Source organism: Mycolicibacterium flavescens, assembly GCF_001722335.1.
Classification (GTDB): domain Bacteria; phylum Actinomycetota; class Actinomycetes; order Mycobacteriales; family Mycobacteriaceae; genus Mycobacterium; species Mycobacterium flavescens.
The window spans coordinates 57,672-114,340 of the sequence record NZ_MIHA01000004.1; the positions used below are offsets into that span (position 1 = coordinate 57,672).

At 66.4% G+C, this 56,669-nt stretch carries 53 protein-coding genes, 1 tRNA gene, 1 other RNA gene and 2 pseudogenes (2 of these 57 cut by a window edge); 28 read left to right on the forward strand and 29 right to left on the reverse strand.

Features of this window, described 5'->3' with window-relative positions; genetic code table 11:
- A protein-coding gene (gene panB, locus BHQ18_RS06525; RefSeq protein ID WP_069412789.1) for a 3-methyl-2-oxobutanoate hydroxymethyltransferase crosses the window boundary here: on the forward strand, positions 1–250 show its 3' portion. Its footprint begins 584 nt before the window's first position; the window shows 250 of its 834 coding nt (coding positions 585–834); its start codon lies beyond the left edge, outside the window; the stop codon is at positions 248–250.
- Here panB and BHQ18_RS06530 read toward each other — a convergent pair.
- Positions 247–1,026, reverse strand: coding sequence for an enoyl-CoA hydratase/isomerase family protein (locus tag BHQ18_RS06530; protein WP_069412790.1), 780 nt, complete (start codon positions 1,024–1,026; stop codon positions 247–249). The genes panB and BHQ18_RS06530 overlap by 4 nt on opposite strands.
- Positions 1,027–1,091: 65 nt before the next feature.
- On the opposite strand from BHQ18_RS06530, the gene BHQ18_RS06535 reads away from it, so the two are divergent.
- Positions 1,092–2,567, forward strand: coding sequence for a CYTH and CHAD domain-containing protein (locus BHQ18_RS06535; RefSeq protein WP_069412791.1), 1,476 nt, complete (start codon positions 1,092–1,094; stop codon positions 2,565–2,567).
- Positions 2,568–2,572: 5 nt separating this feature from the next.
- On the opposite strand, the gene rnpB is transcribed toward BHQ18_RS06535, so the two are convergent.
- An RNA gene (rnpB, locus tag BHQ18_RS06540) (RNase P RNA component class A) lies at positions 2,573–2,992 on the reverse strand.
- Positions 2,993–3,051: 59 nt separating this feature from the next.
- Between rnpB and BHQ18_RS06545 the strand changes: the two genes are divergently transcribed.
- Positions 3,052–3,501, forward strand: coding sequence for a helix-turn-helix domain-containing protein (locus BHQ18_RS06545; RefSeq protein ID WP_069412792.1), 450 nt, complete (start codon positions 3,052–3,054; stop codon positions 3,499–3,501).
- 16 nt (positions 3,502–3,517) lie between these two features.
- On the forward strand, positions 3,518–3,958 hold the full coding sequence (locus BHQ18_RS06550) for a VOC family protein (RefSeq protein WP_069412793.1): 441 nt from the start codon (positions 3,518–3,520) through the stop codon (positions 3,956–3,958).
- Here BHQ18_RS06550 and BHQ18_RS06555 read toward each other — a convergent pair.
- Positions 3,955–5,511: an HNH endonuclease signature motif containing protein gene (locus BHQ18_RS06555; RefSeq protein ID WP_069412794.1), complete on the reverse strand. Its 1,557-nt coding sequence runs from the start codon at positions 5,509–5,511 to the stop codon at positions 3,955–3,957. The two genes, BHQ18_RS06550 and BHQ18_RS06555, sit on opposite strands and share 4 nt — an antisense overlap.
- A gap of 137 nt (positions 5,512–5,648) precedes the next feature.
- Between BHQ18_RS06555 and BHQ18_RS06560 the strand changes: the two genes are divergently transcribed.
- Positions 5,649–6,344 (forward strand): 2OG-Fe(II) oxygenase, encoded by a 696-nt coding sequence (locus tag BHQ18_RS06560; protein ID WP_069412795.1) that lies wholly within the window; start codon positions 5,649–5,651, stop codon positions 6,342–6,344.
- A 1-nt stretch (position 6,345) separates the two neighbouring features.
- Here BHQ18_RS06560 and BHQ18_RS06565 read toward each other — a convergent pair whose 3' ends face one another.
- Both BHQ18_RS06565 and BHQ18_RS06570 read right to left on the reverse strand, forming a co-directional pair.
- Complete coding sequence (locus BHQ18_RS06565) at positions 6,346–6,969, reverse strand: class I SAM-dependent methyltransferase (protein ID WP_069412796.1); 624 nt, start codon at positions 6,967–6,969, stop codon at positions 6,346–6,348.
- Position 6,970: 1 nt separating this feature from the next.
- A complete protein-coding gene (locus BHQ18_RS06570; protein WP_069412797.1) occupies positions 6,971–7,909 on the reverse strand; it encodes an NAD(P)/FAD-dependent oxidoreductase in 939 nt (312 codons plus the stop codon).
- A gap of 46 nt (positions 7,910–7,955) precedes the next feature.
- Here BHQ18_RS06570 and BHQ18_RS06575 point away from each other — a divergent pair, with 46 nt between their 5' ends.
- Positions 7,956–8,528, forward strand: coding sequence for a type II toxin-antitoxin system RelB family anti-toxin (locus BHQ18_RS06575; protein ID WP_069412798.1), 573 nt, complete (start codon positions 7,956–7,958; stop codon positions 8,526–8,528).
- Here BHQ18_RS06575 and BHQ18_RS06580 read toward each other — a convergent pair.
- From BHQ18_RS06580 to cobC, 4 genes are read right to left on the reverse strand one after another with little or no spacing between them, the layout of a single operon-like run.
- Positions 8,525–9,604: a bifunctional RNase H/acid phosphatase gene (locus tag BHQ18_RS06580; RefSeq protein ID WP_069412799.1), complete on the reverse strand. Its 1,080-nt coding sequence runs from the start codon at positions 9,602–9,604 to the stop codon at positions 8,525–8,527. The genes BHQ18_RS06575 and BHQ18_RS06580 overlap by 4 nt on opposite strands.
- Positions 9,601–10,338, reverse strand: coding sequence for a zinc ribbon domain-containing protein (locus BHQ18_RS06585; protein ID WP_069412800.1), 738 nt, complete (start codon positions 10,336–10,338; stop codon positions 9,601–9,603). The genes BHQ18_RS06580 and BHQ18_RS06585 overlap by 4 nt, the downstream gene beginning before the upstream one ends.
- Position 10,339: 1 nt before the next feature.
- Positions 10,340–11,458, reverse strand: coding sequence for a Nif3-like dinuclear metal center hexameric protein (locus tag BHQ18_RS06590; protein WP_069412801.1), 1,119 nt, complete (start codon positions 11,456–11,458; stop codon positions 10,340–10,342).
- Positions 11,455–12,477 (reverse strand): Rv2231c family histidinol phosphate aminotransferase CobC, encoded by a 1,023-nt coding sequence (gene cobC / locus BHQ18_RS06595; protein WP_069412802.1) that lies wholly within the window; start codon positions 12,475–12,477, stop codon positions 11,455–11,457. The genes BHQ18_RS06590 and cobC overlap by 4 nt, the downstream gene beginning before the upstream one ends.
- A 47-nt stretch (positions 12,478–12,524) precedes the next feature.
- Here cobC and BHQ18_RS06600 point away from each other — a divergent pair, with 47 nt between their 5' ends.
- The 3 genes from BHQ18_RS06600 to BHQ18_RS06610 are packed head-to-tail and all read left to right on the forward strand — an operon-like array spanning position 12,525 to position 14,528.
- On the forward strand, positions 12,525–13,214 hold the full coding sequence (locus BHQ18_RS06600) for an HAD-IA family hydrolase (protein WP_069412803.1): 690 nt from the start codon (positions 12,525–12,527) through the stop codon (positions 13,212–13,214).
- Complete coding sequence (locus tag BHQ18_RS06605; RefSeq protein WP_069412804.1) at positions 13,207–13,701, forward strand: low molecular weight protein-tyrosine-phosphatase; 495 nt, start codon at positions 13,207–13,209, stop codon at positions 13,699–13,701. Before BHQ18_RS06600 ends, BHQ18_RS06605 begins: the two co-directional genes overlap by 8 nt.
- Positions 13,701–14,528, forward strand: a complete 828-nt coding sequence (locus BHQ18_RS06610) for an SURF1 family cytochrome oxidase biogenesis protein (protein WP_069412805.1) — start codon at positions 13,701–13,703, stop codon at positions 14,526–14,528. Before BHQ18_RS06605 ends, BHQ18_RS06610 begins: the two co-directional genes overlap by 1 nt.
- Here BHQ18_RS06610 and BHQ18_RS06615 read toward each other — a convergent pair.
- Positions 14,482–15,444, reverse strand: a complete 963-nt coding sequence (locus BHQ18_RS06615) for a cobalamin biosynthesis protein (RefSeq protein WP_069412806.1) — start codon at positions 15,442–15,444, stop codon at positions 14,482–14,484. The genes BHQ18_RS06610 and BHQ18_RS06615 overlap by 47 nt on opposite strands.
- Positions 15,445–15,480: 36 nt before the next feature.
- On the opposite strand from BHQ18_RS06615, the gene BHQ18_RS06620 reads away from it, so the two are divergent.
- A complete protein-coding gene (locus BHQ18_RS06620; protein WP_069412807.1) occupies positions 15,481–16,308 on the forward strand; it encodes an oxygenase MpaB family protein in 828 nt (275 codons plus the stop codon).
- Positions 16,309–16,350: 42 nt separating this feature from the next.
- On the opposite strand, the gene BHQ18_RS06625 is transcribed toward BHQ18_RS06620, so the two are convergent.
- Entirely contained in the window at positions 16,351–18,051 is a 1,701-nt protein-coding gene (locus tag BHQ18_RS06625; protein WP_234794096.1) for a cellulase family glycosylhydrolase, read from the reverse strand.
- A 478-nt stretch (positions 18,052–18,529) separates the two neighbouring features.
- Here BHQ18_RS06625 and BHQ18_RS06630 point away from each other — a divergent pair, with 478 nt between their 5' ends.
- From BHQ18_RS06630 to BHQ18_RS29835, 4 genes and pseudogenes are all read left to right on the forward strand, one after another.
- Positions 18,530–18,925, forward strand: a complete 396-nt coding sequence (locus BHQ18_RS06630; RefSeq protein WP_069412808.1) for a VOC family protein — start codon at positions 18,530–18,532, stop codon at positions 18,923–18,925.
- A gap of 629 nt (positions 18,926–19,554) precedes the next feature.
- A pseudogene (locus tag BHQ18_RS30895) lies at positions 19,555–19,638 on the forward strand (DUF2510 domain-containing protein); the annotation flags it as partial.
- A 15-nt stretch (positions 19,639–19,653) separates the two neighbouring features.
- Positions 19,654–21,414, forward strand: a complete 1,761-nt coding sequence (locus BHQ18_RS28990; RefSeq protein ID WP_165614539.1) for a 3'-5' exonuclease — start codon at positions 19,654–19,656, stop codon at positions 21,412–21,414.
- Complete coding sequence (locus BHQ18_RS29835; RefSeq protein WP_131815654.1) at positions 21,411–21,962, forward strand: hypothetical protein; 552 nt, start codon at positions 21,411–21,413, stop codon at positions 21,960–21,962. Before BHQ18_RS28990 ends, BHQ18_RS29835 begins: the two co-directional genes overlap by 4 nt.
- Positions 21,963–22,397: 435 nt before the next feature.
- Here the strand turns inward: BHQ18_RS29835 and BHQ18_RS06650 are convergent, their stop codons facing one another.
- Positions 22,398–22,616, reverse strand: a complete 219-nt coding sequence (locus tag BHQ18_RS06650; RefSeq protein ID WP_069412812.1) for a hypothetical protein — start codon at positions 22,614–22,616, stop codon at positions 22,398–22,400.
- A 192-nt stretch (positions 22,617–22,808) separates the two neighbouring features.
- On the opposite strand from BHQ18_RS06650, the gene BHQ18_RS06655 reads away from it, so the two are divergent.
- The 3 genes from BHQ18_RS06655 (at position 22,809) to BHQ18_RS06665 (ending at position 27,408) form a co-directional block, all read left to right on the forward strand.
- Positions 22,809–23,771 carry an AAA family ATPase gene (locus BHQ18_RS06655; RefSeq protein WP_069412813.1) on the forward strand — a complete coding sequence of 321 codons (963 nt, stop codon included), beginning with the start codon at positions 22,809–22,811 and terminating at the stop codon, positions 23,769–23,771.
- 119 nt (positions 23,772–23,890) lie between these two features.
- A complete protein-coding gene (locus tag BHQ18_RS06660; RefSeq protein WP_234794097.1) occupies positions 23,891–26,344 on the forward strand; it encodes a S8 family peptidase in 2,454 nt (817 codons plus the stop codon).
- 200 nt (positions 26,345–26,544) lie between these two features.
- Positions 26,545–27,408 (forward strand): hypothetical protein, encoded by an 864-nt coding sequence (locus tag BHQ18_RS06665; RefSeq protein ID WP_069412815.1) that lies wholly within the window; start codon positions 26,545–26,547, stop codon positions 27,406–27,408.
- Between the two features lie 128 nt (positions 27,409–27,536).
- On the opposite strand, the gene BHQ18_RS06670 is transcribed toward BHQ18_RS06665, so the two are convergent.
- Entirely contained in the window at positions 27,537–29,507 is a 1,971-nt protein-coding gene (locus BHQ18_RS06670; protein ID WP_234794098.1) for a heavy metal translocating P-type ATPase, read from the reverse strand.
- Between BHQ18_RS06670 and BHQ18_RS30445 the strand changes: the two genes are divergently transcribed.
- Positions 29,508–29,684, forward strand: coding sequence for a hypothetical protein (locus tag BHQ18_RS30445; protein WP_234794099.1), 177 nt, complete (start codon positions 29,508–29,510; stop codon positions 29,682–29,684).
- A 72-nt stretch (positions 29,685–29,756) separates the two neighbouring features.
- Here BHQ18_RS30445 and BHQ18_RS06675 read toward each other — a convergent pair whose 3' ends face one another.
- The 5 genes from BHQ18_RS06675 to BHQ18_RS06695 form a co-directional block, all read right to left on the reverse strand.
- Entirely contained in the window at positions 29,757–30,086 is a 330-nt protein-coding gene (locus BHQ18_RS06675) for a metal-sensitive transcriptional regulator (protein WP_069412817.1), read from the reverse strand.
- 76 nt (positions 30,087–30,162) lie between these two features.
- Positions 30,163–30,438: a YHS domain-containing protein gene (locus BHQ18_RS06680; RefSeq protein WP_069412818.1), complete on the reverse strand. Its 276-nt coding sequence runs from the start codon at positions 30,436–30,438 to the stop codon at positions 30,163–30,165.
- 18 nt (positions 30,439–30,456) lie between these two features.
- Positions 30,457–32,724 carry a heavy metal translocating P-type ATPase gene (locus tag BHQ18_RS06685; RefSeq protein ID WP_069412819.1) on the reverse strand — a complete coding sequence of 756 codons (2,268 nt, stop codon included), beginning with the start codon at positions 32,722–32,724 and terminating at the stop codon, positions 30,457–30,459.
- A 39-nt stretch (positions 32,725–32,763) separates the two neighbouring features.
- The gene (locus BHQ18_RS06690) at positions 32,764–33,735 is read right to left on the reverse strand and encodes a DUF8832 domain-containing protein (protein ID WP_069412820.1); all 972 of its coding nucleotides are present in this window, start codon (positions 33,733–33,735) and stop codon (positions 32,764–32,766) included.
- Positions 33,732–33,944 carry a heavy-metal-associated domain-containing protein gene (locus BHQ18_RS06695; protein ID WP_069412821.1) on the reverse strand — a complete coding sequence of 71 codons (213 nt, stop codon included), beginning with the start codon at positions 33,942–33,944 and terminating at the stop codon, positions 33,732–33,734. The genes BHQ18_RS06690 and BHQ18_RS06695 overlap by 4 nt, the downstream gene beginning before the upstream one ends.
- A 113-nt stretch (positions 33,945–34,057) precedes the next feature.
- Here BHQ18_RS06695 and BHQ18_RS06700 point away from each other — a divergent pair, with 113 nt between their 5' ends.
- The 5 genes and pseudogenes from BHQ18_RS06700 to ripB all read left to right on the forward strand — a co-directional run bounded on the left by BHQ18_RS06700 (position 34,058) and on the right by ripB (position 39,970).
- A complete protein-coding gene (locus BHQ18_RS06700) occupies positions 34,058–34,915 on the forward strand; it encodes an alpha/beta fold hydrolase (RefSeq protein ID WP_069412822.1) in 858 nt (285 codons plus the stop codon).
- Positions 34,916–35,315: 400 nt separating this feature from the next.
- On the forward strand, positions 35,316–36,092 hold the full coding sequence (locus BHQ18_RS06705; RefSeq protein ID WP_069412823.1) for a helix-turn-helix domain-containing protein: 777 nt from the start codon (positions 35,316–35,318) through the stop codon (positions 36,090–36,092).
- A 47-nt stretch (positions 36,093–36,139) separates the two neighbouring features.
- Positions 36,140–37,136: pseudogene (locus tag BHQ18_RS06710) on the forward strand (sterol desaturase family protein).
- A 325-nt stretch (positions 37,137–37,461) separates the two neighbouring features.
- The gene (locus BHQ18_RS06715) at positions 37,462–38,685 is read left to right on the forward strand and encodes a L,D-transpeptidase (protein ID WP_069412824.1); all 1,224 of its coding nucleotides are present in this window, start codon (positions 37,462–37,464) and stop codon (positions 38,683–38,685) included.
- Positions 38,686–39,199: 514 nt separating this feature from the next.
- Complete coding sequence (gene ripB / locus BHQ18_RS06720; protein ID WP_069412825.1) at positions 39,200–39,970, forward strand: NlpC/P60 family peptidoglycan endopeptidase RipB; 771 nt, start codon at positions 39,200–39,202, stop codon at positions 39,968–39,970.
- A gap of 32 nt (positions 39,971–40,002) precedes the next feature.
- Here the strand turns inward: ripB and BHQ18_RS06725 are convergent, their stop codons facing one another.
- The 6 genes from BHQ18_RS06725 to BHQ18_RS06750 form a co-directional block, all read right to left on the reverse strand.
- Positions 40,003–40,701 (reverse strand): winged helix-turn-helix transcriptional regulator, encoded by a 699-nt coding sequence (locus tag BHQ18_RS06725; RefSeq protein ID WP_234794100.1) that lies wholly within the window; start codon positions 40,699–40,701, stop codon positions 40,003–40,005.
- Between the two features lie 187 nt (positions 40,702–40,888).
- The gene (locus BHQ18_RS06730; RefSeq protein ID WP_069413024.1) at positions 40,889–42,151 is read right to left on the reverse strand and encodes an MDR family MFS transporter; all 1,263 of its coding nucleotides are present in this window, start codon (positions 42,149–42,151) and stop codon (positions 40,889–40,891) included.
- The gene (locus BHQ18_RS06735) at positions 42,151–43,263 is read right to left on the reverse strand and encodes a PLP-dependent cysteine synthase family protein (protein WP_069412827.1); all 1,113 of its coding nucleotides are present in this window, start codon (positions 43,261–43,263) and stop codon (positions 42,151–42,153) included. The genes BHQ18_RS06730 and BHQ18_RS06735 overlap by 1 nt, the downstream gene beginning before the upstream one ends.
- A 103-nt stretch (positions 43,264–43,366) precedes the next feature.
- Entirely contained in the window at positions 43,367–43,777 is a 411-nt protein-coding gene (lpqS, locus tag BHQ18_RS06740; protein WP_069412828.1) for a putative copper homeostasis (lipo)protein LpqS, read from the reverse strand.
- Positions 43,778–44,154: 377 nt separating this feature from the next.
- A complete protein-coding gene (locus BHQ18_RS06745) occupies positions 44,155–45,075 on the reverse strand; it encodes a M56 family metallopeptidase (protein ID WP_069412829.1) in 921 nt (306 codons plus the stop codon).
- Positions 45,072–45,437, reverse strand: coding sequence for a BlaI/MecI/CopY family transcriptional regulator (locus tag BHQ18_RS06750; RefSeq protein ID WP_069412830.1), 366 nt, complete (start codon positions 45,435–45,437; stop codon positions 45,072–45,074). Before BHQ18_RS06750 ends, BHQ18_RS06745 begins: the two co-directional genes overlap by 4 nt.
- A gap of 373 nt (positions 45,438–45,810) precedes the next feature.
- Between BHQ18_RS06750 and ripA the strand changes: the two genes are divergently transcribed.
- From ripA to BHQ18_RS06765, 3 genes are all read left to right on the forward strand, one after another.
- Positions 45,811–47,220, forward strand: a complete 1,410-nt coding sequence (gene ripA / locus BHQ18_RS06755; protein WP_069412831.1) for an NlpC/P60 family peptidoglycan endopeptidase RipA — start codon at positions 45,811–45,813, stop codon at positions 47,218–47,220.
- A 369-nt stretch (positions 47,221–47,589) separates the two neighbouring features.
- On the forward strand, positions 47,590–48,345 hold the full coding sequence (locus tag BHQ18_RS06760) for a response regulator (protein ID WP_069412832.1): 756 nt from the start codon (positions 47,590–47,592) through the stop codon (positions 48,343–48,345).
- A complete protein-coding gene (locus tag BHQ18_RS06765) occupies positions 48,342–49,526 on the forward strand; it encodes a HAMP domain-containing sensor histidine kinase (protein WP_069412833.1) in 1,185 nt (394 codons plus the stop codon). The genes BHQ18_RS06760 and BHQ18_RS06765 overlap by 4 nt, the downstream gene beginning before the upstream one ends.
- A 21-nt stretch (positions 49,527–49,547) precedes the next feature.
- On the opposite strand, the gene BHQ18_RS06770 is transcribed toward BHQ18_RS06765, so the two are convergent.
- The 5 genes from BHQ18_RS06770 to BHQ18_RS06790 form a co-directional block, all read right to left on the reverse strand.
- On the reverse strand, positions 49,548–50,234 hold the full coding sequence (locus BHQ18_RS06770) for a DUF305 domain-containing protein (RefSeq protein ID WP_069413025.1): 687 nt from the start codon (positions 50,232–50,234) through the stop codon (positions 49,548–49,550).
- A 319-nt stretch (positions 50,235–50,553) separates the two neighbouring features.
- Positions 50,554–50,625, reverse strand: a tRNA-Val gene (locus BHQ18_RS06775).
- 45 nt (positions 50,626–50,670) lie between these two features.
- On the reverse strand, positions 50,671–51,135 hold the full coding sequence (locus tag BHQ18_RS06780; RefSeq protein WP_069412834.1) for a peroxiredoxin: 465 nt from the start codon (positions 51,133–51,135) through the stop codon (positions 50,671–50,673).
- 31 nt (positions 51,136–51,166) lie between these two features.
- A complete protein-coding gene (locus tag BHQ18_RS06785; RefSeq protein WP_069412835.1) occupies positions 51,167–51,592 on the reverse strand; it encodes a DUF3052 domain-containing protein in 426 nt (141 codons plus the stop codon).
- A gap of 105 nt (positions 51,593–51,697) precedes the next feature.
- Positions 51,698–52,273 (reverse strand): Rv2240c family protein, encoded by a 576-nt coding sequence (locus tag BHQ18_RS06790; protein WP_372516636.1) that lies wholly within the window; start codon positions 52,271–52,273, stop codon positions 51,698–51,700.
- Positions 52,274–52,449: 176 nt separating this feature from the next.
- On the opposite strand from BHQ18_RS06790, the gene aceE reads away from it, so the two are divergent.
- Together aceE and BHQ18_RS06800 are read left to right on the forward strand one after the other, a co-directional pair.
- Positions 52,450–55,239, forward strand: a complete 2,790-nt coding sequence (aceE, locus tag BHQ18_RS06795; protein ID WP_069412836.1) for a pyruvate dehydrogenase (acetyl-transferring), homodimeric type — start codon at positions 52,450–52,452, stop codon at positions 55,237–55,239.
- Positions 55,240–55,426: 187 nt separating this feature from the next.
- Positions 55,427–56,669, forward strand: the 5' portion of a protein-coding gene (locus BHQ18_RS06800) for a PucR family transcriptional regulator (RefSeq protein WP_069412837.1). The gene runs 35 nt beyond the window's last position; the window shows 1,243 of its 1,278 coding nt (coding positions 1–1,243); its start codon is at positions 55,427–55,429; its stop codon lies beyond the right edge, outside the window.

Consider the following 56,669-nt stretch of genomic DNA (forward strand, 5'->3'; position numbering starts at 1 on the left):
GATGGTGCCTGCCGAGCTGGCCACCCAGATCACCGGCAAGCTGACCATCCCGACCGTCGGCATCGGCGCGGGCCCCAACTGTGACGCGCAGGTTCTGGTGTGGCAGGACATGGCGGGCATGACCAGCGGCAAGACCGCGAAGTTCGTGAAGCGGTTCGGCGATGTGGGTGTCGAATTGCGCCGTGCGGCAGAGCAATACGCCGACGAGGTCGCCAGCGGGGTGTTCCCCGCCGACGAGCACTCGTTCTAGGCGAACTCGGCTTTCCGCTTCGCCAGGAACGCGTCGACGCCTTCGCGGCCGTCGGCCGAGTTCGCGCGCTCGGCGATCAGCCGGCCCTCGAGTTCCATCTGTTCCTCGAGCCCGTTCTTGAACGTCGCGAGCATCAACGCCTTGACGCCGCCGTTGGATCCGGCTGCGGTGGCGGCGATCTGGCCGGCGAGCTTGTCGGTGCGCGCGGCGAGGTCCGCGTCGGGCACCACCTCGGTGACCAGCCCCCACTGCGACGCCGCCTGCGCCGACAGGCTGCGGTTGGTGAGCATGAGTTCCTTGGTCCTGGTGATGCCGATCAGCCGGGGCAGGTAGTAGGACGCGCTGCCGTCGGGGCTCAGCCCGACCCGGGTGTAGGCCATCGTGAACGAGGCGGACTCGGCGGCCAGCACCAGGTCGCCGGTCACCGCGATCGAGAAGCCCGCGCCGGCGGCGGTGCCGTTGACGGCGGTGATCAGCACGGCGTTCATCCGGGCGAAGCTGGAGATGGCACGGTGCAGATCGTCGGCGACGCCCTTGACGTGGGCGCCGCGGTCGGGGGCGGCGGCGAAGTCCTTCAAATCGCCGCCCGCGCAGAAGAACCGGCCGGTCCCGGTGAGTACCACGACTTTGGTGGCGGCGGTGTCGCAGCGCCTGGCGGCGTCGGCCAGTTCCCGAGTCATGGTGCCGTTCATGCCGTTTGCGGCGTCCGGGCGGTTCAATGCGATGCGGGTGATGGCGCCGGACTGTTCGAAGGTCAACGTTTCGTAATCGGTCACAGGTGGACCTTAGCCTCGCAGCAACCGCCGGTGTTCACGCGCATGTGGCAGGCTGGATTCTCACCATGGGCAAATCAGCGGACAAGGCATCCCGGCATCTGGAGGTCGAGCGCAAGTTCGATGTCGTCGAGTCGAGCGTGGCGCCGTCGTTCGACGGGCTCTCAGCGGTCGGCCGGGTGGAACGCTCACCGTCGTACCTGCTGGAAGCGGTGTATTTCGACACCCCCGGCCACGACCTGGCCGCGCGGCGCATCACGTTGCGTCGCCGCACGGGTGGGCCCGACGCCGGCTGGCATCTGAAGCTGCCCGCCGGGCCCGATGCCCGCACCGAGGTCAGGGAACCGCTCGGCGACGACGACGGAGGGGTGCCCGACGGTCTGCGCGATGTGGTGCTGGCGATCGTGCGCAACCGACCGCTCTCGCCCGTCGCGCGGATCATCACGCAGCGCACGGTCGAGATGCTCTACGGGCCCGACGGCGCGCCGCTGGCCGAGTTCTGCGATGACGAGGTGAGCGCGGAGGCGCTTCCGGACGGCGAGGAGCAGACCTGGCGGGAGTGGGAGCTCGAACTGGTCGGCGGCGACGACCGGGACCTGCTGGACCGGTTGTCGAACCGGTTGCTCGACGCGGGCGCCGAACCGGCGGCCAGCGGGTCGAAGTTGGCCAGGGTGTTGTCGACGGCGGAGGGCGCGCCGGCCGCGGAGCCGAAAGGCCCGATGCACCGGGCGGTGGCCGACCTGATCGGCGAGCTGATCGAGTGGGACCGGGCGGTGCGGGCCGACGTCTACGACTCGGTGCACCAGATGCGGGTGACCACCCGCAAGATCCGCAGCCTGCTGCAGTCGTCGCGCGAGGCGTTCGGGATCTCCGACGACGCGTGGGTTCTCGACGAGTTGCGGCAGTTGGCGTCGATCCTCGGGGTGGCGCGGGACGCCGAGGTGCTGGCCGAACGGTATCAGGAGGCGCTCGACGGGCTACCGGCGGAACTGGTGCGCGGGCCGATCCGGCAGCGGCTGGTCGAGGGGGCGCAGCGGCGGTATGACGCGGGGTTGCGACGGTCGCTGGTCGCGATGCGCTCGGAGCGGTACTTCCGGCTGTTGGACGCGCTGGAGGGGCTGGTCGCGGCCGAACCCGGGCAGCAGCCCGAGCACGTCACGGCGACGATCGACTCGGCGTACAAACGGGTCCGCAAGGCGGCCAAAGCCGCCGCCAAGTCCGGTGCCGACGACGACAAGGACGAGGCGCTGCACCGGATTCGCAAGGGCGCCAAGCGACTTCGCTATACCGCCGCCGCGACCGGTGACGACAAGATTTCGGATCGGGCGAAGAGCATCCAGTCGATGCTGGGCGATCACCAGGACAGCGTGGTCAGCCGCACGCATCTGAGCCAGCAGGCCGAGGCCGCGCACGCCGCCCGCGAGGACACGTTCACCTACGGTGTGCTGTACCGCATCGAGGATGAGCTGGCCGACCAGGCGCGCGACGGGCTCGACAGGGCGCTCAAGAAGCTGGACAAGGCGGTCCGCAAGAAGAAGCGGTGAGAGGGCGGATGAGTTGGCCTGTAAGCCGGATTCTGTTCCGCAGCGCCGCGGTTGACCACGGCGCCGCGGCGGCGACCATCCATCTGGACACACCGTCGCCGGGTGCCTCGAGCGGCCTACCCGCAGGCTCGGGCGAGCAACCCTCGGACGCCTGCGCGACCGCAACCAGGTTGCGGCCTTCTTGGCCTTGCTTCGGGTGGGGTTTGCCTAGCCACTCCGGTCACCCGGAATGCTGGTGCGCTCTTACCGCACCGTTTCACCCTTACCTCCCCGGCGCCCGAAGACACCGAGGTGGCGGTCTGCTTTCTGTGGCACTTTCCCGCGAGTCACCTCGGATTGCCGTTAGCAATCACCCTGCTCTGTGAAGTCCGGACTTTCCTCGAGAACCAGGTGACCCTGATTCCCGCGGCCGCCCAGCCAACTCATCCGCGGATCCACGGTACTGCCTGGTGACACAGTTTCGCGAGTTCGCCATACTGCGTTCATGGCGCAGGTGCCTCCGGCCCGTTACCTGCTGCGGGCCAAAGACATGGTCGACGCGCGGTATGCGGAGGCGCTGACCGTCGACGATCTGGCGGCCGCGGCGGGGCTGTCGCGGGCGCACTTCTCGCGGATGTTCACCAAGACGTTCGGGGAGTCGCCGCGGGCGTACCTGCAGACGCGGCGGCTGGAACGGGCCGCGGCGCTGCTGCGCTACACCGACCGCTCGGTGGCCGACATCTGCGTGATGGTGGGCCTGCAGAGCGTGGGGTCGTTCACCAGTAGCTTCGCGCGGGTCTACGGGTTGCCGCCTGCGGCGTACCGGGCCAGCCGGCCGGCCGCGGCGCTGAGCGCGCCGATCCCCAGCTGCATCCTCAAGCGCGACACCCGGCCGCGCGCCGACAGCCGTGTAGTGAAGACAGCACACGGGGAGAAGACGGGCCGGGCGGGCTGACCGTAGCGTCGCTGACATGATCAAGATTGCAAGCGCCCACCTGTGGGTGCACGACCAGGAAGCCGCGCTGAAGTTCTGGACCGAGAAGGTCGGTATGGAAGTGCGGCAGGATGTTTCGCTACCCGACGTCGACGGGATCTTCCGCTGGCTCACCGTCGGCCCACCCGGCCAGGACGACGTGTCGATCGTGCTGATGGCCGTGCCCGGCGAACCGGTGATGGACGAGCCGACCCGCCGGCAGGTGCTGGACCTGACCGCCAAAGGTTTCGCCGGCACGATCTTCCTGACCACCGAGAACTGCCAGGCGTCGTACGAGGAGATCAAGTCGCGCGGTGTGGAGTTCACCGAGGAGCCACACGAAATGCCGTACGGCATCGACTGCGGGTTCCGCGACCCTTCGGGCAACAGCGTCCGCCTCACGCAACTGGCGGATCTGTCGACGCTGACCGGCCCTTAGAAGGGCGGGGGTCTATCGCGTTCGGCGACTCGGGCGGCATTGACCGGAGCGTTACGCGCGCGTTCCTCCTCGATCGCCGCGGCCCGGTCCTGAGCGCGAGTCCGCTTGCGGCGGGGCATCCTCAGCCCGCGCGCCTGGGCGCCGTTCGGCACCCGGGCAGCCTGCCGCACGATCGCAGGGTCCACCGGCGCGGTGGGCCGGCACAGCGCCGGGAACAGAAGTTCGGCACCCGGACAGGTGGTCACGGTCTGCCCCGTCGGGGAGATCCAGTCCACCCGCCCGTCCGGGTGCTGAACATCCCGCCACCCCCAGAACGTCTTGAGCAAATGACACTGTCGGCAAAGGCATTTCAGATTCGACGCCTGCGTGGGACCCACCGGGTAGGCGATCGTGTGGTCGATGTCGCAGCGATCGGCGGGCACGTCGCAGCCCGGGAACCGACACGTCAAATCGCGGCACCGGACGAACCACGCCAACGCCGCCGAGGGCCGGTATCGCGGTTCGGGCGGCGCCCCGCCGGGATGCCGCAGGTACTCGATCTTCGCGGTGCCGGCCAGTTTCGCGGCCAGCAGCGGCGCGGGCAGCATCCCGCCACCCAGCAGATAGGCCGGATCGGTGTCGGCCGGTGCCGACGGCATGTCCTCAGGCCTCGGCGACAACGCCTCCCGCACCGTCATGCGCAGCAGTTCCTCGCGTGACGGTCCCGGCGGATCCTCGCCGTCGAGGTCGACGTCGGTGTCGTCGGAGAGTGATTCCTCACGAGCCACGACATGGATCACCGTCGAGCTGACCGTCAGTTCCGCGGCCGCGCAATCCTCGCGCCCGCACGTGCACGCGAGCCGATCCGCACCTTGACCGATGGCGCCCATCGCGTCCGCGCGCCGCTGTTCCATGGTGCGCGGGTCGTCGTCGCACACCGCGGCGCACATCGCGTCCAGTCGTCTGTCGAACGCCTCGGCGTCGGTGGCCATCAGCAACGCCTCGACATAGGCCATGCCCGACCCGTCGTCGCAGATGTGGACGTCAACATGGCGCCCGCGTGTCTTCATCTGGGTGCGCCGCACCGCGAACGGGTCATAGCGATCCACCCAGAAGTCGATCTCCTTCTCGATCTTCTCAACCGACAAGCTCGTCCACTGCTCCACCCGGGCGGCGATCTCGGCATCGACCTTGGCCTTCGCCTCGTGATCGCGAATCAACCGGGTCCGCGACTCGATCGCCTGGGCCATCCGGTACGAGATGGCCCCCGCGGCGAACACCTCCGCCACCCGCGGCAACCGTTTCCGCAACCCCCAAGCGGTCAGCAGCTGATGGGATGCCACACCGCGCGAGACACCCTGGGCTGCGGCGATCTCAGCGACTGCCGCGGCCCAATTGTCGGCTGACCAGTTCTCCCGCTCAGCCGAGCCGTCGGCGGATACGTGACGCGCGAGGACGTCGGCGGAGGCCGCGAGCCGGCGCGCGCAGGCGGCGTTCTCCACCCGCGCCCACGCGTCCACCGCGCCGACAGCGTCCCGGCTGCCGACCGCTCGCGCCACCAATTTCTCGAACATGCTTTCGACGCTAGCCGCGTCCAGCGTCGTGAGCCACCCTCGGCCGCGCAACTGTGGATGAATTTCAACTTGGGGATAACTTCATCCAAATGTCGGCCGGGATCTCACAATGCGGCCGTGCCGACCGTCTACCGGGTATGCGCACCGACACCGCCGACTGGCCCGCGATCACACACGAGCTCGACGAGTACGGCGGCGCTCTGCTCCCCCGCCTGCTCACCGACGACGAGACAGCCGCGATCCGCGACCTCTACCCCGTCGACGACCTGTTCCGCGCGACCGTCGACATGGCCCGCCACCGCTTCGGTCGAGGCGAGTACCGCTACTTCGCCGAGCCCTACCCCGAACCGGTCGAGGCGCTCCGCCAGGCGCTCTATCCACGCCTGTTACCGATAGCCAGAGACTGGTGGCGAAAGCTCGGCCGGCCGACCCCCTGGCCGGACACCCTCGACGAGTGGCTGGATCGGTGTCACGCCGCCGGTCAGACGAAGTCGACGGCGCTGCTGCTCAAGTACGGCCCCGGCGACTGGAACGCCCTGCACCGAGACCTCTACGGCGATCTGGTTTTTCCACTGCAGGTCGTCGTCAACCTGATGGAACCGGGCGTCGACCACACCGGCGGCGAGTTCCTGCTCCTCGAGCAGCGGCCACGCGCCCAATCCCGCGGCACCGCAACGCTCCTGCCGCGCGGGCACGGCTACGTGTTCACCACCCGCGAGCGCCCGGTAACCGCGATCCGCGGGTGGTCGGCCGCACCCGTGCGCCACGGCGTCTCGGTGGTGCGGTCGGGCCAGCGTTACACGCTCGGGCTCATCTTCCACGATGCAGCATGAACTACCGCCGCCGCAGGATGATCACGTTGTCGAACCAGGTGAACGGTTTGCCCTCGGGTGTGGTGACCTCCCGCTCGACGGAGCGGATCTCGGCCGTCTCCCACAGTTCCGCAGGGAGATTCAGCGCGGCGACGATGTCCTGCGGCGCGTCGAACGTGTTGTGGTGGTCCAGTTCGGCGTGCCAGGGCGGCGGCCCGCTGTGGTTGACGATCAACAGCATCCCGCCCGGCCGCACGGCCCGCGCTGCCGCGGCGAAGATCGGCATCCGGTCCAGCGGAAACGTCGAGTGCAGGAAATGTGCTGACACCAGGTCGAATTCGCCCTCGGGGAATCCGGTCGACAGGTCCTGCTGCTGAAACGAGATCCGGTCGGCCACACCTCGTGCCGCCGCCTCGTCAGCTGCGCGGCGCAAGGCCGTTTCGGCGATGTCGACGGCCACGACCTGCCATCCCTGCTCGGCGAGCCACACCGCATCACCGCCCTCACCGCACCCCAGATCGAGTGCCCTGCCGGGTGTCAACGTCGTCGCGATCTCCGACAACCGGACGTTGACCCGACCGCTCCAGATCCGGTCACGGGCGCTGTAGTGCTCTTCCCAATGTTGTTTGGCGTCAGGCGTTGACATGCTAGTTCCCTTCGTGAATGAGTGGATGATCCTCGGTGAGCAGGCTCTGCATCACCGCGGCAGCGGCGCCCGAACCGGCCGCGACGGCCGCAGCGACCTGCGGCATCATCGCGCTGAGATCACCGGCCGCGAAGACGCCCGGCACGTTGGTCTGATACATCGCGTCGACGGTGACCGGGTCCTGCGCCACCGGGGTCGGATCGCCTGCGGCGACGCCGAGCCGGGAAGCCAGAGGTGATCGCTGGTGCAACGTGGTGGCCACCAGCAGACCTGTGCGCGGCAACCGGCTTCCGTCGTCGAAGACCACCGCCTCCAGCCGTCCGCCGTCGCCAGCCAACTCCCGCACCACCTTCGGTTCGATCCCCACCCCCGCGGCCGCCAACCGCCCAAGCTGAGCATCGTCGAAATCGTCTGCGCCACAGGTCAGGACGATGACGTCGTCGCTCCAGCACCGCAGCAGCAGCGCCATGTGCACCGCGCGCTCACCATCGGCCAGCACACCCAGGGGTTGGTCGCGGACCTCCCACCCGTGGCAGAACGGGCAGTGGAACACCGACCCGCCCCACAACTCGGCCAGACCGGGTAGCTCGGGCGGCCGGTACTCCATGCCGGTGGCGAGCAGGACCCGGCGCGTCCGCTCGGTCGTGCCGTCGGCCAGGCGCACCGTGAAACCGGTTGCCTCACCGGTACCGTCGACGACCTCACCGGTGCGCACCTCGACGCTCGGGTACGCGGCCAGTTCCTCGCGGCCCATCGCGTAGAGCTCAGACGGCGGACGGCCGTCGTGCCCGAGCAGGCCGCCGATTCCGTGGGCGGCCAAGTTGCTCTGCGCACCGGAGTCCACCAGCAGCACCCGACGCCGCGCCCGGCCCAACACCAGCGCCGCACTCAATCCCGCCGCGCCACCACCGACAACGACGCAATCCCATTCGAAGTTCATGCCACCACATTGCAACCGTGCCGCAGAAATGCCAAGCTTTCTTGCCATGGAGGCAAAACCGGAGGACAGCGTCGACGCCCGGGTGCGGCGCAGGCTGCGTGAACTGCGCATGCAGCGCGGGTTTACCCTCGAGGAGGTCGCCGGACGCTCCAACATCGACGTGTCCACACTGTCGCGGCTGGAATCGGGTAAGCGCCGTCTGGCCCTCGATCACCTGCCGCGGCTGGCGGCCGCGCTGTCGGTCAGCACCGACGAACTGCTGCGCACCCCGGAAGCCGAGGACCCGCGCGTCCGCGCCGGCTCGCACACCCACCACAACATCACGTACTGGCCGCTGACACGTCAGCCCGCCGGCGGTCTGCAGGCGTTCAAGATCCGGATCAGCGCGCGCCGACGGACTCCGCCCGACGAGCTACCGGTGCACGAGGGCCAGGACTGGATGTACGTGCTGTCGGGTCAGTTGCGGCTGATCCTCGGCGAGCGCGACTTCGTCGTCAAACCCGGTGAAGCCGTGGAGTTCTCAACGTGGACACCGCACTGGTTCGGCGTAGTCGACGGACCGGTCGAGGCCATCACGATCTTCGGGCCGCACGGTGAGCGGCTCCACCTGCACGACTAATCCAGATACGCCGTCTGATTGACCAGCCGCACCGACGCGGCGCCGTCGGGGTAGAACTCGGCGATCGACAGCGACGCCAGATCCAGATGCAGTCGGTACAAAATGTTGGAGCCACCGTCGAGCGCCACCCGCAGCAGCGATTTGATCGGCGTCACGTGCGAGACCACCAGCACGGTTTCGCCGGCGTGCTCGGCGATGATCCGCGCCCGCGCCCGGTTCACCCGGACGGCGGCCGCGTCGAAGCTCTCCCCCTGCGGCGGCGCCAGGCTGGTGTCGCGAAGCCACCGGCGGTGCAGGTCCGGATCCCGTTGCGCGGCTTCGGCGAACGTCAAACCCTCCCACGCCCCGAAATCCGTCTCGATCAGGTCGTCGTCGACGGTCACGTCGAGGCCGAGCACCTTGGCTGCCGCCGCCGCGGTGTCGTAGGCGCGTTGCAGCGGTGAGGTGATGACCGCCGCGACACCGCCCTTGCGGCCCAGATAGGCCGCCGCCGCCTCGGCCTGGCGCCGACCGAGGTCGGTCAGCGCGGGGTTGCCGCGGCCCGAATAACGCCGCTCCACCGACAGTTCCGTCTGCCCGTGACGCAGCAGCAGGAAGCGCGTCGGTTCGCCGCGGGCGCCGGTCCAGGCCACCGGGTTCGACGCCGGCTGCGCTGGTTGTTGCGCCGGCATCTCGGCCGCAGCGTCCATCGCCTCGTTGGCCAACCGGTCGGCGTGACTGTTCTGCGCCCGCGGGATCCACGTGTAGGTGACGCGATCGAAGCGTCCCGCGATCCCGGTGGCTTCCCGGTGCAGGACGGCGATCTCCGGGTGCTTGACCTTCCAACGCCCGGACATCTGCTCGACGACGAGCTTGGAGTCCATCCGGACGTCGACCTCGTCGGCGCCGATGTCGGCCGCCTCGGTCAAACCCGCGATCAGACCGCGGTATTCGGCGACGTTGTTGGTGGCGCGACCGATCGCCTCCTTGCTTTCGGCCAGTACCGTCGCGTGATCACCCGACCACACCACCGAGCCGTAGCCGGCCGGTCCGGGATTGCCGCGCGATCCGCCGTCGGCCTCGACGATCACCTTCACGCGCCGGTCCCCTTGACGCGCAACAGGATCGCCCCGCACTCGGGGCAGCGCAGGACCTCGTCGTCGGCGGCGGCCGAGATCCGCGCCAGCTCACCCTTGTCGATCTCGAGCCGGCACGCCCCGCAGCGGCGGCCCTGCAGCGCTCCGGCACCGGCACCACCGCGGGCCCGCTGCCGCTCATACATCGCCACCAGTTCGGCATCGAGGGCCGCGACGAGCTCGTCGCGCCGCGACAGACCCTGGTGCCGCTGCTGTTCGAGACCGGTGCGCGCCTCGTCGCGCGCGGTCTGCGCAGCGGCGAGTTCGCCTTCCAGTTCGTCGATCTTGGCCAGCGCCTGCTCCTGGTCGCGCTGCAGCTCCTCGCGGCGCTCCATCACCTCCAGCTGGGAGTCCTCCAGCGAGGACTGGCGGCGCTCCAGCGTCTGCAGTTCGTGCTGCAGTTCGGTGAGCTGTTTGGCGTCGACGGTGCCGCCCGCCATCAGCTTGCGGTCGCGGTCCTCGCGCTGCCGCACCCCGTCGATCTCGGTTTCGAACTTCGCGATCTGTGCATCGAGATCCTCGATCGCGATCTGCAGGGCGGCCAGGCCGTCGTTGGCCTCACGGTGGCGGGCCTGCACCTCCTCGAGACGCTGCTGCTCGGCCAGGTTCTTGCCGCGATGCTCGATCCGGCCCAGCTCAGCGTCGAGCTCCGCCAGTTCCAGCAACGACTTCTGTTGCCCTACATCGGCTTTCATATCAATCCTCAACGTTCCACGGGTCGGTGCGCACCGCCGACACCTGTACGGGAAGCGCGTCACCGAAGTGGCCGCGCAGCAGGGCGGCAGCCTGATGACACCAGGGGTACTCGCTGGCCCAGTGCGCCACGTCGACCAGGGCGACCCCCGAGGCCCGCCGGTGCTCGTCGGCGGGATGGTGGCGCAGATCCGAGGTCACATACGCGTCGACGCCGACGCGCGCGACCCGGCCGAGCAGCGAATCACCCGCTCCCCCGCACACCGCGACCCGCGACACCGTCGCACCCGGGTCACCGGCTGCGCGCACCCCCCACGAGGTCTCGGGCAGCGCCGCGCGGACACGGGAGACGAACGCCGACAACGGTTCCGGCTCGGCCAGCGTGCCGATGCGGCCCAGGCCGACGTCGCCGGGGATCGGCGCCAACGCGAAGATGTCGAACGCCGGTTCCTCGTACGGGTGTGCGCCGCGCAGCGCGGTGAGCACCCGCGCGCGCAGTCCCGCGGGCGCGATCATCTCCACCCGGTCCTCGGGCACCCGTTCGATCGCGCCGACGCTGCCGATGGCCGGCGAGGCACCCTCGTGCGGAAGGAACTGGCCGGTTCCGGTCGTTGACCAACTGCAGTGCGAGTAGTCCCCGATGTGGCCCGCGCCCGCGGCGAACATGGCGTTGCGTACCGCGTCGGCGTTGGCGGCGGGCACGAATACGACCCACTTGTCGAGGTCCCGCCCTCCGCCCACGGGTTCGAGCACGTCCTCGACCGTCAATCCGAGCGCTTCGGCGAGCGCGTCGGAGACGCCGGGTGCGGCCGAGTCGGCGTTGGTGTGCGCGGTGAACAGCGCGCGGTTCGTGCGGATCAGGCCGTGGATCAGGGCGCCCTTGGCGGTGCTGGCGGCGACGGTGTCGACGCCGCGCAACAGCAGCGGGTGGTGGGCCAGCAGCAGCCCGCGCTCGGGCACCTCGGCGGCCACCGCGGGGGTGGCGTCGACCGCGACCGTGACCGACTCGACCGTCTCGTCGGGGTCGCCGCACACCAGTCCGACCGAATCCCAGCCTTGCGCCAGCTCGGGCGGGTACGCCGCCTCCAGCACGTCGATGACGTCGGCCAGCCGCGCGCTCATCGCAGCGCCTCGGCGACGGCGTCGACCAGCACCGGCCATTCCGGGCGCACCGCGGCCCGCAGGAACTGGCCGTCGAGTCCGACGAACGTGTCACAGCGTCGCACGGCAATCCCCCTGTCTTCCAGTCGTTTCCGCGTCAGCTCGGCATCCGGGACGCAGAACAGCACGAACGGCGCCGAACCCTCGACGACCTGGACGCCGATGCTAGTCAACCCGGCCACCATCGCGGAGCGGTCCTCGAGCACCGCGCGCGCGGACCGGTCGGCGGCGGCCACCGCATCGGGGTGGCTGCACGCGCTGATCGCCTCGAGTTGCAGCGTGCCGAGGGGCCAGTGGGGGCGGCGCGCGGTCAACCGGTCGAGCACGTCGGGAGCTCCCAGCGCGTAGCCGACCCGCAGACCCGCCAGCGCCCAGGTCTTGGTGAGGCTGCGCAGCACCAGGACGTCGGGCAGCGGGTCGGCGGCCAGCGAGCCGGCCTCGCCGGGGATGGCGTCGGCGAACGCCTCGTCGACCACCACGATGCGGCCCGGCCGCCGCAGCGCCAGCACCTGCTCGCGGGTGTGCAGCACACCCGTCGGGTTGGTCGGGTTGCCGACGACGACGAGGTCCGCCTCGGCCGGCACCGCGTCGGCGGCCAGCGTGTACGGCGGGTCGAGCACCACATGGTCGAACGGCACCCCGGCCGCCGCGAGCACCGCCTCGGGCTCGGTGAACGACGGCGCGATCAGCGCGGCCCGGCGCGGTCGCAGGTCGGGCAGCAGCGCGAACCCCTCGGCGCCCCCGGCCAGCAGCGCGACCTCGTCGATCTCGCGGTGATGGCGGGCGGCCACGGCGGTGCAAGCGCGCAGTTCGTCGTCGCGGCTCGGGTAGCGCGCGAGGTCGCCCAACCGGCCCGCGAGGCGCTCTACCAGCCAGGACGGCGGTGCTGCGCCGCGGACGTTGACGGCGAAATCCAGCATCCCCGGGGCCACGGCCTGGTCGCCGTGGTACCGCGCTGCCGCACGTAGAGGACTCGCCACATCACGACCCTAGTGCGCCGCGCCGGCGGGTTCTGAGATCGGGGACAATGGGGGTCGTGACCGACACGCTGGACCCGACCACGACCGCAACCCGCCCGCAGCTGGTGATCTTCGACCTCGACGGCACCCTGACCGATTCCGCGCAGGGCATCGTCGCCAGCTTCCGGCACGCGCTCGGGTCGGTCGGCGCGGACGTCCCGGACGGGGACCTGGCCACCATGATCATCGGCCCGCCCATGCACCACACGCTGGGCAACCTCGGGCTCGGCGAGCGCACCGACGCGGCGATCGCCGCGTACCGGGAGGACTACCGCAGCCGCGGCTGGGCGATGAACCGGGTGTTCGACGGGATCCCGGCGCTGCTGGACGACCTGCGCGCGGCCGGTGTGCGAATGGCGGTGGCCACCTCCAAGGCGGAGCCGACCGCGCAGCGGATCCTCGAGCATTTCGGCCTGCACGACTGCTTCGAGGTGATCGCCGGCGCCAGCGTCGACGGTTCCCGCGCGGCGAAGGTCGACGTGGTCGCGCACGCGTTGGCGCAGATTGACGACATGCCGGAGCGGGTGGTGATGGTCGGCGACCGCTCGCACGACGTCGAGGGCGCCGCCGCCCACGGCATCGACACCGTGGTGGTCGGATGGGGTTACGGACGCACGGATTTCGAAGGCCCCGACGCCGCACAGCCGGCCGCCCACGTCGCGACGGTCACGGAGTTGCGTGAGGTGTTGGGTGTCTGAACTGCTGCACGTGACGTTCGTGTGCTCGGGCAACATCTGCCGCTCGCCGATGGCCGAGAAGATGTTCGCCCATCAGATCAGCGAGCGCGGCCTCGGCCACGCGGTGCGGGTGAGCAGCGCGGGCACCGGCGGCTGGCACGCCGGTGAGCCGGCCGACCGGCGGGCCACCCACGTGCTGCGCGAGCACGGTTACCCGACCGCGCACCGCGCCGCCCAGGTCGACGACGACCATCTGGCGGCCGACCTGGTGATCGCGCTGGGCCGCAACCACGTTCGGATGCTCAAGGATCTCGGGGTGCCCGACGGTCGCCTGCGGATGTTGCGGTCGTTCGACCCGCGCTCGGGTGCGCACGCCCTGGACGTGGAGGACCCGTACTACGGCGATCACGCCGACTTCGAAGACGTGTTCACGGTGATCGAGTCGTCGCTGCCGGGCCTGCACGCCTGGGTCGACGAGCAACTCGCCGCGAGGGGAATCGCGAGCTGATGCGTCGCTTCGCCTTCCTGTTCCGACCGTCGTGGTTGGCGCTTTTCGTGGTGGTGATCGCGTTCGCCTATCTGTGCTTCACCGTGCTGGCGCCGTGGCAGCTGGGCAAGAACAGCAAGACCTCCCGGGAGAACGCGCAGATCTCGCGTTCCCTGTCCGCCGATCCGGTGCCAGTCACATCGGTTCTGCCCGAACAGGATTCGGCCGCCCCCGAGGAGCAGTGGCACCGGGTGACCGCGACCGGCCGCTACCTGCCCGACGCGCAGGTGCTGGCACGTCTGCGCACGGTCGAGGGTGAGCCGGCCTTCGAAGTGCTGGTGCCGTTCGCCGTCGACGACGGACCGACCGTGCTGGTCGACCGTGGATATGTCCGGCCCGTCCAGGGCTCCGGGGTGCCCGAGATCGCGCCGGCGCCCGACGGCACGGTCACCATCGAGGCCCGGCTGCGCGACTCCGAGTTGCGGGCGCTGGGCCGGGAGCCGTTCGAGGCCGACGGCGCACAGCAGGTCTATTCGATCAACACCGAGCAGATCGCGGCGCTCACCGGCGTTCCGCTCACGGGGTCCTACCTGCAGCTGACCGAGGACCAGCCCGGCGGGCTCGGCGTGATCCCGCTTCCACACCTCGATGCCGGGCCGTTCCTGTCCTACGGCATCCAGTGGATCGCGTTCGGCATCATCGCCCCGATCGGGCTGGGCTACTTCGCGTTCGCCGAACTGCGTCAGCGCCGACGGGAGAAGGCCGCCCAGGAGGCGGTCGAGGCCGCCCCCGACGTGCCGCTCACCACCGAGCAGAAGCTCGCCGACCGCTACGGGCGGCGACGCTGAACACGACAGCGGCGACCTGTACCGCACGCGACAACCGCACCGCCCGACGGAGATCGGCGACCTGCGGTGGCGGACCGTCGCCGAGCGCGGGCCGGACCTCGAGCTGATGGGCGTACTGGGTGGGCCCACCCAGCCGCACGCCGAGCGCACCGGCGAACGCGGCCTCCGCGACACCGGCGTTGGGGCTGGGATGACGGCCGGCATCACGGCGCCACGCGCGTAGCACGGCCGGCGCGGACCCACCGACCAGCGGCGCGCAGACCGCCACCAGCAGCCCGGTCAGCCGGGCCGCCAGGTAGTTGGCCAGATCATCGAAACGCGCTGCCGCCCAGCCGAAAAGCCGATACCGCGGCGATTTGTGGCCGATCATCGCGTCAAGCGTGTTGGCGCCGCGGTAGAGCAGGACCGCGGGCGTGCCGCCGAGTGCCGCCCACAGCAGGGGCGCGACCGCCGCGTCGGAGGTGTTCTCGGCGATCGATTCCAGAGCGGCGCGGGTGAGGCCGTGTTCGTCGAGCACGGCCGGGTCGCGGCCGCACAGCGACGGCAGCAGCTGTCGCGCAGCATCGATGTCGCCACAGTCGAGGTGCTGCGCCATCTGCGCACCGGTGCGCGCCAACGACGTCCCGCCGAGCGCGACGAACACCGCCGCCGCCGTGGTCAGCGCCGCGGGAACGGCGCCCGCGCGTGCGGCGGCCCGGTCAGCCGTCACGCCGAGCGCGGTCAACGCGCCGAGCAGCGCGCCGACATGTACGACGCCGGCGCTGCGGGTGTCGGCGTAGGTTCGATGCTCCAAAGCCGCTGCCGCGCTACCGAACAACGCCACCGGGTGTCCGCGGCGCGGATCGCCGAACAGCAGGTCGGCCGCGTAACCGGCGGCGATCCCGACCGCGCGGGCACGGGCGAGGGACGCGGGCATCCCGCGAGCGTCTCACAACGTGATCTACTGGTCGACATGAGGTTCGGGCCACCGCGCCGCGCCACGCGCGTCGTCGATCTGATCAATCCCGCCGCGGCGCTGCTGCCCGCGGCGAACGTGATCATGCAACTGGCGTCGCCGGGCGTCGGATACGGCGTGCTGGAAAGCCCCGTCGACAGCGGCAACGTCTACAAGCATCCGTTCAAACGGGCCCGGACCACCGGCACGTATCTTGCGGTTGCGACCATGGGCACCGACAGCGACCGCAAGCTGATCCGCGACGAGGTGGACCGGGTGCACGCGCTGGTCCGCTCGACCGCGTCGAGTCCGGTGTCGTACACGGCGTTTGACCCCAAGCTGCAGCTCTGGGTGGCTGCCTGCCTGTACCGCTACTACACCGATCAGCACGAGTTCCTGTACGGCCCGCTCGACGACGAGGCCGCCGACGCGGTCTATCAGGACGCCCGCAAGCTCGGCACCACACTGCAGGTCCGCGCCGAGATGTGGCCGCCGGACCGGGTGGCGTTCGACGAATACTGGAAACGCTCGCTCGACGAGCTGCGCATCGACGAGCCGGTGCGTGAGCATCTGCACGGTGTCGCGTCGATGGCTTTCCTGCCGGCACCGCTGCGGCTGCTGGCGGGGCGGTTCAACCTGTTCGCGACGACCGGTTTCCTGCCGCAGGAGTTCCGCGAGCACATGAAACTGAACTGGACCGGCGCGCAACAGCGACGCTTCGAGATGCTGCTGACCGCCCTGCGGATCGCCGACCGCGTGATTCCGCGGGAGGCCTGGCTGTTCGGATACCGCCTCTACCTGTGGGATATGCGGGCCCGCAAACGCCTCGGCAGGCGGATCGTGTGATCCGCCTGCCGTGACGTTGTTCAGTTGTCTGACGACGGCGGGCTAGGCCGCAGCGTCCGAGGAGTCGCTGCCCGAATCGCTGTCGCTGGAATCGCTGTCGCTGGAATCGCTGTCACTCGAACCGGTGTCGGTGTCGCTCGAACTCGTGCTCCCGGTGGTCGAGCTGGTGCTTCCGGTGGTCGAGCTGGTGCTGCCGGTGGTCGAGCTCGTGGTCGAACCCGTGGCGGTGTCGGCGTCATCCGTCGCGTCGGTGGTGTCGGTCGCGTCGGCATCCTCAGCCTCGGTCACCTCGACCTCGGTGGTCTCGGCGTCGGTGGTGTCGATCGACGTCGGCGTCACCGCAGACCGCCCCACCGGAGCCGTCTCGACGTCGACATCCGTTGCCTCCGTGACTTCCTCAGTCACCTCGTCGGTGACCGGGGCTGTTTCGACGGTCTCGGTGGCCTCGACGGTTTCGGTGGTCTCGGCCTCGGTGGTCTGGATGGCCTCGGTCACCGCCTCGAGCGCCTCGGCCGTCGTCGGCGTGAGCGCCTCCGTCTCGGTCGACGCCAGCGTCGTCGTCAATGCGCTCTGCGGCACCTCGGTGGCCTCCATCGACGCCAGCGCCAACGGCTCACCGGTCGCCGCCTCGAGTTCGTCGGCGAAGGCGGTCAGCGTCACCGCGTCCGGCACGGTCTGCGGATAACGTTCCGTCCACTCCCGAATCACGTACGCGGCGGGCTTCCAGGAGAAGTCGTCGCGCAGCACACCCAGGGTGTCGTCGACGACCGTGCTGTCGGTGTCGCGGTCACGCGTCGTGTAGATGAAAGACGGCCCGGTGTAGTCGAACTCGCTCCACGTGTTCAGGTAGTCCTGAATGAACGCGGCCTGCGTGGCTTCGTCGACGACCGAGGTGGGCTCGCCGTACTCGCTGGTCCAGATCAGCTTGTCACCGTCACCGTTGGCGGTCATCAGCTCGTGCATGGTCTCGAGTTGCGTGATCGGCGCCGCCGCACCGTACGGTCGCCCCTGCGAGAACGGCAGCGTGTATTGATACGGATGAAGCGACAGCGCGTCGAAGTAACCCGCGGCCCCACTCTCGTACATGCCTTCGACGAAGGTGATCGGGTTGTACGCCAGACCAGCGACGTCGGTAACCGAACCGACGACGCCGCCGACGACGGTCGCCTCCGGATCGGCGGCCTTGATCGCCGGATACGCCGCCTGCAGCAGTTCGGTGTAGGCCGCGGGATCCGGCGCGGGTGCCCAGTAGAAGTAGGCGTTCGGCTCGTTCCACACCTCGTAGGCCGAGACCTTTCCGGCGTAGCGCTCGGCGGCCAGCGAGACGAACTCCGTGTACTGCTCGTTGTCGGCCGGCGGGCTGACCACCGGCGGCAGGCCGGGCTCGGTAGCCCAAGCGGGCGTCGAGTTCAGCACGCCGAGGATGCCCATCCCGCGGCTGTCGGCGGCCTCGACGAGGTAGTCGACGGTGTCCCAGTAGTAGAAGTCGTCTGCGAGTTCCACACCGGCCCACGGGATCAGGATGCGGACGTTGTTGACGCCCATCGCCTGCATCTCGTCGAGCGTGCGTTCAACCTCGGCCGGCGTCATGCCGTAGAGGTCGGAGTCCGCGAAACCGACCGTGGTGTTCGACGTGTTGATCGCCGCGGTGTTGACGAACGGCAGCGTCACCACGTTCTTCGACGGCGACTCGGAGAAGATGGTTCCCGCCCCTGCCGCTACCACCGCAGACGCGGTGACCACTAAGCCGATCTTGAAAACGGGCCGCCTCGAGCGCCGGCCACCTTTTTGCTGCATCAGTATCCCCATTCCGTGATTCACCCTTACCGGCCCCCGCGCCGGCCTCATCGATACAGATCGATTCATTCCCGGAAATTGCGGGCTCTAACCCGTTTCGTCACAGATTGCCCGACTTCTACCAGTCTTTTTAGCGATCTTGGTCAGCCGAGAATGGTATTTTCAGTCCCGAAGATGCAAATTTAGTAAATGTCGATGGTCGTTACTTGTACCAACTACATAGGTGGGCTTAGGTGGTGAATTTCGTTAGCCGGATAACAGGGCGCGCCAAGAATACGCCGTAAAGCAAAGCTCCCGTCGAGTTAGCTCGGCTAACGCACGACGGCAGCTAAGCCGGATGCGGTTGCGGGAATTTGTGGCCGTTATCACCCCGCGGCGCCGGGCAGCGCGGATGATCGAGACCACCATCGAGTGAGGAGCCGGCATGCCCTTCCCTGCGCTCAATCATGTGGCTCTGACGGTGAGGGACCTGTCGGTCAGTGCGCCGTGGTACCGGGCGTTGATCGACGCCGACCCCGTCCTCGACGAACACACCGAAACCGGGTTCCGGCATGTGGTCTGGCAGTTCGACAACGGCACGCTGTTCGGGATCCACGAGCACACTCGACCGATGACCGACGATCGGTTCACCGAATTCCGTTCGGGCCTCGACCACGTCGGCTTCGGATGCGCCGACCGTGCCGAACTCGAGCAGTGGCGCAGCCGCCTCGATGCGCTTGGTATCGAGCACGGCGCCATCGTTGACGCGCACTACGGCTCGGGGCTCAGCTTTCGCGATCCTGACGGAATCGCGCTGGAGCTTTTCGCCCCGTCGGGATGAGTGGGCGCGGACGGTATCGAACCGCCGACCGCTGGTGTGTAAATCTCGCCGCACTGCGTCTCTGCACTTCAACGTCGTCGCATAGGTACACATACGTCCAGCTCAGCCGTCTCATCCGTGGCCAAACCTCCATGGCTTCAGCCACTGTAGCTGCACGTCTTGGCACACTCTCGGCACAGCGGGGCGGGTTTTCCGCTCGCCTAAAGGAGCCCTCGGGCGACGATCGACGTTCGACGGCGCCCCCGCGCTGAAGCCGGCAAGTCGGCCTGGCGCCCGACTGCCCTAACCCCTGAGTAAGTGATTCCTGTCTTAAGCATCCTGTTACAGCAATCGTGCAATCGCAGGCAGGCCTACTGCCGGATCTGAGGAGACTTGCGCCTAAGCTGAAGGTGCTACCTGAATACGGGCTGGACCGGACGTCGGATGCACTTCGTATCGGATCAGTTGGTCGACAACTTTGTTGCATCGTTCGGTATTTGCCGTCTAACGGCCAACCTTAGGTGGCACCGCGTCTCGCACGTTTCGCGGAGTTACGTTCACAAATCCGGTCATATCGCTCGGACTGTCGATACTTGGCCGCCGTTTTCAGTAACCTCCCCTGCGTTCGACCAAACTCGTCGGAGGGGAATATGACGATCGCTGCTGGGTGGTACCCAGACCCATGGAACGGGGGACAGCTTCGATGGTGGGATGGCGCCCAATGGACGGGTTGGACACATAGCCAACCGTTGCCGCTTCTAGAAGTCGCTAACACAGAGTTTCAATTCGCAGTACAGCCAGACCGGCACAGCGCGGGCCGGATTGCGTCGCTGCTGGGTGAGGCCGACCGGATTGCCGTCATAGACGTCGAGACCACAGGCCTGTTCAGCGCTGACCGAGTCGTCGAGGTTGCCGTCGTCACGCTGGATCGCAACGGCGTCATCGTCGACGAGTTCGAGTGCCTGACAAACCCGTTGCGTGACCCCGGCCCGACGTGGTTGCACGGACTAACACCGACGTCTCTACGGGATGCACCGCTATTTGAGGACATCGCACCGCACCTCGCAGCACTACTCGACGGCGCGGTCGTTGCCGCTCACAACCTTCGCTTCGACCGCCGGTTGTTGACTTACGAGTTCGGCCGCGTCGGCATAGACATTGACTGGGGTGACGGCCTAGATACGTTGCGTGCGGTCGGCGGCTGCAAGCTTGGCGCCGCATGCGCTGACTATGGAATCGGTCTGAACGGCGCACACTGCGCCATACACGACGCACGCGCCACAGCCCACCTATTGGTTAGGGTCGCTGACGCCTTCGATAGCTGCCGACCTGCGCTCGCCCGCCCCGCCTCGCGCGACATCCCGCGAGTGCTGACCCGGGGCGGTTTCACAGCGGTGGAAATCGAACGTCCATATGTCCTCCAGTTGGCCAAGAACCTGCATAGTCCAGCCGACGTTGCGCCCTACGTCACGCTGCTGGACTTCGCAGTGGCGGACCTCAAGTTTGATGTCGACGAGCGCCGCGAGTTGGCAATGCTCGCAGACGATCTCGGACTCAGCACGCATGACCGCGTACGAGCCCATAAGGAATTTCTCGCCGGTCTAATAGACGCGGCGCTCGATGACGGGGTCGTCACCGATGGCGAGTTCGAACAGCTCTGCCGGACGGCAGCTCTGCTCGAAGTAGACGACGCCGTGGTTTGCGCACGCACGAACCCATACCGCGTAAGAACTGAAGCACTCGAACTTCGCGACGGGATGCGGATCTGCTTCACGGGGGCCGCGCAGTGGCCGGATGGTGAACCTATGGAGCGCGATGAAATTGAAGCCCTCGCCCGCCAACACCAACACGAACCGGTGACGACAGTCACGAAGTCGAACTGTCAGCTGCTAGTTGCGGCCGATACGGCGTCGATGTCTGGAAAAGCTAAGAGCGCGCAGAAATTTGGGATCCCTGTCGCATCGGTATCGGACTACCTGTCGGCGATAAGTACCGGATCACCGATTGCGGTCAATCGCCTCCCTGCCAAGGGCATTGCCCTCGTGTGCTCAATGTGTGGCTACTCATGGATAGTGGCCCGGCGCAGAAGCACCCCTGTGTGTGACGGGTGCCGAGAACAGGCAAAGCCGCCGGCCGGGCCCGGTGACGGCCGAAACGTCGCCAACACTGCGGTGCGCGCGGAGCGCCTCGCACGCTGCCGTCAAGCGGTCGACCTCCAGCTGAGTGGAGCTAGCCGTAAACAGATTGGCGAGCAACTTGGCCTGAGTGAAGAGGCAGTAAAGGCGCTACTTCGCGACGGGAAATTTTACGCAGCACCGGAGGCTGATCCAGACCGACTTCAATTAGCGAAACGCGCCGCGGCAGCAAGGGCTGATGGCCTGACCCGAGGAGCATTCAGCGACCAGGCCGGGTTATCGAAAGGCAAGGCGGACGAGTGCTGGAAGGATGCCGATGTGCTTTATAGCGAGTCGGATGTAACGCGTAGAACCGGTTTAGGGTTGAATAGATGAGTTTGGACGACACAAGTGCCATCGCCGTTGTTCATAGCGGCTCCGATGCAGTAGCGATCTGGCACGTCGCCGTAGAGCCGGTCGTTCAGACCGCACGTCTTTGCGGTGCATGGGTCACCCGCGATGCCGATGTCCAGCAGAGAGTAATTCGCGCCCGGAAGGTCGTGCTCGTCAATGAGGTAATGAGCGACCGCCTTGAGTCACTATTAACCCACTCCGATGGCGCTTTCGATGTCGAAGCGACATTGACAGCAATTAGGCAACACATCGATAGACTGGACGAAATTCATCGAACGAGCTTCACGCCGAAAGGCAGCCCGCGTGCGCCAATCTCGTGGCCGTCGCTACCCCCGTCAGGTACGCCACTATCTGTTCCCGTGGGCGTCGTCCAGACTCCACTGATCCGCTCAACAATCGCGATGGCTCGCTGGCTCGCGGATCTTGCCAACGTTTGGTCAGCCGTCGAGAGCATCCGGGTTTCGAAGGCACACCTGAAAGTCGACAGTCCTTCGCCGCAACCTCTTCCTTTCCAGCCGGCGGACACCTAAGTGCGACAGCGCAATAGGTTGCGGGCCAGCACCTATCCTGCATTCGAGATTATCCCGTACGGCGTCGGCTGATCGGTAACCACTTGTCCCGTACGGTAAGCACCTGGACGCACCCTGAACCCCACGCTGTCAGGACCAGGCAAGCACCATTCGACTGAATCTATAGCTCATTGTCGGCGCAAAGACTGGGCAATGGCGAGTGATTGTGTCCAGTAAAAATTCGACCTCGGCTGGTACAGCAGGATCCGTAAGGTCTCCGCGTCGTCCCAGGACATGGAATTTCGCGGCCCACATACGACTCAGCTAGGGTCGCCGTCCTGTGTACGAGGCGATTCCGCGCGTCAAGCCGAAGCCGGGAGCTTCTCGATGGCAGGTATCGGCAAAACCGCCGAAGTGTTGCACTTCAGGAAACGATACGACTGTCTTATCTCCCCATCATTGCGATACCAAACCATTGGTCGGCCCTAGACGCTCGCGCAATGCGTACACCACGGCGGCGACGCCCGCGCTGCCCCCGACGACGCCGGTGATCAGGCCGCCAATTGCGATCAGAGTGTTTCCGTCCACGACCGTGAGCTTATGGATCGGCGCCGACGGATGAGAGCCCCGTCGCCACATCATCGCGGCCTCCAGGACTACCTGCTGGTAACTCACCTCACCAGCCGCCAACCGCAGCCCGGCGCCATTGAGCAGGCTAGGGACACTACGTCCGAACTCGGCAAATACCTGACGGCTGTATCGCCATAGGGATGCCGCTGCCAGCGGACACGACACTGGGCCACGCTGAACCGTCGGCGGGAAGCCTGTCTGCAATGATCGTACGAACAGATCGTGCAAGGAGGGGGCATGGCGAGATCTGACCTGGTAATCGATCTAGTCGAGGCCCAACAACGTGGCGACGTCGCTCGCTTCCGCATGCTGGTGGAAGCGATCATCGCCGAGGAGCGCAACAACCAGCACCACCTTGTCGCTGATCGACTCTCTGAATTGATCACCACTGCCGGCGCTCGCAGCCTGCTCGCCCGCGATGACACCGCCCGCCAGGTCGCCGATCTCGTCACCGAAATCGTGCCTAAACGGAGACTGTCAGAGGTGCAGATGGCTCCGGCCGTCACAGCGGCGGTCACCGAGATCATCGAGGAGCATCACCGTAGCGAACTCCTACGTAGCCACGGCCTAGAGCCCCGCAACCGCATCCTCCTGGAAGGGCCGCCCGGTAACGGCAAAACCTCGCTCGCCGAAGCCATGGCCGCGGAGCTCATGGTGCCCTTTTACGCAGTGCGCTACGAAGGGGTGGTCTCCAGCTTCCTCGGGGAAACGACAAGTCGAATCGATCATGTGTTCGAGTTCGCCCGGACGCGGCGTTGTGTGCTTTTCTTCGACGAGTTCGACACCATCGCCAAAGAGCGCGCCGATGCGCACGAAACCGGCGAGATCAAACGCGTCGTTTCAACGCTGCTTCTACAGATCGACCGATTGCCCTCGCATGTCGTCGCCGTATGCGCGACCAACCACGGCGAACTGCTCGACCGCGCGGCATGGCGCCGATTCCAGGTCCGATTAATCCTGTCGCCGCCGTCTCGGGCGCAAGCCACAGTTTTCCTGGAACAGCTGCGCGTGCGACTCGGCGGAAACCTCGGTATGGCGCCGCGCACTCTCGCCGACAAGCTTGCCGGCTCAAGCTACGCCGACATCGAAGAATTCGCACTCGACGTCATGCGCCGCTATGTCCTGTCGCTGCCCGACGGCCGTGTCGAAGACGTTGTGAAGGAACGGCTTAAGCAGCGCACCGCCACGAGGGAGACGTGACCGCTCCACGCCAACCGCTGTCTTTCGGAGCCCCTCTAGCGGGGCCCATCCCCACCGGCGCGCCTCGCTTCCCTGGGACTCGGATCGCCGGACCGGGACCCGGCCGACAACAGCAGCGCTTGGAACCGCAATTTGCCGCCCTGCAGGAAGCTTTGCAGGCCGGCCGTGTCGACGTGGACGGGAACACCACCGAAGCCGACCCCGAACTGGTAGTTGTCTTCGACCTCGCCGCGCCGGTAGCCGAGTTCGCCCGTGCCGCCGCCCGCGTACCAGGTCTCGAATTCCTCCTCGAAGTTGACGGGGAGGAGTTCGCCGCCGACGACGACTTCCACCCCGTACGCGATGGCGAACCGACCGACGATGCCGTGACCGACAGCCTCTATGTCGTGATGTCCAACAACCAAGCCGTCGTCGACCTCCTCGCCCTCTTCGCGCAGTGGCAGGAAAACCGCCAAGCAGCAATGCCTTTCGGGTTAGCACCGCTGCGTGACGTCTTTGAACTGTTACGAGAAGTTAGGCGCTGGGGACCCCAAGATCGTGTCCGCGAGACTGGTCTGCTGGAGCGTTGGCGGGAAGACGTCGCCGTTGTGGGTCAGTCAACCACCATGGCCCGCGTCGAGATCGAACTCTGGTTTCGCCGCGATGCCGCACGTCGGGCGGTCGCCGAGACGGCGGTGCGAACACTCATCAACGACGCTGGCGGCCAAGTCATCACCCAAGCGGCCATCACCGGTATCGGCTACCACGCGATTCTCGCCGACCTCCCCTACAGCCAGGTAGAGGCAGTACTCGATCGCGGGCCCGACGCGATCGCTTTGCTGACCACCGACACGATCATGTACGTTTCTCCGGCACGACCGATGACCATCCCGGCGGTGGCGGCGTCCGATGAACCCCTTGACTCCGCAGCGCTGTCGGCGAAACCCACCGATCAGCGTCCACGGATTGCCCTGCTCGAAGGACTGCCAATGGCCGGCCACATCGCCCTTGCCGAACGACTGGTCATTGACGATCCCGATGAAATCGCTGCGTCGTACACGGCGTCACAAATGCAACACGGTACCGCCATGGCATCGCTGATCTGTCATGGCGACCTGAATGCCCCCGGCGAATCGACACCACGCCGGTTGTACGTGCGACCGATCATGCAGCCACACCCGTTCAATGGCCAAGAGGAAACGGTCCTGCGAGATCGCCTACTGGTCGACCTTATCCACGAAGCGTTTCGCCGCATATTCGAACGACACGGGCAGCACGATCCCGTGGCGCCCAGCGTGAGGATTATCAACTTATCCATCGGCGACCCCATCCAAATGTTCGTCCGACGCATCAGCCCGCTGGCCAAACTGCTGGACTGGCTTGCCCACACCTACAACGTTCTCATCCTGGTCAGCGCAGGCAACCATGCCATCGACGCCGGCATCCCCGCAGCAGCCCTCCTCGACGCAGACGAACTACGACGCGCGGTCGGCACCGCCATGTACGAGCAGGCGCGCCGACGGAGGCTCCTCTCCCCCGCCGAAGCGGTGAACGCGATCTCTGTCGGAGCTCTTCACATCGATGCCGCAAGCACCCCGACCAGCGACACAGTGCTAGACACGACCGACATGGGGATGCCCGCGCTCTACAGTCCCGTGGGTTTCGGTCATCGCAATTCGGTCAAGCCCGAGATACTGCTGCCCGGCGGCCGCAGTCTGCACCAGCGTCCGCCCGTTGCCGAAGGAACGACAACCCTGTATCCGGCAGAGACGACGATCACCGGTCCCGGGATGCGCGTCGCCGCGCCCGGACGCGGTGGCGCACTCAACGGGACCACGTACCTGCACGGGACAAGCAACGCCACCGCCATGGCGACGCGCACCGCCGACCACATCTTCGACGTCCTCGAAGCCCTCCAGGCCGTCGATGGCGAACCGCCCTTCGCATCCGCCGAATACCACCCAGTCCTCACCAAGGCGCTACTTGTACACGCCGCGACGTGGGGGCCAATGCGCGACGGGCTGACCCGCGCGATCGTCGGCGGCGAGGATCTGACCCGCCGTGACATCTCCCAGCTCCTCGGCTACGGCGCCGTTGACCTCGAACGGGTCATCTCGGCCACGACCACCAGAGTTCTTCTCCTGGGCGCCGGCTCGATAACAGCCGACCAGCGCCACACGTTCGAACTGCCCCTACCGGGCAGCCTGGCCGCCACGACCGACTGGCGACGGCTGACGGTAACCTTGGCGTGGCTCTCCCCGGTGAACACTGCGACGCGCCGGCATCGCATGGCGCGCTTGTCGTTTGAACCTCCGCGCCAGCCACTGGGGGTCGATCGCCTCGAAGCTGAGGCACGTGTGTCCCGTAACGGCACGGTGCAACACGAGATCCTCGAAGGACGACGGGCCGTCGCGTTCGCAGTGGGCGATGCGCTTGAGATCAACGTTGACTGTCGCGTCGACGTGGGGCGCTTGGCGGCACCTGTCCGCTACGGGCTGGCGGCGACGCTTGAGGTTTCCCCGACCATCAGAGTCGACATCCACCAAGAAGTACGACAGCAGTTGCAGACCCGGCTGCGCACCAGGACCCGCTGACACGCGTATCGCGTACGAAAGTTTGCGGCAGCTTCCCGGACATCAGCAACAGTGAGCGTTTCGCCGCTGTCACGGCTCAGTGCGAGCGGGCGTTGTCGCACACAGGCAAGCGGCGTTGGTCGAGGTCCTAGGGTGGCGGCGACGCCATCTACGTAGAAGGACAGTAGTTGATGACGAATGGATCTCGGTCGGGTTGAGATGTGGTGTCTGGCAGCCGCTGTCGAGGATGGCGCTGCCATCCTGGTTCCGTGGCCCCTAGGACAGCGAGGAAAACAGACAGCCGGTTGGCGGCCCGGCTTGCCGCGCTGGCCTCGCTGGGCGCTTCTGTTATCCACTTCGCCGTCGTACCCACCCACTGGCAGGAGTGGATGCCGGCAGGGTTATTCTTCGCGTCGGTCGCGCTCTTCCAATTGATTTGGGCGCGGGCTGTGCTGGTACGAACGACGACCCTTGTGCTTGCTGCCGGCATCATGCTCAACTTTGGAGCCATCGCTCTTTGGGCCTTGTCCAGGACCTCGGGAGCCCCGTTCGGCCCCCACGCCGGAGAAGCGGAACTGATTCAAGCCGCGGACCTTTGCGCGCTGCTGCTACAGATTTACGTCGTGATGGGTGCCAGCTGGGTGTGGCACCGAGGCCTGCAAGGTGAGCCGGTGCCGGTGTTCGGCAGCGCATTAGTGCTGATGGGCGCAGTCGGTGTGGTGGCGCTGGCGTCCACGGTAGGAGTGGCTTCCGGTCTGCGGCACGGTGATCATCATGGGCCAGCGAGCGCAGATGGCGGCCACCACGGGACGGCCCCTGGGGATGCACAGGGTGATCACCACGGCACCAGCACCGGGGATGCACCCGCTGATCACCACGGCACCAGCGCCGAGCCGGCAGTGGGCGGTCAGCACGGGACGGGCGCTGAGCATGCTCATACCCCTGAGAGCAATTCCGAGTCGGCCGTGCCGCCGCCGGTGAGCGAGCCCGCCGACGAGCCGCCGGCACCGGCACCGGAAGGAGCCCCGGCTTCACCCGCGGTGCCGCTGCATGACGACCACGGCGATCATGATCACGGCGAGTAATCAGCTGGTCTCTTCGTTGGTGTGGGCTTCGTAGCGTTTCGCAGTTGCCTCGTCGCTGTCGCCGCTCGACCGATCCTCGAAATGCGGTGGCCGGATAGGCCGCGGGCCAACGAGCTCCGCCGGCCGTGTCAGCGATCGAGGACTGCGCGTGTGCTCGCTGCAGGGGTCAGGTCGAGCCGGCGTAATAGTTGCGCGTTGAGCGCCACGACGATCGTCGATAGAGACATCAGGATTGCTCCGACGGACATCGGCAGCACAAATCCGATCGGTGCGAGCACGCCGGCGGCCAGTGGCACTGCGATGAGGTTGTAGCCCGCCCCCCACCAAAGGTTCTGCTTCATCTTGCGATAGCTGGCCCGGGACAACTCGATCACCGACAGGACCGAGCGCGGGTCGGAACTGGCCAAGATGACACCGGCAGAGGCGATGGCGACGTCGGTGCCGGCGCCGATCGCGATGCCGACGTCGGCCTGTGCTAACGCGGGTGCATCGTTGACGCCGTCGCCGACCATGGCGACCTTCTTGCCCTCCTTTTGCAGCGCAGCAACGTTGGACGCTTTGTCTTCTGGGCGTACGCCGGCGAACACCCGGTCGATGCCGAGTTCGCGACCCACCGCTTGGGCGACCGCTTCGGCGTCACCGGTGATCATGACCACCTCGACGCCGAGCTTGTGCAAGGCATCGACGGCGTCGCGCGATTCGGGGCGGATCTCGTCAGCCAGGCGCAGGCCGCCGAGCACAGCGCCATCACGGACGACATGCAAGATGATCGCGCCCTCCTCCCGCCACGCAGTGGCGGTGCTGACTTCTGGTGCGCCGACCTCCTCCAGCAGGCGGGGACCGCCCACCCGGATCTCCTGCCCGTCCACCGTGGCCGTCACGCCGACCGCCGGGGAGGACGAAAAGCCGCTGGCGCGTGGCACAGTGAGTCCGCGCTCCTCGGCAGCCCTCACGATTGCCCGTGCTAGGGGGTGCTCACTATCGGCCTCGGCGGCGGCCGCGAGCGCGAGCACCGCATCGTCGTCGAGAGCACCACCGGCCTCGATCGCCGTCACCGTGGGTTCACCTTTGGTCAGGGTGCCGGTCTTGTCGAAGAGCACAGCGTCGACGGTGCGCATGCCCTCCAACGCGAGGCGATCCTTGATCAGCACGCCGCCGCGCGCGGCGCGTTCGGTGGCGATGGACACGACCAGTGGTATCGCCAATCCCAACGCATGAGGGCACGCGATGACGAGCACCGTGATCGCTCGGACGACGGAGGCGTCAGGATCGCCCACAATTGACCACGCCACGGCGGTGATGGCCGCGGTACCTAGGGCGAACCAGAACAGCCACCCAGCCGCCCGGTCGGCGAGGCGCTGAGCGCGCGAGGACGAGTTCTGCGCTTCGGTCACCAGGCGCTGGATTCCGGCCAGCGCAGTGTCGTCGCCGGTGGCGGTGATTTCGACCCGCAACCCGGAATCTGTGGCCACCGTTCCGGCGGTTACCGCATCTCCGACGCTCCGGGCCACCGGCCGCGACTCACCGGTCACCATCGACTCGTCCATGTCGGCACGGCCGTCGACGATTCTGCCGTCGGCGGGGACGCTGCCGCCAGGTCGGACCACCACCAGATCTCCGACCTGAAGGTCGGCGGGCGAGACTGTGATGATGCGGTCGCCGTCGATCTTCTCGGCCTCGTCGGGCAGCAGCGCGGCCAGAGAGTCCAGTGCCGAGGTGGTTTGTGCGAGGGAGCGCATTTCGACCCAGTGGCCGAGCAGCATGATGACGATCAGTAGCGCCAATTCCCACCAGAACTCCAGTTCGTGGTGGAGCAGGCCCAGGCTCGCTCCCCAGGAGGCGAAGAATGCCACGGTGATGGCCAACCCGATGAGCAGCATCATTCCCGGTTTGCGGGAGCGGATTTCGCTGACGGCGCCGGTGAGGAACGGTCGACCGCCCACAACGTACATGACCGTGCCCAGCACCGGCGGAATCCACCGCACGCCGGGGACATCGGGAAGTTCGTAGCCGAGCAACATCGCGAACATTGTCGAGAACGCGACGACCGGAACGGCGATGATCAGGTTGATCCAGAACAGTTTTCGAAACTGAGCCACATGATCGGCACCGTGGCCAGCATGACCCCCGTGGCCGGCATGGCCGCCGTGGTCAGCATGGTCGTCGTGGTGGGCGTTCGTGTCGTGAACGGCCTGGCCGTCGTGGCCGGCGTGAACGCCGGTGTGCGATGTCACTATGGCGTGCTCGTCGTGGTTAGTCATCGTGTGCTCTCCTGAGAACTCTCAACGTGTCGTTTCGCGCGGCGGTGTAGCAGCAAGGCAGCCGTGTCGGTGCGCCGCCGTTGCGGGTCATGACCGCACGAGCCGGGCGATGGCTTCAGATGCTTCGGTGAGTTTGGCGTCGGCGGCTGGCCCCCCGGTGGCGGCAGCGTCTCGAACGCAATGCCGGAGGTGGTCATCGAGGAGCCCCAGGGCGACGCTTTGGAGGGCTTTCGTCAAAGCGTCGGCCTGAGTGAGGATGTCGATGCAGTAACGTTCCTCCTCAATCATCCGGCTGATGCCGCGGGCCTGACCCTCGATGCGTTTTAGGCGTTTGAGGTACTTGTCTTTATCGGTGATGTAGCCGTGCTGGGTGGAACCCGATGCCGGGCAGTGGTCAGTGTCGTCGGCTGGCGTCATGACGGATCCTTCGAGTGTGTGGACGGAGCGCCGCTGCGCGTGATGCGGGCATCGGGGTGCGGAATGACAGTCATAGTCACGCCGCGCTGGCGTACTTGTCGGGGTCACGGTCGAATCGCGGTCCGCATCCCTTGCAGCAGAACCAATACCGTTGGCCGCGGTAGTCGCGGAACAGGCCCGCGGCTTCAGCGGCAGCCTTATCGACCAGCGTGCCGGGCATGACCGGGCATGTCGCTTCCGCGGTTGCGGGATCGAGAAGGTTCCGCGCCGAGGTCTTGATGACCGTGCTGTCGAAATCTTGGGCGGAGCCGCCGCAGCAGCAGCTCGATGTCGGGTTGTTGTGATCGGTCATGGCTTCTCCTTGAGTGGTTTAGTGGGTCGGGTTGGAGGATGTGGATGTGAAACCGCGCAGGCGAAGGCTGTTGCCCACGACGAAGACGCTGGAGAACGCCATGGCCGCGCCGGCGAGCATGGGGTTGAGCATGCCCAGTGCCGCGACCGGTATGGCGGCGACGTTGTAGGCGAAAGCCCAGAACAGGTTCGTCTTGATCGTCGATAACGTTCTGCGGGACAGCCGGATCGCGTCGACGGCGCTGCGCAGGTCGCCGCGTACCAGGGTGATGTCGGACGCTTCGATCGCGACGTCTGTTCCGGTGCCCATGGCTAGACCGAGGTCGGCTTGGGCAAGGGCGGGCGCGTCGTTGACGCCATCGCCAACCATCGCCACGGTTTTGCCCTCGGCTTGCAGCCGGGCGATGACGTCGACTTTGTCTTTGGGCATCACCTCGGCGATCACCGTGTCGATACCTACCTCAGCGGCGATCTGCCGAGCGACGGTTTCGTTGTCGCCGGTGAGCAGGACGGGCGTCAGCCCCAGCTCGCGCATCTGTGAGATTGCCTGAGCGCTCGTCGGTTTCACCGTGTCTGCGACCAGGAGTAAGCCGCGAGCCTGACCGTCCCAGCCCACGGCGACCACGGTTCTGCCCTGAGCTTCAGCCGCTGTTTTCGACTGCAGCAATTCGGGGCTCAGGTGTTGGGCCCAGTCGGCGAGCAGTGATTCGCGTCCCACGACGACGGCGTGCCCGCCGACGACGCCTTGGACACCCTTACCCTCGACATTCGCGAAATCTTCAGGGGCGGGCAGCATCCCGAGTTCTTCGGCTGCGGCGTCGGCGACGGCCCTGGCGATCGGATGCTCCGAGGCGTTCTCCAGCGCGCCGGCCAGCCGGAGCACGTCTTCGCGGCCGGCTCCCGGGGCGGTGATGACATCGACCAGGGCCATCGTGCCGGTGGTGACGGTGCCGGTCTTGTCGAGCACCACGGTGTCGACCTTGCGGGTGGACTCCAGCACCTCCGGCCCCTTGATCAACACGCCCATTTGCGCGCCACGACCGGTGCCCACCAGCAGTGCGGTCGGCGTGGCCAAGCCCAGCGCGCACGGGCAGGCGATCACCAGGACCGCCACCGCGGCGGTGAACGCCGCCGCGACCGGGTAGCCGGCGCCCAGCCACGCACCGAGCGTGATCACGGCGAGCACGAGGACGATCGGCACGAAGACACCGGAGATGCGATCGGCCAGACGCTGAACTTCGGCCTTTCCGGTTTGGGCGTTCTCCACCAGCTGGGCCATCTGAGCCAGCTGGGTGTCGGAACCGATGCGGGTCGCGCGCACCACCAGACGCCCACCGGCGTTGATGGTCGCACCGACCACGGTGTCACCCGGACCGACCTCCACGGGTACCGATTCGCCGGTCAGCATCGATGCATCGACCGCCGATGTCCCCGACACCACCACCGCGTCGGTGGCGATCTTCTCTCCCGGGCGCACGACGAACTCGTCGCCCACCGTCAGGTCCTCGACGGCGATCTTGGTTTCCACCCCGCCGCGCAGCACGGACACCTCCTTGGCGCCCAGCTCCAACAGTGCGCGTAGCGCTGCACCGGCCTGCCGTTTGGAACGCTTCTCGAAATAGCGACCCGCGAGGATGAATGTGGTTACGCCAGCAGCGACTTCGAGATAGATATTCGCCGCGCCGTGAGACGGTGCCAGCGTCAGTTCGAATGGATGCTTCATCCCTGGGGTGCCGGCAGTGCCGAGAAACAGTGCGTACAGCGACCATAGGAAGGCCGACAACGTGCCCAGGGAGATGAGGGTGTCCATCGTCGCTGTGGCATGCCGCAGGTTGGCCCAGGCGGCGCGGTGGAACGGCCAGGCCGCCCACACGATCACCGGCGCGGCCAGCGCCAGCGACGCCCACTGCCAGTAGGTGAACTGCAGCGCCGGGATCATCGCCATGGCGATGACGGGTACCGAGAGCAGGGCCGAGCCGGTTAGCCGGTGGCGCAGCGACACCAGTTCGGAGTCGTCGGTGTCGCGTGCCTCCTCGGTCGGGGCGGATGCCTGGGGTAGTTGCGCGCTGTATCCGGCGCTTTCCACCTCGGTGATGAGCAGCGCCGGGTCGTAGCCTTCGGGCACCGTGACGGTGGCCTTCTCGGTCGCGTAGTTGACCGTCGCGGCAACCCCATCGAGTTTGTTGAGCTTGCGCTCGATGCGGTTGGCGCACGAGGCGCAGGTCATCCCCCCGATACGTAACTCAACACTCGGGCCGGACACCGGCGTCGATGTCGATGTCGTCATATGCCACTGCCTTTCAGTTTTCTGGCCGGGTGGAAGCCGTCAGTGCCCGCCGGCATGGCCGCCGTCGTGCGCGGGGTTCGACGCGGGCTGATTGGTCTCGCCGCGTGCGGCGTCGACGACGAACGTGGCCGTATGCACGGTGTCGTCGACTTTAAAATCGAGGTAGAGCAGGTATCGGCCCGCCGTGGGCGCGGTAGCCGCGAAGGACACTGCAGGTCCGCCGGTACCGCCCGCCTGCGGCTCGGCTCCCTCAGGGTGCACGTGCAGATATGCCAGGTCACCTTCGCGCAGAGCAACGAGATGCCCATATGCCCCCAGATAGGGCTGCAACGTTGTCACCGGGTTGCCGCCTCGGCTGACCTTCGCCGTGAGCTGCTTCGAGGCGCCCGCGGTCAGCGCACCGTCGAGTTCTACTGTGTACCCGGCAATCTCGTCTGTGGTGCGCGTGGTCAGAGGCGCGACCGGTATGTAGTCGCCGCCCACCTCGACCGTGCGGGTCAGGGTCAGTTTGGTGCTGCCGACGCGGGCGGGTTGAAAGTCCGCGAACACCCGATATGAACCTGCGGCCTTCCACGTCCAGGGCGTCGACCAAGTGCCGGTTGCCTGATCCAGGACCGGGTGCACGTGGGCGAAGTACTGACCATCAGAACGGACGACGATCAGATGCAACTGCTTGTCATGCACCGTCGCGTAATCCAGCAGCGGCGTGCCGCCAGGACCAGCAATGGTGAAGCTCAACACGGCCCGATCGTTGGGCGCTTCGGGCGCCCGCACCGGGCTGAGCACGTATCCGTCTTGGGCGAGCGACAACCCAGGCGGATCAGCGGACACAGGAGATGCCGGCAACGCCTGCTCGGCCGGTGCACTGCGATCAGCGGCAGGATCGGCACCGAAGTTTTGCGCTGCGACCGGCGCAGCGTCGGGCACGACCGCCGCCGCGGTGACGTATGCCGCCGTGAACGCCACCGCCAGTCCGGCACCGAAAGCGGCCAACCGTCCCGCGGCGTTCATGCGACACGCACCGCCGAATAGCCGGCCTCACCGACGGCATGCAGGATCTCCGCGTCATCGACCGAACCGGCCGAGGTCACGATCAGCGTGCCCGTCGTGGCGCTGACCTCGACGTCTTCAACACCGGCGACCGCGCTGACTTCTTCCCGCACCGACAGCTCGCAGTGCCCGCAGGTCATTCCTGTGACGGCGTACTCGATCGTGCTCATACCGACCTCCCATCGCTAAGTCTGCATACCCCTACCGGGTATATGTACGTAAGGATATACCCCTGGAGGGTATGTTGCAAGGGCGGCACCGGGCTCGTGCACATGCCGCGTCGATGCTGGGTCAGATACGACGAAGGGAAAGCCAGACGGTGATGCACACGTTGCACGTCGGGGAGGACGGCTGGCCGCTCATGGGCGAGGTCGTCGGCCGCGGCGAGCTGATCATCATGCTGCACGGCGGTGGGCCCGATCACCACAGCATGCGGCCGCTCGCCGACCGACTTGCTGACCGGTATCGCGTTGCGCTGCCTGATATTCGAGGGTACGGAGCATCGCGCTGCCCCGACCCGGCGTTGCACCGCTGGGATCAGTACGTCACCGACGCTGTGGCGATCATGCACGCGCTCGACGCCACGTCCGCCCACTTCGTCGGCGCGGGCCTGGGCGGAACGATCGCCTTGCGAGCGTGTCTGGACCACCGCCATGTCGCCCGGTCCGCGGTCGTCATCAGTGCTGAAGCTATCGAGGACGACAAGGGCAAGGCCGCAGACACAGCGCTGATGGACCGTTTCGCCGCCCGCGCCCGTTCCCGCGGTCTACACGCTGCCTGGGAGTTGTTTGTTCCCCATCTTCAGCCGCTCATTGCCAACCTCGTCACCGAGGCCATTCCGCGTGCTGACGCCCACAGTGCCGCCGCCGCGGCGGCAATCGGTCATGATCGCGCCTTCGCGACAGTTGATGAACTCGGGGGCATCGAGACGCCGGCGCTCATCATTGCCGGCGGCGACTCACGTCACCCCGAACAACTCGCGCGCACGCTCGCCGACGTCCTCCCGCACGGAGTACTCGCCGAGGCCACAATGTCTAACCTACTGGTCAACGCTGATGACCTAGCGCGCGTTTTCGCCCCGGCAATCGAACAATTCCTCGCCACCACGTCGAACCGGGACACGCAGATCCAATCCAAGTAGTGGAAATCAGCCCTCCCGCGACCACCGATGTCGGCCCCAGCGGTCTGCAGCCGTCCGTCAGCTGCAGCAGGATTTCGCACTGCCGGCTTTGGCCGGGCGGCGGCCGCCGGTGATGTGGCCGACCGTGCACAGAGCGATGCACTTGACGATGGACCGCGCGGTTGAACTCTCAATGAGCCGCCGGAATCTCCCTTGTGCCGTCACGAGCGATAGGCCTTTCCAGTCGATGAAAGTCGTGCAGGGGACAACCCGTACGGTACCCCTAGGGGGTATTCGATACAATGGCGGCATCGACTGTGGCCGCAGACCCCGTTTTGCCGCTGGCGAACTACGCCAGCCGACGTCCGGCTCATCGCCCTGTCAGCTAAATCCGCCCACCCGAGATCATTAGCATCGTCGTGTGGCGACGACTCCGGCTGGCGGTGAGACCACCGGCGCACCACGCTGGGGCGGGACCGCGCTGCTGCGCCCAGGGGCATTGGCGTTCACTGGATCGATCGGCGTTACTGACGTACACGCACACCACGCCGTCCAAATCATGACGGCCACTGCACCGTTCACGGTGCGTGACAAGCACGGTAAGGGGCATCGCGGCATGAAAGTGGTCGTGCCTGCCGATGCGCCCCACCGAATCGAGGTCGGCGCGCAAGAGGGCACGGTGGTGTTCTTCGAACCGGAGTCGGCGCCAGGGCGGTCGGCGCATCGGCGCGCGGTCCAGTCCGGGTGGACCGTTGCTCCTGTGTTGACACCGACGCGTCGACGAACTCTGGCCGCCGTGGTGGACGACCTAGTGGAGCACTTGGCGCCCGCCCTGACCACAGACGAAGCGACGCCACGCCATCCCGCGGTTGATGACGCGCTCCGCCTCCTGCCCAGCCTGGTCGCCGCAGGCCCCGTAAGCGGTACCGATCTGGCGACCCAAGTAGGCCTGTCGGTGAGCAGGTTGACGCATCTGTTCACCGATCAGGTCGGCATCCCGCTACGCCGCTACGTGCTGTGGTCGCGGTTGCGGCTCGCGGTCATGCGGGTGCAGGCCGGTGACGACCTGACCGGCGCCGCGCACGGTGCGGGATTCAGCGATAGTGCTCACTTGACCCGAACCACGCGCGAGATGTTCGGCCTCCCGCCGTCAGTACTGAGCCGGCACGTGTCCTGGGACCTCGACGCCGACCTTTAGCCGGATCATTCAAGCGCCGCCGCATCGGTGACACGACGATTCACCGTATGAGCGCGACTCCTTCAACATCGGCGGCGGCTAGCACAGGCCAAGCCGTGTCCCGCTACGGCTACGTACCGTTCATGCTGGTCGGCCTCAACGGCGTCGGCACCGCCATCAGCGCCGCCAGCGCCCCGAAGTACTGGCTGCTGGCAGTCCTGGCCGTCGCGATCGCAACGACGTTCCTGGTAGAGCGGATCATTCCGTATGACGCGACATGGAACCGTGACCGGGCCGACAGCACGCGCGACCGCATCCACGTCGCGGTCAACGAAACGCTCATCCTTGCCGGCGTGGCCGCCATCCCGCTGCTGGCCGCCGTCGTCCCGGCGCCCCAGCTTTGGCCACACAACTGGCCATTCATTGCACAGGTCCTCGCCGCGATCCTGATCGCGGATCTCGGCATCACCGTTGTCCACCTCGCCAGCCACAAAGTTGGCGTCTTGTGGCGCTTTCACGCGGTGCACCACAGCATCACCCGCTTCTACGGGCTCAACGGCCTGATGAAACACCCCCTCCACCAGACCGTGGAGATGGCCGCCGGTGTCGCACCGCTGATCCTGGTCGGACTGCCCGTCGACGTGGCCTCCGTACTGGCACTAGCGGTGGCAATCCAGCTGCTGTTGCAACACTCCAACGCCGACTACCGCATCGGCCCCGCCAAGCACGTCTTGGCCCTCAACGAATGCCACCGCTTCCACCACCTCAAATGGGCCGGCATCGGCGACGTCAACTTCGGCCTGTTCACCCTGGTTTGGGACCATCTGCTACGCACCTACTCCTACGACTGCACGCGGCACTTCCTCCTACGACTGCACGCGGCACTTCGACTCCACCCAGCTCGGCATGGCCGCCAAACCCAACTACCCCACCAGCTATCTGCGGCAGATGATCTACCCGTTCACGCCCGCCGGGGGCTGCAGCCCCGAGTTCTTGACCACGGCCACGACGGCCGACGGCAACGCGCCGATACCGCCATCGGACCAAAGCTCCAATCGTCTATAGCCCGCGGCCCCCGTCATTTCCCGGGGCAGGGCCGCGCGAACCGACGGTCGCCTCGCCGCGGTCCGCGGCAACGACAGCCGGGCCCACCGCTTTCAGCTGGCATCAAACAGACGGCGCCCGTTTCGACACACCAAGGCACCAGCACTTTCGCACCGGCTTTATCGAATCTTCATCGAAAGACTAAGAAAGCCAAACGACGCATGAGCACACTCAAAGGCATACCCGTGAACGGTGCAGCGTCGCCCGTGACCGGCCCCTGGCGACGCACCAGGCGGTGCCGTGCCCGTTAGCCGATGACGACAACCCGATACGGAGAGCCCCACTCATGCCGCAGAGAGGCCGCCCCTCAGCGTTTCGAGCGACGACGCACTGGCTGCGCACGACCGTCCTTGCGGTGGCGGTGCTGCTGATCGCGACCGCCTGCACCTCGTCGCCCACGGCGGCGCCCGCTCCCGACGTCATCACCGAGAAGGGCACCCCCTACGCAGACTTGCTCGTACCGAAATTGCAAGCGTCGGTCACTGATGGTGCCATCGGCGTCGCTGTTGATGCCCCCGTGACCGTTACCGCCGGCGACGGTGTCCTCGGCCCAGTATCGCTGACCAACGAGGCGGGCGAACTTGTCGACGGGCAACTGGGCCCCGACGGCATCACCTGGTCATCGGCGGAACCACTGGGCTACAACAAGCAGTACACCTTGCAGGCGCAGGCGCAGGGGCTCGGCGGAACGACAAGCACCAAGGCAACATTCGAAACACATTCACCCGAAAACTTGACGATGCCCTACGTCTTGCCCAATGACGGCGAAACGGTGGGCGTGGGTCAACCTATCGCAATTCGCTTTGACGAGAACATCACGAACAAGGTTGCGGCACAGCAGGCGATCACCGTCACCACGGACCCACCGGTTGAGGGCGCGTTCTATTGGCTCAGCAGTCGTGAAGTCCGCTGGCGCCCCGCCGAGTACTGGGAGCCCGGAACGAAGGTTGAGGTGTCAGTCAAGGCGTACGGAGTTGACTTCGGCGATGGGCTCTTCGGCCAGGATGACGTCACCACGCGCTTCACAATCGGCGACCAAATCATCGCCACCGCCGATGACGCCACCAAGACGATGACCGTGCGCCGCAACGGCGAAGTCGTCAAAACGATGCCCATCTCCATGGGCAAAGCCAAGACACCCACCGACAACGGCGTCTACATCATCGGCGACCGCTACTCATTCCTGGTAATGGATTCCTCGACCTACGGAGTCCCCGTCAACTCACCCGACGGCTACCGCACCGAAGTCGAATGGGCCACGCAAATGTCATACAGCGGCATCTACGTGCACTCGGCCCCCTGGTCGGTGGGTAGCCAAGGCATTGCCAACGTCAGTCACGGTTGCCTCAACGTCAATCCAGCCAATGCCCGCTGGTTCTACGACAACACCCGACGCGGCGACATCGTGGAAGTCATCAACACGACTGGCCCCACCCTGTCAGGAACCGACGGTCTCGGGGACTGGAACATTCCCTGGGAGCAATGGAAGGCCGGAAACGCCAACCTCTGAGCATCCGAAGCGCGTGACACCGAGGCGACGTTGTTCGGGTGACGCTGAAACCCGAGCCTTCGCAGTGCATTTGGGGATGGGTCCTGAGACGCCGTTGGTGTAGACGCGGTTGTCGTTGCGTGGCTTCGAGCCCACTCTCCCCGATGACCACTGGCGACGCGCTACCGCCGACGACGCTGCGAATGGCCGCTCGGGGCCCGACGTTCGCTCGCTACTTACTCACGCCGGCGGCCCACCCTGCTTTCTCCTCTGAGAGCTCGCACAAAAGCGCTCTCATCCGCGCGCTATTCACGCGCGTTCTCCCGGCCTGACACGCTTTCAGTCGGTACTTGCAGCATTTCTTCTCGGCGAATTTCACCACTGTAATTATGTTACTGGTGTTACTACTGGGGCTTTTGTGAGTTAGGCTTTTCTACGTAGAAGCTACGTATTTCGGTGCTACGCCGTGCGTATGCGATTTAGCCCCGCTTATTGGAGCGTGATAGCTCACCGCGCGGTGCACCGAGGAGACGACATGGGATCAGACATACGGAGTAAGGGCGCGGCAGCCGCCCGCGCTGAGGGCTGCGACCCCGCAATCCTGCTAGCGGGACGCGTTCGACGGCTCCCCGGCGTGATCACCATCGTGGTCTTGCTGTTTCTCGCGTGCGCGCCGGTCGCGTCGGCCCAACCTGCCGCCGGGCCGTGGGACCCACTTCTGCCGAAGGTGCCGAGCGCGGGCGCTCCCGGCGATCCGGTGGCCATCGCCAACGCATCCCTGCAGGCAACGGCCATGGCGACGCAGACGGCCATGAATCTGGGCCGCAACTTCCTCAGCACCCTGGGAATCGTCAGTCCTGCCGCGAATCCGTCATCGAGCGTGCGCGGAAATCGGGTCAACGGTGCGCAAGCGATCGAATACGTGATTCGCCGGGCGGGAACACAAATCGGCGTTCCCTACTCCTGGGGTGGCGGAAGCCTCACTGGTCCCAGCCGCGGCGTCGACCAGGGAGCAGGCACCGTAGGCTTTGATTGTTCAGGCCTGACCCGGTTCGCCTTCGCCGGCGTCGGAGTGCTGCTCCCCCGATGGTCCGGTGACCAGTATGACGCCGGCCGCAAGGTTCCACCGGCCCAGGCGAAGCGGGGCGATTTACTGTTCTGGGGCCCGGGCGGAAGTCAGCACGAAGCTATCTATTTGGGCGGCGGGCAGATGCTTGAAGCGCAGCAGACCGGCGTCCCGATCAAGATCTCCCCCGTGCGCATGTCAGGGATGACGCCTTACGTGGTTCGTATCATCGAAAGCTGACCGCTGGCCGCCACCGGCCCACCAGCTGACCGCTACGACGCACCGGGCACTGCCTGGGCCACGTCAGCTGTGAGGCAATAGCCGGTCCCGCGCACCGTACGGAGATACCGCGGTGAGTGCGGATCGTCACCGAGCTTGCGCCGAAGATTCCCCAGATGCACTCCCAGAGTGGACCGGCCACCGGCAGACGCATACCCCCACAGGCTCAGCTGCAAGTGACGACACGTCACCGGTTCGCCCGGACTCTCCGCCAGCGTGCAGAGAATCTCAAACTCTGTGCGGGTGAGCGGCAACGGCTCGCCGCGCAGGAACACTCGACGCGCGGCCACATCGATACGGAGGTCTCCGATTTCACGACGATGCGCCTTGTCTCCGTAGCCGCCGCCACGTGATCCGCCGTCGCCGCGGCAATGTCTTAGCGCCAGCCGAATTCGCGCGTTCAGCGCCTCGATGTCGTCCCCCGAGACGACGCCGCCAGTGAGGAGCAGCGGGGTAACGTCGCCGTCGCTGAGAGCAACCACGCCGACGCGGGCTTCGTGACGGATGCGGTCAAGCATGGCGTTGTTCAGCCCCTGCGCCCCGACGCCCACCACGACCACATCGGGATCACGCTCGCGCAATCCTGTGAGCGCAGCACCGGGCGAGTAGGCCACCTCCACCGCGAAATCGCCGGCGAGCAGGTGTCGCGCCACTGTGGTCGCATAGATGCGTCGAGGCTCCACCAGCAGCACACGGATGCGGCCGGCTGCCGCCGCTGGAGGTACGGAACCAGCGACAAGACGGTGCGACTCGATCGTCGTAGCACTCTCCTAGCCCGCTCAGGAAACAAACCCGCGCTCGCACATCGCCACTGCGCCGTACGCGACAGCCTACCCTCATCTACGTAGCTGCTACGTAGATGACGCGCCGACATAACGTTTAACGCTGGCTCGCACCGTTGACAGCCTCCGCTGGTGATCTCAGCCGCCCCCGCAGATCCAGGCGGTACAACGTGACTGCCGACAGTAATCCGATGACCGTCAACAACACCCATAGAAGTTCTGGCTTGCCAACCTCTTTGGCCAGTTGCATTAACGAGCCCGTTGCCAGGTTGCCCACCAGGATGCCGACCCCGACGATCGTGTTATAGAAGCCGTAATGCGTTCCTACCAGCCGGTCGTCGGCCAGAGAGACGACGGTGTCCATTTCAAACGGGAACACCGCAGCCGAGCCGACCGCCAGCACGGCTGTCGCAATCAGTAGCGCTGTCGCCGCAGCAATGCGGCCGGCTCGCTCGTCATCGGGGAATACGATCAGCGGCACGAACGACACGGCCACGATCAGCATTCCGATGGCCAGTGAGCGGCCCGAACCCCATCGCCGCGCAAACCACCGAGTGATGCGCATCTGTCCGATCACCGCCACGACTCCGGAGACGACAAAAATCATCGCCGTGACCACGGAGTCGCTGTGAGGAAACAGGGACCGCGCCTGCAGCGGCATCGCGAGGTACACCTGGAACGACAGCACGTAGGACCCGATCATCGCCACGGCGAATAGCAGGAACGAACGATTGGCCGCGACTGCCCGCCAGTCCTGAAGTATCGAGGTCTTCTCCTGCGGTGGAGTCACGGTGCGTTGCGGCAGTGCGAACATTTGGGCCACGGTCAATGCCGCGAAGACGAGCGCCGCGGCCGCAGCAGTCATCTTGAAGTCGACGAACATTAACGCCAGACCCACCAACGGCCCCGCCAGGATGCCCGCCTGATAGAACACGTTAAACAGCGCAAACGCTTCCAATCGGCGAGGGCCTGCGTCGGCGGCCAAGTACGCCCGCACAGCCGGGTTGAAGAGGGCACCGGCGAAACCTGTTGCCGCTGAGGCAACCAACACTGCCGGTAGCGAGTCGGCAACCACTAAGAGCCCGAATCCCGCAGTGCGCAGCACGCATCCGCTCACGATGAGGGGTTTGAAGCCCAGACGATCGGCCAACGTGCCACCGATGATGAACATGCCCTGCTGGGAGAAGTTGCGTACCCCGAGAACGAGCCCGATGGCCCACGCCGCCAATCCCAGGGGCCCAGCCAGGTAGCCGGCCAGATAGGGCATCAGCATGTAGAAACCGAGATTGATCCCGAATTGGTTGATCATCAACATGCGGCTTGGCCAGCCAAAGCTGCGGAACCCGGAGAGCAGCGTCATCACCGCACCACCTGCGTGGGGTTGACGACCACAGGGCACCGCGTCCAGGCCGTGACCGCGTGCGCCAACGGGTCGTCAATGGTGGCCGGTTCGTTGGACGGCACCGTGTTCAACAGACCGTGTGTGCGGCAGTAGTCGTCGTTATAGATGGTGTCGAAATAGCGCTGCGGGCCATCGGGAAAGATAGCGGCGACCGTCGTGCCCGGGTCGCTGTTACGCGCCGCCCACCCAGCCACCAACGCGACCGCGCCGACGCTCCACCCACCACTGGCATAGTGGGTGGCCGCCAGGGTGCGGCAGGCCCACACCGCATCCGCCGGAGCCACCCAGTGCACTTCATTGAAAGCGGGGTAGTCGACGTTGCCTGGATAGATGCTTGAGCCGAGGCCGCGCATGAGTCTCGTCGTGGCGGGCTGCCCAAAAATGGTGGAGCCCACCGTATCGACGCCGATCAGTTGCAGGTCGGGATTGAACTCCCGCAAGACCCGGGCCACGCCGGCCGAGTGCCCTCCGGTGCCGACGGAGCACACCAGCACATCAACAGATCCCAGCTGTTCATTGACTTCGATCGCCAGCCCGCGGTAGGCCTCTACGTTGTCGGGATTGTTGTACTGGTCGGGGTGCCACGCGCGGGGATCGGTGGCCAGAATCTCCTGAACGCGTTCCGTGCGGGCCTGCTGCCAGCCACCACGCTCGTGGGGCTCGGTGACTAGTTCTATGTGCGCGCCGAACGCGGCCAGCATGTGCTGGATGATCGGTTCCATGCCGGGGTCGGTGACCAACGTGACGGGGTGGCCGTACACAGTGCCCGCGAGCGCGAGTCCCAACCCCAAAGTGCCGCTGGTTGATTCGACGATACGAGCGCCCGGGGCGAGCACTCCGCGACTGCGCGCGCGTTCAACCATGTGCAACGCGGGCCGGTCTTTCATTCCGCCGGGGTTGAAACCTTCGAGTTTGGCCCAGAAGCCGTGCTCTGCAGTGGTGAAGGGCGCTCCGATCCTCAGGACGGGCGTCTGCCCGACCATAGTGGCCGGCCGCTCGTAGCGGCCCAGCCGTAGGTGCTCGAATCGGTCTGTTTTGTGGGCATGGTTGATCGAAAGGGCGTGATTCATGTCGGGATGTCGCTTCTGCTGACGCCGCGACGGTCGCGCGGCTACTGATGGCGGGCAGCGGTCACCGGTCCCGTTCCAGAAGGAGGGGCCTGGCGCTAGCCGATCAGCGACGCGCGATACAGAACCGGACGAGCAGGTCGCGGCCGGTCTGCGCGACGGGAGAACGCGGAGGACCGCGGATAGGCGCAATCGACGTGTAACGCCATAGCGCCGGCAACACCGCCAGAGCGCTGACCAAGGCCAGGGCAATCAGCGTGACCGTCCCTCGCGGCAGGATGGCTTCAGCGAAAGACTCCAGTGACGGCGCGATTTCGCCCTGGGAGATGTGCGGATGATCAAGCTGTACGGCCACCGGCGCGCCCACCACGCTCGCAAGGGGGTGGGGTCCATGCGCTGGTGCCGCTTCGGTCCCCGGCAGTGCCCACTCCGCAGCCACGATGACGATCCAGAACGCGAGAAACACAGCGACGAGTGCGCGTCGGCGCTGCGGAAAACTGTCGTCGATGTAGCTCACGATGTAGCCGACTGTAGCAGCGGATCGTCAAACCCAGTTGTGGCCGTGCAGTTGACGCCATGTCGTGATCTTCCCGCGACAGTCATCTTCGACGGCCCCTGCAAAGCACTCGGAGTGGTGACCGCATTCGCCTGATGGCGTTGTCGTACTGCTTATTTCGACGTTGCATTTCAAGGGGCCGACGTCGGCGCCACGGCCTTTTGCACTGGTCATCTACGGTTTGACTCCGTAGATAATTTGCGCCCACGGCTCAGGGTCCAGGCAGCCAGGAAAGGGTTTGCTAGATGGACTCAGATACGAGCCGCCGGCAGGTCCTCGTTCGAACCACTATGCGTCAGTCGACCACAACCCGTGGATCACGGCTGGATGGCACCTAGCTAGTGATGGCAGAGCACCTGAATGAACGCCGGAGTCGCGAGCATGGTGCCGATAGCGACAACCAGGAGAGCGCGGTGACGCCACCGCACGTGCCGACGTGTTGGAGTGACCAGGCGCTCGGCGCGGGTGATGACCGCCGTTGCCGCCGCGGCCAGACCCTCAGCCACGGGAGGTCGGTGACCGGCCAGCGCAAGCAGTCCCGAGAGTAACGGGCGAGTGCCGACGTGACGAGCGGCAGTGTCGTCGGCGCACATCTCCAGTAGCTCAGCCACAGCCTGATGTGCGCATGCAAACAGGGGAAGGTGAGGAAGGGTGGCGGCGAGGGCACACAGCACCATCAGTATGTGGTGGTGATGCCCTGAAAGGTGCGCATCCTCGTGGGCGAGGACCGCTTTCAGTTGCGACCGGTTCAACGATTTCACGGCCGCTGAGGTGACGACGATCGCATGGGGACGCCCAAGGACACAGTAGGCCGCGGGAAGGTCCGCCTCGACGACAACGACGTGGGGATGTTCGGTGGGCCGACCGACGATCCGCGCAGCATGTGCGTGCTCATGGCTTCGGGTGCGCAGCCTGGCCAGGCAGCGTCCCAGTCTCAGCGCTACGACCACTGAGGCCAGTACTCCTGCGCCGATGAGAGCAATAGACCCAAGGCGTCCCGCCAGCGGCGTGTGATCGGAGAATCCGAACAGTTCCAGGCAGAGAGTCACGACCGAGCCGTCCAGGACGCTGTTCGATGTCGCGTTGACCACCAGCACGACTGCCGCCAGCCACGCCGTAAGCACGGCGGCCACCGTGGCCAGCCAGGCGGCCACGCCCATGGACGGGCTCACCCCGCCACCGGTGAGGCGCCGTAGTACGGGGGGAGCAAGCCACGCCAGCACTGCGCCGTAGAGCACCAGCCACAGAGCCGTCGTCATGATCGCCGCCCCTTACGCAGCGCCGCCTTCAGCTGCGCTGATTGCTCTGCACTCATCTGCTCGACAAAGAATGCCAGCACAGTGTTGGTGTCACCGCCGGAGTCGAATGCCGCTTTCATCAAGCGCGCTGACCGCTCCTCACGACTCATCGCCGCCCGGTACACATAGGCCTTGCCGTTGCGCTGCCGTTTGAGCCACCGCTTGCGATACAGGTTGTCCATCGTCGACAACACCGTGGTGTACGCAATGGCTCGCTGCTGCGACAGGTCCTCGAACACGTCACGCACCGTGACCGGCTCCTGGTGATCCCACACCCAGTCCATGACCACTGCTTCGAGATCGCCGAATCCTCGCTGTTCCATCCGCCGCAACTCCTGCCCGCTCTGACGAGGTGGCCGATTCGCACAGCGCGGCACCCTGCAGCCTCCTAATGTAGCCGCCATCAGCAGATATGCCAGGGACCTCACCGCAGCTGCGCCACCGAAGTTCATCCGCCACGGCGTGCGCCATCGAATCCGGTCCAGGGAGCTGGGCCCACGAGCAATACGGCTGGCCGCTCAGATGTTACCGAAGCGAGACTGTGACAGGCGTTTCTCCTGATGCAGCAGTGATGTACGTTCCAACTACGTACTAAGTAATTACGTAGATGCGGTTGCTACAAGGCCGTCGAACATGACACGTCGGCGCACTGCCCGACCGACTCTCGGCCACCGGCAGCCACCCACAGGAGAATTCGTGCGGCGCTTCACCTCACTTCTCACAGCAGGGGCACTGGCTACAGTGCTGATGCTTCAGCCCTCCGCCATCGCCACGGCCAGCCACGGAAGCGAACCTGATGGCCACAGCGAAAACGTCGCAGGACTTGTCGCCGCCGTCGCCGAAGCCAACCAGCACGTCGCCGATATCGGCGCGAACATCCAGCACAAACAGGAAAGCGTCAATCGAGCCCTGGTGGAGCTTGCCACTGCCCGCGAGGCGGTCTCAGAGGCGCACCGCAGACTCGCCGACAGTGAAAAGGCGTTGGCCGACAGCCAGACCGCCATCGACGCCACGCAGCAGCGTTTCGACGACTTCGCCGCCTCGACCTACATGAACGGTCCCTCCCGCGCACTGCCGCTGGCAGATGCCCCCGAAGACCTCCATTCGGCAGCCGCGACGCAGCAGACCTATGTCATCGCGTTCAGCAGGGTCAAAGACGATCTGCACCGGAAACAGGCCGAACGCGCCAACCGACTCTCAACCGCCAGGCAAGCCCGCCTGGACGCCGATGCAGCAGCGGCCGAAGCGCAACGACGACAAGACGGTGCAGTCGCCGAACTCGTTGCCGCGCAACGTGCATTCGCCGATCAACAGTCCGACCTCACCCGGTTGGCCGCCGAACGCGACACCGCGCAAGCCCGACTCACCGCTGCGCGGCCGGTAGCGGCTACCGCGCACCAGCCCGCAGCCACGCAGACTGGCTCCACAGTGCCGCCCAGCGTCCCATGGGACCGCTCCAGCCCAGCACCGCCAGGAAACTTCGGAGCCGCCCAGTGGGACACCACGCTGCCAATGGTGCCCAGCGCCAACGTGGCCGGCGATCCGATAGCCATCATCAACGCCGTCCTGAAAATCATGGCGACCTCGCTGCAACTCACCGCCGACATGGGCCGAAACTTCCTCACCAAGCTCGGCATCCTCTCCCCCGCGACCGCCGCCGCAGATCCCGGAATCACCAACGGACGCATCCCCCGCCTGTATGGCCGTCAAGCTTCGGAGTTCGTGATCCGACGCGCCATGTCACAACTCGGTGTCCCCTACTCGTGGGGCGGTGGAAACGCCAACGGGCCCTCTCGGGGAATCGATCAAGGAGCCAACACCGTCGGCTTCGACTGTTCCGGTCTCATGCTCTACGCCTTCGCCGGCGTGGGCATCAAGCTCGATCATTACTCCGGATCTCAGTACAACGCCGGCCGCAAAATTCCGTCATCGCAGATGCGCCGCGGTGATCTCATCTTTTACGGCCCTAACGCCAGCCAGCACGAGGCCATGTACCTCGGCGACGGCATGATGCTCGAAGCGCCCTACACCGGATCCGTGGTGAAAATATCCCCCGTGCGCACCTCCGGCATGACGCCCTACGTCACACGCTTGATCGACTACTAACACCCCGCGGCCAGCACCAGGCGGCCACGACTCCGGCCCGTCAGTCCGCTCCACCGTGGCCGGTGCCAACCGGCGGCAACCATGTCGCGGGTCGTTCAGAGCGGCGTGGCCGCCGTGAACCGGTAAACAGGGCCGCCGCACCAGCAATGGCCACGGCCCACAGCACCACGACAACGGCGCACAGAATCAGCCACGTTTGCCACCCGAGACTATTCGGGCAGACGTCCATCAGCCAGCGCATCACAGGCCCTCCTCCCCAGTGAGGGTCACCCAGCCGCAGGATGCAATCGGTATGAGTCTCGTAAAGATCTGCTCAAGATTGCGCCGCTCCGACGGTCACGCGCCGCCGCGGCCGCCTCAGCAGGCACCATGATGACCATGGAGCACCATCCGGGCACGCCGCCTCACGAGGCGAAGGGGTACCGCGCGTTGGTCGTCGATGACGAACTTCCCCTGGCCGAAGTGGTAGCCAGCTATCTCGAACGCGAGCAATTCGAGGCGGTCGTGGCCGGCAATGGCGTCGACGCGATTGCGATCGCGCGCGACCTCGACCCCGACGTCGTCATCCTCGACATCGGCCTGCCCGGCATCGATGGATTTGAAGTCTGCAGACAGCTGCGCACATTCTCTGACGCCTACGTCGTCATGCTCACCGCCCGCGACAACGAAATCGACACAGTCCTCGGCCTTACCGTCGGCGCCGACGACTACATCACCAAACCCTTCGGCCCCCGTGAACTCGTCGCGCGCATTCGCGCCATGCTGCGTCGGCCCCGCGTCCTGCGCTCAGCAACCCCACCCGCCGGAAATGCCGCCGCGCCACCGCGTCACTTCGGAGCTCTGAGTATCGACGTCGCCGCCCGCGAGGTACGCATCGGCGACGAACAAATCTTGTTGACCCGCACAGAGTTCGACATTCTCGAAGCTCTCTCGGGTCGCCCGGGAAATGTACTGAGCCGCCGTCAGCTCCTGGAAATTGTTCGCGACGGACCCTGGGTCGGCAACGAGCACCTCGTCGACGTTCACATCGGCCATCTGCGGCGCAAACTGGGCGACGACGCAGCTCGTCCGCGCTACATCGCCACCGTGCGCGGTGTCGGATACCGGATGGGACCAGGACAGTGACTCCCCCGCCCGAACCCCCACCTCGCCGACGTCGGCGGCGAGGCCGTCCCGGTATAGGCCTGCGGCTAGTGGCGGCCCAAGCCATCGTGCTGGCAGCCGGGGCCACGACGACCGCGGTAGTGGCCGCCATTGTCGGTCCTCCCCTATTTCGCGAGCACCTTCACCTCGCGGGGGTGCCGATGAACTCCCCGGAGGAAGTCCACGCCGAGGAGGCCTACGCCTACGCCACGGTCATGTCCATCGGGGGCGCCCTGGCGGTGTCGGCACTGGCCGCGCTTGCCGTCAGCTTCTACGTCAGTCGACGGCTCCAACGATCCATCACCGAGGTTGCCTCCGCTGCCACCGATGTCGCTCAAGGCAACTACGAAACCCGGGTGTCACCACCGCGACTGGGCGACGATTTCGACGAACTCTCGACCGCCTTCAATCAGATGGCCTCCCGGCTGCAGGACGTTGATTCGACACGACAGCGGCTTTTCAGAGACCTGGCGCACGAGATCCGCACACCAGTCGCAGTCCTGGAGGCCTATATCGAAGCACTCGAAGACGGGGTGCGCACATTGACACCGCAGACAGCGGCCATGCTCCGCGACCAGACCCGACGGCTAGTGCGGTTCTCCGATGATGTCGCCGCACTCGCCAAAGCCGAGGAAAGCTCAGTGTCGATGTCGTACGCCACGATTGACGTTGACCGCCTGACGCGCCAGTGCGTCGCCGCGGCGCAGGAACGCTACGACAGCAAAGGCGTCGCACTACGCCTACGCCCCCAGAAGTCGCTGCCGCCGCTGTGGGCTGACGAGCAACGCCTCTCCCAGGTTCTGGGCAATCTTCTGGATAATGCGCTGCGGCACACGCCATCCGGCGGTTCGGTCGACGTCAGCTGTATCCGCGACGGCGACCGATTGAGGATCGCCGTCGCCGACAGCGGCGAAGGGATCGCCCCCGAGCACCTCACCCGAGTGTTCGAGCGGTTCTATCGGGCCGACGCGGCCCGCGATCGCGAGCACGGCGGCGCCGGGTTAGGACTCGCCATCGCCAAAGCGCTGGTCGAGGCCCACGACGGATTTATTTCCGTAGCGAGCGCTGGACAAGGTGCCGGCGCAACATTCGCCGTCGACTTACCCATCGCAGAAGCGCCCGTCGACAAATCCGCTGTTACGGCGGCCTCAGCTCGGACGTGACCGTCGCGCCCCCCAGAACTGTTACTTGTCCAGCATCCCCTGCATCATGTCGATCTCCGCCTGCTGAGAGGACACAATCGCTCGCGCCATTTCCACCGCCGCCGGGAACTGGCCGATCTCGATCTCCTCCTGCGCCATCATGATTGCGCCCTTGTGATGAGTGATCATCTGCGACAAGAAAAGCCGGGTCGCCTCCGCGCCCTGCGCGTTCTGCAGCGCGGCCATATCGGCTTCCGACATCATGCCGTGGCCGCCGCCCATGCCGGGCATATCGCCCATATCGCCGCTAGGCATCTGATGGCCGGGCATATTGTGGCCAGGCATCGCGGCGCTGGTCGGCGCAGGTGCAGGCGAGGACGGCACTCCCCACTCCTGGAGCCACCCCTGCATCTTCTCGATCTCAGGGCCTTGCGCGTTCTTGATGTCGTTCGCCAAGGAGATGACCTCGGGATCGATGCCTTGCTTGCCGAGCAGCATGTCGCTCATCTCGATCGCCTGCTGGTGATGCGGAATCATGCCCTGGGCGAACTTCACATCAGCGTCGTTGTGGGTGGCGTCGCTGCTCGCAGCACTCGGCGAGGCCGAGGCTGCAGCCGAGGTGCTGCTAGTCGATGACTGAGATTCAGTTGTCGCATTCGAACAGGCACTGATGAACAGGGTCGACGCCGCCAACGCCGCAAACCCAAATCCGAATCGTTTGTGCTGCATCGCACATCCTTTCTCATCCACCTTCATGACACACGCGTCCATGCGGCAAGCGCTCTCGCCGCCTCGGTCCAGCCTCAAGAATCCGAGTATGGGTCAGTTCGTGATCCGATGAAGATTTGATGAAGACGCCCTCACGGACCCATCGGTACGCCCCGCGCCACGCTGGCGATACCAGCGTCGCCCCGATGCTCTGTGCCACACATCTACTATTGCACTACGTAGATTGTCCGCAATCGGAAGGCGTCTCTTGGCACAGTGGGGGTTTTTGCGGGGAGTGAGAAGTACCAGGAGTACGGAATTTGACCTGCAATAACTTCGGTGGGCGCGGACGGTTTCGAACCGCCGACCGCTGGTGTGTAAAACCAGAGCTCTACCACTGAGCTACGCGCCCCAGCAGGGCAAAGCTACACGGCGATGACCTGCGACAGGAAATCTGCTAGCCGGACTGCAGCGCCTTGAGCGCGTCGGCCCACAACGCCTGGTCACGGGCCTCCCCGGGCTGCTTCATCTCGGCGAACCGCACGATGCCGTCGCGGTCGACGACGAAGGTGCCGCGGTTGGAGATCCCGGCGTCCTCGTTGAACACGCCGTAGGCCTGGGCGACGGCGCCGTGCGGCCAGAAGTCCGACAGCACCGGAAAGGTGAACCCGCTCTGGGTGGCCCAGACCTTGTGCGTCGGGGGCGGCCCCACCGAGATGGCCAGCGTCGCCGTGCCGTCCTTCTCGTACTCCGGCAGCTTGTCCCGGATCTCGTCGAGCTCGCCCTGGCAGATGCCCGTGAACGCCAGCGGGAAGAACACCAGCAGCACGTTCTTGGCGCCCCGGAAGCTGCTCAGCGTGACCGGTTGCCCGTTCTGGTCCTTGAGCGTGAAGTCCGGCGCCTCGGTTCCGACCTCGATCATCGGAGCCCTCTGTTCTTCGCGCAAGCGCTCATCACCGCCGACCCGCTGCCTTGGACTTCGGTTGCACCAGCCGGCTGGCGATCCAGTCGCCCAGGTTCGCCGACGACGTCTGCATCAGGCCCGCCGTCGGCGCCGACTCGGCGATCTCGGCCGGCTGCACATGGCCCGGCTTGCCGGTCTTCGGGGTGACCACCCAGATGACGCCGTCGTCGGCGAGCGGGGTGATGGCGTCCATGAGCGCGTCGACCAGATCTCCGTCGTCGTCGCGCCACCACATCAGCACGACATCGATGACCTCATCGGCGTCCTCGTCGAGCAGTTCGCCGCCGCACGCCTCTTCGATGTCGGCTCGGATGTCGTCGTCGACGTCGTCGTCCCAGCCCAGTTCCTGCACAACCTGATCTTTTTGGATGCCCAGTCGGTGGGCGTAGTTCGGGGCGTCGTCCGCCGCGACCACGGTAGGTCCTCCTTCAGCCGGCTCCGGCGCTGCTGCGCTCGGCGTTGTCGTGTGCCTATCGTCGCACGCCGGATGCGAGCGCATGTGCGTGGCGGGCAGAGTTGGTCAATATGACGCGTCACACAGGTTCAGCGCGACGGTCTTCGTGTCGTTGAGCCGGGTGATCGTGGCGTTGAATTCCTCGGGTCCGTAGTTGCCCTCGATCGCGGTGGCCACGCCCCTGGCGGCGTCCACCCAGGCGTTGAGCGAGTCACGCAGTTCCGGCGCCAGCGGGTCCGACACGCTGCGGGCGACCGCGTCGGCGCTGTTGTTGAGCGCGTCGATCGCCGGTCTGGCCCTGGACCCGGCATCGGCGGCGTTCTGGTTGAACGCGTCGACATAGGCGTTGACCGCGGTGATCGCGTCCACGCTGCTGGAGCTGAGCGTCTCGCACGAGTCGTGGATCGCCTCTTTGGTGATCGACGCCTGCCGTTCGGACTCCCGGGCGGCAGAACTGGCCGCCGACTCCTCCAGCGACGCCGACACCGACGCCCGGTACACCGGCGCCTCGGCCCTGTCGGCCGACCCTTCACCCTCGGTCACCGTGCTGCAACCGACGATGATCATCGCCGCGGCGGCCACGCCGCCGATCGCCAGTGCGCCGATCCGCAGCCGCTCACGCACCAGCGCCCCGATCACCACGGTCTGCAGACGTTACCGGGTCACCTCCGGCGAAGTCCGACCATTGCAGTCGCCCCCCTGACGGGACGGGTAGTGCAGGATTGGAGAAGGATGAGATCCGTCGCCCACCGACAAGCGCAGAAAACATCTGAGCCGTCCCGGCGGGCACCCGATAACCGCATACCAAGGAGCGGAAGTTGACTACCGAGTTCGCGCGCCAGGATCTGGCCCAAAACTCCACCACTGCAGGCGAACACGATCGCGTGCGGGTGATCCGCGAGGGCGTCGCGTCGTATCTGCCCGACATCGATCCCGAAGAGACCGGTGAGTGGCTGGAATCGTTCGACGCCCTGCTCGAACAGTCCGGCCCGGCCCGGGCACGGTACATGCTGCTGCGCCTGCTCGAGCGTTCCGGCGAACAGCGAGTGGCCATCCCGGCGCTGACGTCGACCGACTACGTCAACACCATCCCCACCGAGTTGGAGCCGTGGTTCCCCGGCGACGAGGACGTCGAACGCCGCTACCGAGCCTGGATCCGGTGGAACGCGGCGATCATGGTGCACCGCGCGCAGCGGCCGGGAGTCGGTGTGGGCGGCCATATTTCGACGTACGCGTCGTCGGCGGCGCTGTATGAGGTCGGCTTCAACCACTTCTTCCGCGGTAAGGCGCATCCCGGCGGCGGCGACCACGTCTTCATCCAGGGCCACGCCTCCCCCGGCATCTACGCCCGCGCTTATTTGGAAGGGCGGCTAACTGCCGAGCAGCTGGACGGCTTCCGCCAGGAGCACAGCCACCCCGGCGGCGGGATCCCGTCGTACCCGCATCCGCGGCTGATGCCGGACTTCTGGGAATTCCCGACGGTGTCGATGGGCCTGGGCCCGATGAACGCCATCTACCAGGCCCGGTTCAACCACTACCTGCACGACCGCGAGATCAAGGACACCTCCGACCAGCACGTGTGGGCGTTCCTCGGCGACGGCGAGATGGACGAACCCGAGAGCCGCGGGCTGGCGCACGTCGCGGCGCTCGAGGGGCTGGACAACCTGACCTTCGTCGTCAACTGCAACCTGCAGCGGCTCGACGGTCCGGTGCGCGGCAACGGCAAGATCATCCAGGAACTGGAGTCGTTCTTCCGCGGCGCCGGCTGGAACGTCATCAAGGTGGTGTGGGGCCGCGAGTGGGACGCGCTGCTGCACGCCGACCGCGACGGCGCGCTGGTCAACCTGATGAACAGCACACCCGACGGCGACTACCAGACCTACAAGGCCAATGACGGCGCCTACGTGCGCGACCACTTCTTCGGCCGCGACCCGCGGACCAAGGCGCTGGTCGAGAAGATGTCCGACACCGAGATCTGGAACCTCAAACGCGGCGGCCACGACTACCGCAAGGTGTACGCGGCCTACCGGGCAGCCGTCGAGCACAAGGGCCAGCCCACGGTGATCCTGGCCAAGACCATCAAGGGTTACTCGCTGGGCGCGAACTTCCAGGGTCGCAACGCCACCCACCAGATGAAGAAGCTTGCCGTCGAGGACCTCAAGCACTTCCGCGACGCGCAGCGCATCCCGGTCAGCGACGCCCAGCTCGAGGAGAACCCGTACCTGCCGCCGTACTACCACCCCGGCCCGGAAGCCCCGGAGATCCGGTACCTGCTGGAGCGACGCCGCGCGCTGGGCGGTTTCGTGCCCGAGCGCCGCACCAAGACCAAGGTGCTCACGCTGCCGGGCCGCGACACCTACAAGGCTCTGAAGAAGGGCTCGGGTAAGCAGGAGGTGGCCACGACGATGGCCACTGTGCGGACCTTCAAGGAACTGTTGCGGGACAAGGAGATCGGTTGGCGGATCGTGCCGATCATCCCCGACGAGGCGCGTACGTTCGGAATGGACTCGTGGTTCCCGAACCTCAAGATCTACAACCGCAACGGGCAGCTCTACACCTCTGTCGACGCCGAGCTGATGTTGGCGTACAAGGAGTCCGAGGTCGGCCAGATCCTGCACGAGGGCATCAACGAGGCCGGTTCGTCGGCCAGCTTCATCGCCGCGGGCACGTCGTACGCCACGCACGACGAGCCGATGATCCCGATCTACATCTTCTATTCGATGTTCGGCTTCCAGCGCACCGGCGACAACCTGTGGGCGGCCGCCGACCAGATGACGCGCGGCTTCCTTCTCGGGGCCACGGCCGGACGGACGACGCTGGTCGGCGAGGGTCTGCAGCACGCCGACGGGCATTCGCTGCTGCTGGCCGCGTCCAACCCGGCGGTCGTCGCCTACGACCCGGCGTTCGCCTACGAGATCGCCTACATCGTCGAAAGCGGTTTGCAGCGGATGTTCGGGGAGGACCCCGAGAACGTCTACTTCTACATGACGATCTACAACGAGCCCTACCGGCAGCCGGCCGAGCCCGAGGGCCTCGACGTCGACGGCCTGCTGCGCGGTATCTACCGCTACCGGCCGGCACCGGAGAAGCGCGCGCACGCCGCGCAGATCCTGGTCTCCGGGGTGGCGATGCCGTCGGCGCTCAAGGCCGTCGAGATGCTCGCCGACGAGTGGGACGTGGCTGCCGACGTGTGGTCGGTGACCAGTTGGGGCGAGCTCAACCGCGACGGGGTGGAGATCGAGAAGCAGCGGCTGCGCCACCCGGACCGGCCCGCCGAAACGCCGTACGTCACCAAGGCACTCGCGGATGCGCGAGGCCCGGTGATCGCGGTGTCGGACTGGATGCGCGCGGTGCCCGAGCAGATCCGGGCATGGGTGCCCGGCACGTACATCACGCTGGGCACCGACGGCTTCGGCTTCTCCGACACCCGGCCGGCGGCGCGGCGCTACTACAACACCGACGCCGAGTCGATCGCGGTCGCGGTGCTCGAGGGGCTGGCGCGCGATGGCAACATCGATCAGTCCGTGGCGGTCGAGGCGGCGCGGCGCTATGAGATCGATGATGTGATGGCGGCGCCGGAACAGACGTCGGACCCCGGAGTGGCGTAGCCACGACATTCAGCTAGAGAGTCGCGTAGCGACGACATTCAGCTAGAGAGTGGCGTAGCCACGACATTCAGCTAGAGAGTGGCGTAGCCACGACATTCAGCTAGAGAGTGGCGTAGCCACGACATTCAGCTAGAGAGTCGCGTAGGCGTTGGAGGTTTCCTCCATAGAGTCGGCGTAGCCTTTAGAGGTGCCCAACAACAGGTATGTGCCGCCGAAATCGACGGTCGAGGCGCTCGAGGGTGTGCCGGACTCGGTGCTCAACCGGCTGCACCAGTACTCGGGCCGGTTGGCCACCGAGGCGGTGCGGGCGCTCGAGGAGCGGTTGCCGTTCTTCGCCGGGCTGGAGGCGTCCCAGCGCTCGAGCGTGCAGCTGGTCGTGCAGACCGCGGTGGTCAACTTCGTCGAGTGGATGCGCGACCCGCAGAACAACCTGAGCTACACCGCCCAGGCGTTCGAGGTGGTGCCGCAGGATCTGCGTCGGCGCATCGCGCTGCGCCAGTCGGTGGAGATGGTGCGCACCACGATGGAGTACTTCGAAGAGGTCGTCCCGCTGCTGGCCCGCAACAACGAACAGCTGACCGCGCTGACCGCCGGGATCCTGCGCTACAGCCGCGACCTGGCGTTCGCCGCGGCCTCGGCCTACGCCGATCAGGCCGAGGCGCGCGGGGCGTGGGACACCCGGATGGAGGCCAACGTCGTCGACGCGGTGGTCCGCGGCGACACCGGGCCGGATCTGCAGTCCCAGGCCGCCGCGCTGAACTGGGACGCCACCGCGCCCGCCACGGTGATCGTCGGACTGCCGCAGCCAGATCGCATCGACCTGGCCGCCGACGACATCCACGATGTCGTGATCCGCAACGGCCGTGCCGCGCTGGTCGACGTGCACGGCACCTGGCTGGTGGCGATCGTCTCGGGTGCGCTGGCCCCGACCGACCGGTTCCTCACCGAACTGCTCGCGGTGTTCGCCGACGGACCCGTTGTCGTGGGCCCGACCGCACCGACCCTGGGCACCGCACACCGCAGCGCGACCGAGGCCATCGCCGGGATGAACGCCGTCGCCGGATGGACGGGCGCCCCGCGGCCGGTGGCGGCGCGCGAACTGCTGCCCGAACGGGCACTGCTCGGTGACGCGACGGCGATCGCGGCCCTGCAAACCGAGGTGATGCGCCCGCTCGCCGACGCCGGACCGGCGCTGACCGAGACCCTCGACGCGTTTCTGGACTCCGGCGGCGCCATCGAGGCGTGCGCCCGCAAATTGTTCGTTCATCCAAATACCGTCCGGTACCGACTCAGGCGGATCGCGGACTTCACCGGGCGTGATCCGATGCTTCCGCGCGACGCTTACGTGCTGCGCGTGGCCTCGACCGTCGGACGCCTCGGCCGGCAGCGGTACCAGAGCAGTTCAGCAACCGCGGCCCCTCTACTGCGTC

What these genes read in the sequence shown, in the direction of transcription:
- BHQ18_RS06565 (WP_069412796.1), bottom strand. Translation starts at nt 6,969, where the DNA reads ATGTCAACGCCTGACGCCAAACAACATTGGGAAGAGCACTACAGCGCC.
- BHQ18_RS06550 (WP_069412793.1), top strand. Translation starts at nt 3,518, where the DNA reads ATGATCAAGATTGCAAGCGCCCACCTGTGGGTGCACGACCAGGAAGCC.
- BHQ18_RS06760 (WP_069412832.1), top strand. Translation starts at nt 47,590, where the DNA reads ATGATGACCATGGAGCACCATCCGGGCACGCCGCCTCACGAGGCGAAG.
- BHQ18_RS06585 (WP_069412800.1), bottom strand. Translation starts at nt 10,338, where the DNA reads ATGAAAGCCGATGTAGGGCAACAGAAGTCGTTGCTGGAACTGGCGGAG.
- BHQ18_RS06570 (WP_069412797.1), bottom strand. Translation starts at nt 7,909, where the DNA reads ATGAACTTCGAATGGGATTGCGTCGTTGTCGGTGGTGGCGCGGCGGGA.
- BHQ18_RS06770 (WP_069413025.1), bottom strand. Translation starts at nt 50,234, where the DNA reads ATGCAGCACAAACGATTCGGATTTGGGTTTGCGGCGTTGGCGGCGTCG.
- BHQ18_RS06620 (WP_069412807.1), top strand. Translation starts at nt 15,481, where the DNA reads ATGAGGTTCGGGCCACCGCGCCGCGCCACGCGCGTCGTCGATCTGATC.
- BHQ18_RS06690 (WP_069412820.1), bottom strand. Translation starts at nt 33,735, where the DNA reads ATGAACGCCGCGGGACGGTTGGCCGCTTTCGGTGCCGGACTGGCGGTG.
- BHQ18_RS06600 (WP_069412803.1), top strand. Translation starts at nt 12,525, where the DNA reads ATGGGGGTCGTGACCGACACGCTGGACCCGACCACGACCGCAACCCGC.
- BHQ18_RS06695 (WP_069412821.1), bottom strand. Translation starts at nt 33,944, where the DNA reads ATGAGCACGATCGAGTACGCCGTCACAGGAATGACCTGCGGGCACTGC.
- BHQ18_RS06685 (WP_069412819.1), bottom strand. Translation starts at nt 32,724, where the DNA reads ATGACGACATCGACATCGACGCCGGTGTCCGGCCCGAGTGTTGAGTTA.
- BHQ18_RS06575 (WP_069412798.1), top strand. Translation starts at nt 7,956, where the DNA reads ATGGAGGCAAAACCGGAGGACAGCGTCGACGCCCGGGTGCGGCGCAGG.
- BHQ18_RS06675 (WP_069412817.1), bottom strand. Translation starts at nt 30,086, where the DNA reads ATGACGCCAGCCGACGACACTGACCACTGCCCGGCATCGGGTTCCACC.
- BHQ18_RS06630 (WP_069412808.1), top strand. Translation starts at nt 18,530, where the DNA reads ATGCCCTTCCCTGCGCTCAATCATGTGGCTCTGACGGTGAGGGACCTG.
- BHQ18_RS30445 (WP_234794099.1), top strand. Translation starts at nt 29,508, where the DNA reads ATGATCGGCACCGTGGCCAGCATGACCCCCGTGGCCGGCATGGCCGCC.
- BHQ18_RS06735 (WP_069412827.1), bottom strand. Translation starts at nt 43,263, where the DNA reads ATGAATCACGCCCTTTCGATCAACCATGCCCACAAAACAGACCGATTC.
- BHQ18_RS06545 (WP_069412792.1), top strand. Translation starts at nt 3,052, where the DNA reads ATGGCGCAGGTGCCTCCGGCCCGTTACCTGCTGCGGGCCAAAGACATG.
- BHQ18_RS06560 (WP_069412795.1), top strand. Translation starts at nt 5,649, where the DNA reads ATGCGCACCGACACCGCCGACTGGCCCGCGATCACACACGAGCTCGAC.
- BHQ18_RS06655 (WP_069412813.1), top strand. Translation starts at nt 22,809, where the DNA reads ATGGCGAGATCTGACCTGGTAATCGATCTAGTCGAGGCCCAACAACGT.
- BHQ18_RS06745 (WP_069412829.1), bottom strand. Translation starts at nt 45,075, where the DNA reads ATGACGACGGCTCTGTGGCTGGTGCTCTACGGCGCAGTGCTGGCGTGG.
- BHQ18_RS06555 (WP_069412794.1), bottom strand. Translation starts at nt 5,511, where the DNA reads ATGTTCGAGAAATTGGTGGCGCGAGCGGTCGGCAGCCGGGACGCTGTC.
- BHQ18_RS06610 (WP_069412805.1), top strand. Translation starts at nt 13,701, where the DNA reads ATGCGTCGCTTCGCCTTCCTGTTCCGACCGTCGTGGTTGGCGCTTTTC.
- BHQ18_RS06615 (WP_069412806.1), bottom strand. Translation starts at nt 15,444, where the DNA reads ATGCCCGCGTCCCTCGCCCGTGCCCGCGCGGTCGGGATCGCCGCCGGT.
- BHQ18_RS06535 (WP_069412791.1), top strand. Translation starts at nt 1,092, where the DNA reads ATGGGCAAATCAGCGGACAAGGCATCCCGGCATCTGGAGGTCGAGCGC.
- BHQ18_RS06680 (WP_069412818.1), bottom strand. Translation starts at nt 30,438, where the DNA reads ATGACCGATCACAACAACCCGACATCGAGCTGCTGCTGCGGCGGCTCC.
- BHQ18_RS06715 (WP_069412824.1), top strand. Translation starts at nt 37,462, where the DNA reads ATGCCGCAGAGAGGCCGCCCCTCAGCGTTTCGAGCGACGACGCACTGG.
- BHQ18_RS06780 (WP_069412834.1), bottom strand. Translation starts at nt 51,135, where the DNA reads ATGATCGAGGTCGGAACCGAGGCGCCGGACTTCACGCTCAAGGACCAG.
- BHQ18_RS06730 (WP_069413024.1), bottom strand. Translation starts at nt 42,151, where the DNA reads ATGACGCTGCTCTCCGGGTTCCGCAGCTTTGGCTGGCCAAGCCGCATG.
- BHQ18_RS06590 (WP_069412801.1), bottom strand. Translation starts at nt 11,458, where the DNA reads ATGAGCGCGCGGCTGGCCGACGTCATCGACGTGCTGGAGGCGGCGTAC.
- BHQ18_RS29835 (WP_131815654.1), top strand. Translation starts at nt 21,411, where the DNA reads ATGAGTTTGGACGACACAAGTGCCATCGCCGTTGTTCATAGCGGCTCC.
- ripB (WP_069412825.1), top strand. Translation starts at nt 39,200, where the DNA reads ATGGGATCAGACATACGGAGTAAGGGCGCGGCAGCCGCCCGCGCTGAG.
- BHQ18_RS06700 (WP_069412822.1), top strand. Translation starts at nt 34,058, where the DNA reads ATGCTGGGTCAGATACGACGAAGGGAAAGCCAGACGGTGATGCACACG.
- BHQ18_RS06750 (WP_069412830.1), bottom strand. Translation starts at nt 45,437, where the DNA reads ATGGAACAGCGAGGATTCGGCGATCTCGAAGCAGTGGTCATGGACTGG.